This window comes from Salinimicrobium soli, from assembly GCF_048323655.1.
Taxonomy (GTDB): domain Bacteria; phylum Bacteroidota; class Bacteroidia; order Flavobacteriales; family Flavobacteriaceae; genus Salinimicrobium; species Salinimicrobium soli.
Genome location: NZ_JBLUWW010000003.1, coordinates 806,108 through 855,770, shown reverse-complemented (window position 1 = coordinate 855,770; position 49,663 = coordinate 806,108). Strand labels below are relative to the sequence as shown.

The following is a 49,663-nucleotide window of genomic DNA, read 5'->3' as shown; positions in this document are numbered from 1 at the left end:
TTATAGCAACGGGGCTCACCTCTTCCCATTCCGAACAGAGAAGTTAAGCCCGTTAGCGCAGATGGTACTGCATCTCGTGGGAGAGTATGTCGCCGCCTTTCTTTTAAACCCTTCATCATTTATTTGGTGAAGGGTTTTTTTATGGAATAAAATCAACAGAGAAGTTAGGCCCGTTCGCGTCCCTCCCGAAACGTCGGGATCGGGAGTACTGCATCTCGTGGGAGCCGCGATAGCTATCGGGACTAATCGGGGGGCTGTCCTGAGCGCGGTCCAAGGATCGCCGCCCTGCTTGCGGGAGGTGGGAGGGTCTCGCTCCTTAAAGCCGTTGGTTCAGGTTTGCAATCGGTACCTTATTTAATAATAAAAAACCGGCACTGTCTCCCCTTTACAGTACCAGCTTAAAAAAACCTGAAAGGTTTCTTATTCTACCTCAAATTCAACGTAGTGACCACTACTCATAGGATCAGCAACTTCCGAAATAAGTGCATAAGTTCCAGGTTTCAAAACAGCTTGAAAATAGGTTCTGCCACCTTGCGCAAGTTCCTGTGAACCTCCAAGGAAACTGAATCCTGCCGGAGCCGGAGTCATAAGACCTTCTTTTTCATAGCCAATAATATTAGCCCAGTACATCCAGTCATTTAACTGGTTCCGGTCTGCGCCCTCCGGATCTTCAATTCTTACCAGGTGAACGTCAGCAGCACTTCCGGGTATAAAGTCAACAGAAAAAGTATGAAGGCCGGGTCGTTTCACTTCTCCTTCCATGGTCATTCCATTTCCGTCAATAATGAGCGATACATCAGATTTTGGTTCTTTAACCTTTGACCCTTCTTCTGTTACCCTTATCTGATCCAGCATACCAACAACTGAATGAAAATCTCCATTAGGTAACTTTACATAACATTCAATAATATAGTTCCCGGGCTGTAGGTTAATGGAAGTTACCGCTGTCTCACCTGCATCAATTAATCCTGAACCACCCGTGTTAACAGCATCAGTAAAAAACCATAAGGCTATTCCCGGATCTTGTACAGGTGCTCCTTCCCTCCAGGTCTTTAACCAGTTGTTAAAAGGAACAGTTACTTCCTCATGGTACTCTTCAAGCGTTTTGTCCTCGGGTATCTTTACAAGAATAAAGAAATGAGGTTCTCCTGTCTTGTTCAAATAGCTGAAAGTATTCCATCCGGAGGGAATTTCCTCGGGTGCAATAAAGTTCATTCCTGTAGATGTGATCTTCACTGTGTTCAACGCCTTTACACTTGCGTTAGCAACATCCAGGCCTGTAGTTTCCACTTCTTCTTTTTCACATCCCATGGTAAAAGCTGCTAAAAAGGAAAAGAACAACAGCCGCCAGTACCTGGTTTCGATAAATAATTGTAGTTCTTTCATAATCAAATATTTTAAATGGTTAATAGGCTAAAAGTAGAGGGAAAGAAAAGACCGGCGAACGCTTAATGTATAACTGGAAAATAAGACTTTATAAGTTGTAATTCTGCTAGTTATGTTTATCATTCTCCTGCTTATACTCCAGTCATAACCAACTATGAAGTCTTTGTATTTACATACCATTCTTTTTTGTAATTTAAATTGCAATCTATTCCTATGATACGAGCGGTAATTGTTGATGATGAAATAAGTGCGATAAAAAGTCTGCAATGGGAGATCAATGCTTTTTGTCCCTGGATCGAAGTATGTGCGACTTTTGTAACCCCATTAGAGGCTGTTAGAGGAATTGATCTCATTAAGCCCGATTGTGTATTTCTTGATATAGAAATGCCTCAAATGGACGGTTTCCAGCTGTTACACAGTTTGAAGTTCCGACAATTTGAGCTGATCTTTACCACGGCATATGACAACTATGCGTTACAGGCTTTTAGAGAGAATGCAGTGGATTACCTTCTAAAACCCATAGATTCCGATGATCTTAAGGTTGCTGCGGAAAGAGTTCTGGATAGAAAGAAGAACAACAGGTTGGGAGAGCAACTTCGGAATATTATGCAGGATATGAGAAAACAACCTGCTTCTAAAAAGATCCCGCTTTCTTTTGTAGATAAAACCATTTACGTGTGCAGTGAAGACATCATATATTGTAAATCTGACGGGAATTACACTGAAGTTTATCTGGCAGGAGGAAAAAAGGAAGTGGTATCAAAAAAGATTAAAGAAATGGAGGCTTTAATAAATGATCCTTCTTTCTACAGAGCGCATCACTCATTCCTGGTAAACCTTGGCTGTGTTACAGAATTTATCAAAAGTGACGGACAATATTTGATCCTCAGGGATGGGTCCAACATTCCTGTTTCCCGTTCAAAAAAAGCTCATTTACTCGAACTTCTTGGAACCTGAATAGTTGGAAGAATTAATAGATATTATACGTCAGCCTTTTCAAAGCGGCCTGCTCACTTTTTTCGCGGGGGTGCTTTCTATCCTGGCTGTATATCATTTTCTGCTGTATTTTCAGCAAAAGATCAGGTCCTATTTTTTTTACAGCCTTTATCTTTTCCTGGTATTATTTTCGATCCTTAGGTTTAGTAGTGGAAGATATCAGATAATATACATCACCTATTTCAGGGACTTTATGTACCTGCTTACAGAGGTCACTTTTGTCGTATATCTTTTCTTCGCCTACAGCTTCCTGGAAATGAAACGAAATGCACCGCGCTGGAATAAATATGTGATGCGTGCTAACCTGATATTTTTAGGAATTGCCATTCTAATACACCTTATCTCCTATTTTGTTGGTGGCTCTCATTTAAGATATTTGGGGTATACTTTCTTTCTTATATATATGCCAATCCTGGCTATTCTTTCGTACTATCCCATTCTAAAAAGACCCATTCCGTTAAGATCCTACCTCATTTTTGGGTCTTTGATCCTTTTTCTCGGGTGGCTGGGACCTGTTCTTGTTTATCAACTCAACCTCGGAAAAGACAATTTTAGGATAGCTTCCGGATTTTTTCTTCTTGCAGGAATTTTTGAGAATCTACTTTTTTCTTTGGGACTCGGCCATAAGCAAAAGTTGCTTTTACAGGAAAACAGGCAGGCAAAGCTTGAGCTCATAAGACAAAATGAAGAAAATGAAAAGCTCAGACTAAAGGTGCAGCAAAAGCTGGAAGCGAATGTGGAAACCCTGAGCAAACAGGTAGAAAGGGATAAGATCGATAAATTGACGGCTCAATATGAGCGCGAACTGGCAGAACTGAAGGTCAACTTCCTGCGCAGCCAGATGAATCCGCATTTTATCTTTAATTCGCTTAACAGTATTAAACTTTATATTATTAATAATGAAAAAGAGAATGCGGTCTACTATCTGAATAAATTTTCCAAGTTCATCAGGAAAGTTTTGGATGCTACCAGGGAGAAAATAAGTTCTTTGGCAGAAGAGTTGGAAACCATCCAGTTATATGTGAACATCGAGAACATCAGGTTTGATAATCAAATCCATCTGAAAGTTAAAATTGAAGAGGGATTGGACCTGCAGGGAATAAAGGTGCCTTCCCTTATCCTGCAGTCCTTTGTTGAAAACGCCATTTGGCATGGACTTTCTCTTGTAGACCAAAAGCAGCTCGCAATTCTTGTGAAAAGGGAAAGTGATACTGAAATAAAAATAGCAATCGAAGATAATGGCATTGGGATGAAGAGATCAAAAGAAATAAACCAGCAGAAGTTTCACCAAAGAAGATCTTTAGGGCTACAGATCACCAGAGAAAGACTTCAAATTTTCTACAAAGATTATGAAGGAAAATATTCTTTGACTTATGCCGATCTTTATCCTGAAAAAGTCAATAAGGGTACACGGGTAGAGCTCCGAATTCCTCTTAAATAGAAACTACTGCTCAATGATATCGCGGTACTCCACAAAAAATGCTTCAAGGGCCTCCATTTTTTCAGCTAACCACTCCTTTACTTTTGGCCAGTCTTTTTTGTTGTAGACACTTACATTCTCAAGTTTGACATAGATCCTGGCTATCTCTTTACCTTCGGGCAATAAATAATTTTGGTCAAAGACCACTTCTGGAAGATACTCGTTCTCTAAAATGGTTTTAAGGGACTGCAGTTTTTTAAAGTAATAAGCTCTTATCATTTCATCTTCATCAGAAATGTCAAGTGAAACCAAGGCAAGTTTACGTTCAAAACTGAATTTGAGCTGTAGCTCCTTCATTTTGGTATTGTACAGGAGCCATTTCCGGGGATATTCCCTTCCGAAGCTGGTCCAGAATTCCTGCCTTATCTTCTTTGCTTCCTCCCGGCTGAACATGTTAAATTAGATAAGCTAAAATGATCCCTACAATGATCACAGCCAGTTTCGAGAGATTGAAACTGTGATTTTTCGAGGCCTCAAAAAGAATAGTGGTCGAAACATGCAGAAATACACCTATCACGAGGGAATAAATATAGATTGAATACGTGTCAAGTGCTTCAAAACTGGAATGCAACCAGCTGCCAAGTGGCGTCATTGCCGCAAAGATCGTAAGGAATAAAATGACCCGCCCTTTGCTGATCCCTGAATGGATTAAAAAAGTAGAAAGAATGGCAGCCACGGGGATCTTATGGATCACCACTCCGTGCAAAAGATCGGTGCTTGTGTTTAATGGAAATCCTTCTAATAACGAGTGCAGAGAAAGACTGAGCAATAATAAAAGGGGGAATTTCGCCGACTCCTCTTGATGGTGCATATGGCCGTGTTCTACACCCTTGGAAAGAAATTCCAGGAAGATCTGCAACAGTAGGCCCAACATTATGAAGAGGCCTACCTGTTCGTTTCCGGAAGTATAGACTTCGGGTAACAATTCAAAAACCGTTACCGATAATAGAAAGGCTCCACTAAAGGATAGCAACAACTGGAAACCTGTTGAAGTAGATGGCTTGATGAATAAGGAAATAAGGTATCCTGCAACTACTGCCAGTAAGGGAAGTGTATAGATCATTAGTTGAAAATCAAAATCAGCCTGTCTGAAGTTTGTTCATTAAAATCCTGAAGTTCATAATTCCCAAAGATGTGCAGTAATTCTATTCCGGCTTTTTCAAAATATTCCTGAAAACCCTCCAGTGTAAGGGCTTTTACTTTTTCAGTAAAGAGATGTTCTTCGCCTTCATCCTCAAATCGGATATCTTTTACGATGTAACCGTCTTTTACGCTTCGGGAAATATCGAACTCAATTCCTTTTACAGTCTTAACTTCTTCGGGAATGAGATCCTTTATGACCTTTTTGACATTCATAAAATCTATTACACCAAAACCTTCAGGTTTCAATTCTTCTTTGATGGACATGATGGTTCGAAGGTTATCTTCTTCCTCTTCAAAATATCCTATACTCGTAAAAAGGTTAAATACGGCATCGAATTTCTCATTGACAGGTTCACACATGCAATGGGTAGCGAAGTGCAGATTTTCATTTTCGAACTGTTTGGCGTAAGCGATATTGTTTTCAGAAAGGTCCACGCCCGTTACATCAAATCCCTCCTTATTTAAAAACCGCGAATGCCGGCCCCTCCCGCAGGCAAGGTCCAGGATGGTTGCACCCGGCTTAAGTTTTAAGAACGAAACCAGGTTCTTCATGAAATTTTGGGCTTCTTCATCTCCCCGGTTCTTATAAAGAATGTGGTAGTAAGGGGTGTCAAACCACGACGAATACCAGTTTTTTTCAGCTAATTCCATATCGGTCAAAATTAATGTATTTTTGCCTCTAAGAGAAAATTAGACATGGGAAATAATTATGAAATGGTTGCCAAAACCCTTTTTGGTTTTGAACCTTTACTGGCAAAGGAATTACGGAATTTAGGAGCGATAGATGTTAAAGAAGGCGTGAGGTCCGTATCTTTTGTTGGGGATAAAGGTTTTATGTACAAAGCGAACCTTTCTCTTCGTACGGCCATTAAGGTCCTGAAACCCATTGCCAGTTTTAAGGTTTTTTCTGAAGAAGATCTTTACAAGCATGTCTATAATATGGAATGGGAAAAGCACCTGGAAGCAGAAGAAACCCTTGCCATTGATGCTACAGTTCATTCTCCAAGGTTTACACATTCCAAGTATGTGGCTTTAAAATCAAAGGATGCCATTGTAGATCGCTTCCGGAATACGCTCGGAAAAAGACCAAGCATCGACCTGGATTTTCCTACGCTTCGAATCAACATCCATATTGAAAAGGATACCTGTACTGTTTCACTTGACAGTTCAGGACAATCTCTGCATAAGAGAGGTTATAAATCGGCAACGAATATCGCCCCCATCAATGAGGTCTTGGCTGCCGGACTTTTATTACACTCCGGATGGGATGGGCAATGTGATTTTATGGATCCTATGTGCGGGAGTGGTACTATTCTAATTGAAGCTGCCATGATCGCGTGCAACATTCCGCCGAACCTGAACAAAAAAGAATTCGGATTTGAAAAATGGAAAGATTGGGATGAAGACCTTTTTGAGAAGATAGAAGAATCAGTTTTGAAAAAGGTGCGTGATTTTCATTTTACGATCAAAGGTTATGACAAGGCTCCTTCGGCAATAAGAAAGGCCAAGGATAATATTGACAATGCTAATCTTTCAGAATTCATCACCGTGGAGCAGGCTGATTTCTTTACTACTGAAAAGAAAACCGAACGCCACCTGCACATGATGTTCAATCCTCCATATGGAGAACGACTGGAAATAGACATGCCGGAATTTTATAAATCGATCGGGGACACCTTAAAACAGGGATATCCCGGTACAGAGGCCTGGTTTGTGACTTCTAATATAGAGGCTATTAAGCATGTTGGGTTGAGACCCAGCCGTAAGATCAAGGTCTTTAACGGCTCCCTAGAATCCCGATTATTGAAGTACGAGATCTACGAAGGCAGTAAAAAAGCGAAAAAACAGGATCTCTAAAGGCGATTCCTTTTGTATAGCGGGATAAGGTAAGAGATTGAATACCCGTAGCCAACTCCATAGAAGCTTCCGTCATAGGTGCGGTTGAAACCCGGAATATAAAGGTTGTCAAAATTATTTGGTTTCACCTCTGTGACCCTTCTTTTCAATTCCACGTGGGTACCCAGGTAAAGGTTAGTCAGTACTTCGACTTTCACCCCCAGTTGCAATTCGATCCAGCTGGCTGTAAGATCTTTGAATTCCTGTGGCTCCACACGTAAATCTGGTTCAAAATAACTGTCATTGGTATAAATTGAATACTCCTGAAGTTCGGTGGAGAAGGTGGAAAATCCGTAGCGCAAGCCTGCGTAGATCATGTTTTGCATGCCAATCCAGTTGTTATAGGCATTGTAATCGGCTCCCACTTTGATATAGCTTCCTTTTGCCGAAGCAGTAACATTGGTTTCAGCTATGAGATTTTCTTCAGTACCCAATTCGGCAGCGAGGTAATAGTCGTCATAAATGCGATAGTCCCCTTTGATTTCCAGTCCCTGGTAATCGGCATCGATGAGGCTTCTTACCGGTTTACTGATGTCAACTCCTAACCGGAGGCCATATTTTTCGCGATACACAAGAGTATCGGCAACCTGATCTTCCTGAGCAGTCAATGCAGAAGATGAGAAAACGAAAAGACTAATGAGTAAAAGAAATATGTGCTGCTGTTTCATTTTCTACATTTTCTTGTAAAACAATTTCTCCCTGTATCCAGTTATCGTCATCATTAGTCACTGTTACATCCAGGTTTCTATACGCAATTTTATATCCGCAGGCGCGGTTAAGGTAGACCGGAGTGGGATCGTAGGTGAAAGTGACCACGTCTTCATTCTCATTTGGAGTTCCGCTCGAGGAAATGAACCTGAATTCGGTAAAGGTTTCATTTGTTTTCAGCGGAATTGCCACCTGGTTTGCAGTTGTAGGTCCAAGAAACCTCGACTCCTTATCTGAAGCGATCACTACAAGATTCGAAACCGCTTTCAGACTTGACGGATCTTCAGCATCATAAAATTCGATCACCAGCATTGGAGTGGTCTCGGTATCCTGCGGGCAAAGATCATCTTTTTGACACCCGGCAAACAGCAGGAAAATACCTGCTGAAAAAAGCCATTTTTGGAACCTGATTATTTTCGGAGTTCTAAACATACCACATTTTCTACGTGAAACGTCTGCGGGAACATATCTACTGCCTGCACCCGTGTCACTTTGTAATGCTCATCCAGTAAAGCCAGATCCCTTGCCTGTGTGGCAGAATTACAACTTACATAGACGATACGCTTCGGCAAGATACCAATAATTTGTGCAACTACATCCTTGTGCATTCCGTCCCTTGGGGGATCTGTAATGATCACATCGGGATGGCCATGCTGCTTAATAAAGTCTTCTGTAAACACCTTTTTCATGTCCCCGGCGTAGAATTCAGTATTTTCTATTCCGTTGTTGCGTGCATTTTCCCTGGCATCTTCAATAGCTTCTGGTACTGCTTCAACTCCTACTACTTTTTGTGCTTTTGCAGCTACAAATTGAGCAATAGTACCTGTTCCGGTGTAAAGATCATATACCAGCTCGTTTCCGGTAAGGCCCGCAAAGTCGCGAGTGATCTTGTAAAGTTCATAAGCTTGTGCAGAATTGGTCTGATAGAAGGACTTTGCGTTGATCTTGAATCTGAGTCCTTCCATTTCTTCAAAGATGTGATCTTCTCCTTTGTAACAAATGACTTCCTGATCGTAAATGGTGTCATTTCCTTTAGAGTTGATCACATACTGAAGGGAAGTGATCTCCGGAAACTTTTCTGCGACGAAATCAAGTAATAATTCCCTTTGCTTTCTGTCATCTTCAAAAAACTGAAGCAACACCATGATCTCTCCCGTTGAAGAAGTACGGATCATCAGCGTACGTAACATTCCTTTCTGTTCCCTGGTGTTGAAAAAGGAAATATTATTCTTAATTGCGAATTCTTTGATGCTGTTACGAATCCCGTTGCTGGGTGCCTGTTGCAAATGACATTCCTTAATATCGAGGATCTTGTCCCACATTCCCGGAATGTGAAAACCAAGTGCGTTACGTTGCTCGATCTCTTCACCACTCTGTATCTCCTCCTGAGTTAACCAACGGCTATCGCTAAAGGAGAATTCCATTTTATTCCTGTAAAAATAGATCTCCTTGCTTCCTAGAATTGGGGTGATCTCAGGAAGTTCTATTTTTCCAAGCCTTCTCAGGTTATTTTCAACTTCTTTCTGCTTATAGAACAACTGGTGTTCATATCCCATGAACTGCCATTTACAACCTCCACAAACGCTAAAATGTATACACGGCGGTTCCACCCGCTTATCTGAAAACTTGTGGATCTTTGTGGCTGTGCCTTCGTAATACGCTTTTTTCTTTCTGGTTGTCTGTACATCAATGACATCTCCCGGAACCGCGTTGCCAATAAAAATGACTTTTCCGTCAGGGGCCTTGGCAATACTCTTTCCTTTAGCGCCGGCATCTATGACTTCAAGTTCTTTAAATTCTTTATTTCTGTTCTTTCTTCCCATGCGGCAAAAATAGGATAAAAGCTAAGATTTAAAGGGCTAAGGCTTTAAAAAATCGGGAAACATTTAGTAATTTGCGACTTCTCAATTCAGGATGATTTCTCTCCTCAAATTACCGGTTTTTAGGTACTTCTGGAAAGCAGGAATTTGAAGTAATAACATGTAAAATTGAACAAAATGACAGTTTCAGAAAAAATTTCATCACAAGAAGCCATTCGGCTGGAAGAAAAATACGGGGCCCATAATTACCACCCGCTTCCGGTAGTCCTTGAAAAAGGAGAAGGTGTTCATGTGTGGGATGTGGAAGGAAAGAAATACTATGATTTTCTTTCGGCTTATTCCGCAGTAAACCAGGGGCATTGTCATCCTAAGATAGTAGGGGCAATGACTGCTCAGGCTCAAAAACTGGCGCTTACCTCCCGTGCTTTCCATAATGATGTATTGGGAAAATATGAGAAGTTCGCCACCGAATATTTTGGTTTCGACAAGCTTTTGCCAATGAATACAGGGGCAGAGGCCGTAGAAACCGCTATCAAGATCGCCCGTAAATGGGCTTACGAGGAAAAAGGGGTGAATGAGGCCGAGGCCAAGATCATTGTTTGTGAGAATAACTTCCACGGAAGAACCACTACCATCATCTCTTTTTCTAATGACGAAGATGCACGTAAGAACTTTGGTCCTTACACTCCCGGATTTATAAAGATTCCATACAACGATACCGAAGCTTTGGAAAAAGCTTTAAAAGAGAATGAACATGTTGCAGGATTCCTTGTGGAGCCAATTCAGGGTGAAGCCGGGGTCTATGTGCCTTCTGAAGGTTTCTTGAAAAGAGCGAAAGCTTTATGTGAGCAGCACAATGTTTTGTTCATTGCTGATGAAGTTCAAACGGGAATTGCAAGAACAGGAAAACTTTTAGCGGTTGATCACGAAGAGGTGAAACCGGATGTACTGATACTTGGAAAAGCCATTTCCGGAGGGGTTTATCCCGTCTCAGCTGTACTGGCCAATGATCCTGTAATGAATGTGATCAAACCCGGGCAACACGGTTCCACTTTTGGAGGGAACCCTGTGGCTTGTGCGGTGGCAATGGCAGCCCTTGAAGTGATCAGGGATGAAAATTTAGCTGAAAATGCTGAAAAATTAGGGAATCTCTTCCGCAGATTGATGGATGATTATATCAGGAATTCTAAGATCGTGAACCTGGTTCGCGGAAAAGGACTTTTAAACGCTATTGTTATTAATGATTCTGAAGACAGTTCTACTGCATGGGATATTTGTATGCAGCTGAAGGAGAATGGACTTCTCGCGAAGCCAACTCACGGAAATATCATCCGCTTTGCTCCCCCGCTTGTAATGAATGAGGAGCAGTTGAGGGACTGTGTGGATATTATAACTAAAACTTTAAAAGAATTTGAGTAAGTAGTTGTAAAACAATTATTTAAATAAAATAAAAAAAGCTGCCGGATGGCAGCTTTTTTACTATTGAAGAAATTCTAAAAGTTATACTCCATGTCTCGGGTCATCTCCTGTAATCCATCCCAACCGTAGATCGCTATTGAAACAATGGTGGCGATCAGGTACAGGGAGGAAAGTACTATTCCTATGATCGCTAGAATTCTTCCCGTTTTGACATTGTCATAGCCTTTATAAATATCAGGATCTGCGGCGTAGACCTCTCTGGCTCGTTTAGCGAGTACGAGGGCCACAATTCCGAAAATGAGACCAAGTACGCCATAGCAGCAACAGGTAAGGATTGAGAGGATTCCGAATACAAGAATCAAAGTTGAATTTGGTAAAGTTGGTTTTTCCATAATTTTTGGTTAGTTAATTTATTAGAAAACTCATTTTATGGGTGTAGGCTATTACTATAATGACAGCATTCAAAATAATAAGTCCGGCCTTTACGTGCCAGTCAAATTTGAATTTAAAGAATAGGTTGAATACCAGGAAAAAGAGCAGTAGTAGTATGGTGTATATAGCAGGATACATATGCCAGGCAGCCGAAAATTTTCCCTGGAGAACCATGACCAGTGCCCTTTGTGCGCCACAACCCAGGCAGTCAATTCCAAAGAGCTGTTTGTTTAGGCAGGGGAGCATAAATTCTTCCATGGCTATCTTTTGTAAACCGATATTTTTTTGGTGATGGTTTTACCTTCAGCATCCGTAACCTTTACGAGGTAAACTCCTGTTGCCCAGTGTTGGGTAGCAATACTCACGGTTCTGAGTTTTGGGAAATTGTTTCGGAAATAGAGCTTTTTTCCCTGTAGATCAAATACAGCTACAGATCTCAAAGGCAAAAAATCCTTGTTTACAATCTCCAGTTCCTGCATAAGGTTATTTTGAAAAATGGAGAAACCACTTTCCTCTTCAGAAGTTGTCACCGGTTCCCCGGGAAGCTCTGCAAATTCAGATGCATCAGTAAACGCGACTTTAAACCTGGAGTGATAGTTTCCAGGTTGGAGGGTGATATGAAAAGGAGCTTCTGAAATGTCGTGGTAGCTGTTGGTTTCAGAATCTAAGATAAGAATATTTTTGATCCCTGAATTTTCTTCCAATCCGTTTGAGATGGTTATCTGAGTTTCGCGGTTTTCGACCTTAAGAAAAAGTGGAATTTGGTCAGTAATATTGAAAGGTCGCACATCGATAATGTAATTGGTGTCCTCATGTAACCAACCGGCATCGGTAGGTGCCTGGTTGTAAGCAATAGCATCCATCGCCTTATCTATTTGCGGTGTTGATTGTGACCAGAAGGCAAGCGTAAGACTGCGGGTGTAATATTCATCAAAGCTTATCTCCAGTCTTACTTTTGGGATAGTGGTCAATTTCGTGGAGGCGACTTTATTAGCACTGGAAGGAATAGCTGCGCCAGAATTACCTTCTTTTGCTGGGTAGCGGTGAGCATTTCTGAATTTTACCGGCGAACCATTCACTCCTTGCAGCATGAATCCCTGTGCTATTGGTAAGGACCTGCGTTCATAGTGTTTTCCATAATTACCGAAAGACTTTTCAGAAGCACCGTAAGATTTAAGCAATGGCCGTTCATAGACTCCGGTAGTACAGGGATCAATTGGGCTGAAAGCACCGTATCCGCCCTCATAGTCTGAGAGGTAATGAGAATTCCCCTTTTCTTTGGAATCCCAGAAATATGCGATTCCGGTAGTTGCATTATTTCTGGTGATGGTACCGTAACAAGAGGATTCCAGAGTTCCCTCTCCTGAATTCTCCAGAAGGAAGAGACTGAGATCCAGCAGAGACGGATACGGATTCCCCACCAGAACGATCTCATCTTCGGCTACAGCCACCTCGATGTCTCCAGAATTAGGGAGGCCCCTAAAATCATAGCGCTGTTCATTTCCCGGGTTATTTGCCACTCCTTCCACTTCAGTGGGATCTTTGCCATCAACACCTTTCATGGTGAAACCTAATCCGGCAGGAATAGAGATATTGCTCCCAATATAGTTCCAGCTCGAATATTCCTTGCCGGAGAAAGTATAGATCCAGCGGTTAGAGATCGTGAGCGGAGAAGAAGTTCCATTTAGTCCGGAAGTAATATTGACCGGACTGCTGTTGGTACTAGTTAACGGACTCTGAAGCATAGGGATCCCAAAAAGGGCATTTTGAGCAGCTGTTGTTCCCACCGGGGAAGCCCAATAATTATAATCGTAAGCATTGGTGCTGCCTTTTTGAAAAACAGACAGGCTGCCGGTCCCGGAATTTGACTTCTTCTGAGATTTTCCCTGGATGAGTTGACCTTCCCGTCGCAGATAAATACTCGCTTCTGTTCCTGATGAATTATTTTTTTCGAGGTGGATGTTATCTCCTACAAATAATACGTCAGCCTTGACATATAAGAAATTATCCTTGCCCGGGGCTGAAGGTTTTACTGTAAGTTGGGCGCAACAAATTTGTACTGCAAATAAAAATGCAGTAAAGGGAATTAATCCTCTCATTTTACCGAAATTTGCAGGGGGAAGTTTTTACTCAACCACAATATACTATCGTTTTTTAATAGTAGGTTGTTGATAAACAAATAATTATGAAAAAAAATAATTCTCAACTTATAAATACCTTTCTAATAGTCTTTGGTGGTGCATTGTTGATCTTTCAGCTGTCTACAGAAGAGAAAAACGTCTATATCCTAATAACCGGATTTGTAGCTTTAATGTGGGGGCTATACAGAGCCACTAATCATTGGACCATCACAAAAGATGATCACAAGCTGGAAAATGAAGAGGAACCTGAAGAAGAGAAATTCTAGAAATGTTCAAACCCGGAGATAAAGTAGCAGTACTTGATGAAGATCTGGAAGGGATCGTTATTTCCGTTTCCGGAACTGAGGTGGAGATAGAGACTTCCGAAGGATTTTCGCTGAGCTTTGAGGCCACAGATCTTGTTAAACTGCAGCAATCCTTTCCGGATATTATTCCTGCAGATGTCGAAGATCTTTCCGAAGTGATAAAGCAAAAGGAAAGTTCCAAAAAGCCAAAGTCCAGGAGAATTAAACCCAAGGAACGCAATCAGCCGCCCATGGAGGTTGACCTGCATATTGAAAAACTGGTTCCCAGGACCGGCGGTTTAAGTAATTACGATATCCTGAGCATTCAAACAGATACTGCAAAAAGGCAGCTGGAGTTCGCCATGAAAAAGCGCATTCAAAAAGTGGTTTTTATCCACGGAGTAGGAGAAGGTGTGTTGCGGGCGGAACTTGAAACGCTATTTCACCGTTATGAGAACATCAAGTGGTATGACGCCGATTACCAGAAATATGGATTGGGTGCTACCGAAGTTTATATTTTTCAGAATTACTGATCTTCCGTTCCTGCCGGTTCTATGGTAATTCTCTGGCTCGGCGAATCGTAATATCCAAGCTCATAGTTTTGAAGGCGTATCTGTTCGCCATCGCCACCCTGATTTACCAGCGTAAGATTTTCTACTGTGAAAAGGTATCTGAAGGTTCTGGTAATTGAATTTTCCCTGAAGGTATCCACTACAAAAGAATCGGTGATCACCGGATTTAAATAATGCGGAAGCCCTTCCTCATTTTGATCGTCGGCCGGATTGTTATTTCTGTTCCAGTCCTCGTAGCGGGTGATGACTCCGTCATTATCATCATCTGCATCAAGATAATCGGGGGTGCCGTCGTTATCTGAATCAGGATAGTTTCCAACCGAGTTTGTCGCTTCCACTTCAGTTTCTACACGGGTAAGGATATTGTCGCCATCATCATCGATATCCAGATAATCTGGAATTCCGTCTCCGTCTGTATCTTTTTCAAAACCTTCTGTAGCAGTAGGCACACCATCTCCGTCATGATCTGTAGCATTCTTAAGAGTGGTGGTGATAAGGACCTCCCCTCCGGAAGTACTGCGGAATTCTTCCGTTACGTTGGGCGTTACCGGCGGAATGATACTGCAGAAGTAACTGTTTTCCACCTTTCCATCGAAAACCCGGTAAACTACCTGATTGGTGCTGTTAAGAGGAACGCTTATTTGTCCTTCTTCCGTAGAAAAGAATTGTGGGGTAGGAGTGTCGAGGTTAAATCTAAACGCAATAGCTTCAAAGACCTGATCGTTGTTGATATTGAAAACAACCTGTTGTTCGTCATCTCCACACCACTGAAGTTGTTGATTGTCAAAATTAAAATCGGTCACAATAATGTCCCCGTCATCACACGAAATCAGAAGAATTGCAGCAAAGAAAAGGACAAATATTTTTTTCATTATTCCGGATTTTCAGCAAAATTAAAAGTAATATATAATTTATACCGGGTCTTTCTAATATTTATTTAAATCTGCTATTTTTGTGCACCATGAAAAAAGTCTACTTTGATAATGCCGCTACCACTCAGATCCGTGAGGAAGTAGTGGATAAAATGGCCAAAGTCATGAAGGAAGTTTACGGTAATCCGTCTTCCACTCATTCTTTTGGTCGTTCTGCAAAAACCCTGATCGAACAGGCCCGCAAAACCGTGGCTAATCTGCTGCACGTTTCTCCTTCTGAAATAATTTTTACTTCTGGAGGTACTGAAGCTGATAACCTCGTTTTAAATTCGGCCGTAAGAGACCTTGGTGTAAAGCGGATCATTTCTTCACAGATCGAACACCACGCGGTTCTTCATTGTCTGGATAAGCTGCATGATGTTTTTGGAGTTAAGCTCGAGTATGTGGCTCTTGATGACTGTGGAAGGATCGACCTGGAGGACCTGGAGAAAAGGCTTTCTTCTACTGAAGAGAAGACGCTGGTAAGTTTGATGCATGTAAACAATGAGATTGGAAATCTGCTGGATATTGAAAAAGTGGGAAATATGTGCCGGGCCCATAATGCCCTGTTTCACTCAGATACTGTACAGTCTGTAGGACACTATGAACTGGACTTTTCTAAAATTCAGGTTGATTTCACAGCTGTGAGTGCTCATAAATTTCATGGCCCTAAAGGAGTAGGCTTTGCGTTCATCAGAAAGAACAGTGGCCTGCAACCTCTTATTTTTGGGGGAGAGCAGGAGCGGGGCTTCAGGGCTGGAACCGAATCTGTTCACAATATTGTGGGTCTTGAGGAAGCACTTAAGCTTTCTATGGAACAGCTGGAGGAGGAAAAGGAATACATAACTTCTCTAAAAAGCTATTTTGTAGATCAATTGAAGAAGGAGATACCCGGAGTTAAATTCAATGGAGATTGTGACGATTTTGAACACAGCACCTATACGCTTATTAATGTTTGTTTGCCCGTTTCCAGCGAAAAAGCGCTGATGTTGTTGTTCCAGCTTGACCTGCATGGTATTGCCTGCTCAAAAGGAAGTGCCTGCCAGAGTGGAAGTGACCAGGGATCCCATGTTTTGAGTGCTTTCCTTTCGGCAGAGGATCTTAAAAAACCTTCTTTACGTTTCTCTTTTTCGAGGTATAATACCAAAGAGGAAGTAGATTACGTGGTCAAGGTACTGAAAGAATTTATTGAGCAGTAAGCCTAGAGTTTTATTCCTATTTTAAGGTTGTATACCCGCGGAGTAAGATAATTCGGTACCGCATACTGGGTCTTGGAATACACATCCCTTACAAAGGTGTTGGTAATGGCATTTTGAGTATCAAAAATATTCAGGATCTCCAGGCCTACAGAAACTTCCTCAAAGCTTTTTAACCAGTGATCTTCATTGGAAGATTCCGGACTCTTCAAAAGGTAAAAAAGGCCCAGGTCTGCCCTTTTATAATCGGGTAATCTTCTTTGATACAGGTATGGATCGGCGTAAGCGGGGGAACCACCGGGCAAACCGGTATTATAGACAAGGTTTAGATACATTTTTAGATCGGGAAGGCGCGGCACGTAGTCCTGAAATAACATTCCGAATTTCAAGCGTTGATCTGTTGGGCGGGGGATATATCCGCGGTTCTCAATATTTTCTTCCGTTTTTAAATATCCAAAGCTCAACCAGCTTTCTGTACCTGGGACGAACTCCCCATTGAGCCGTATATCGAGTCCATAAGCATAGGCTTTGGTGTCATTATTGGCAAGGTATCGAATGCGTACATTTTCCAGGGTGTAGGCATTGACATTGTCCAGATCTTTGTAATATAATTCTGAATTTAGTTTGAATGGCCGTTCAAAGAACCTGAAACTATACTCATGACTCAGCACAAGGTGAATGGACCGATGGGCTTCTACGGAAGGATTTAATTCTCCGGAAAGATCCCTGAGCTCCCTATAGAACGGAGGCTGAAAATAGAGTCCGCCCGAGATCCGGAAGACCATATCTTTTTTCCAGGCCGGTTTTATGGCAAATTGACCTCGTGGACTTACAACTGTTTGTAGCGGAGAGGAATTTGGTGTATTCACTTTCCAGGAATGGCTTCTTACTCCCAGGTTGATCCAACTTTCATGTTCACCGATCCTGAACCGGTTGCTCCATTGCAAATAAGCCTGATACCTGTTGATGCTTGTTTTATGAGAAACTCGCACTTCAGTGAATGGTCTTATGGGTGCGGTATATGGTTCATAAGGTTGGTTGTTCACAAAATCAGGCAGGGGAGGCCGTACCGAAAAACCTGCAGAATCAACGATCTCGTATTCCCTTACCCGGTCCTGAATGTCTTCACGGGTAAATTTAAGTCCGTATTCAAAACTGCTTTTTTGGAGCCTGATCACTCCTTTATGTGCAACATTCAATATAAGTGCATCCAGCTTATTCCGGGCGTGAGTGAGTTGAGCACCAATCCCTTCGGAATATTCCACTTTTCCGAAGTTCTCTCCTCCAACTTCAGCATTTAACCTGCCCATCCGGTATTGGGCCACTATGTCAAAATATTCCTGTTCCCGTGTGTTGTAAACCGAAACACTATTATGAGTGGTATAGGATTCGTGCGGTTGATAGTTAAGCATAAAGCCTCCAAAATAGGTGCGATAGATATCCTCTTCCTGTCCATTGTAGTAAACCACCAGTGCCCGTGGATCCTGAAAAGTTCCGAAATTTGTCTGCCTGGTAAGCGGTTGATAATTGTAGACGTTCTCTGAAATATTTCCGAGAAAACTAATTTCGGCTTTCTGTGAAAGTTGGTAACTCAATAAAGTTTGAACATCTGCAAATTTTGGGAAATAGTTAGTTTCTGTCTGCCTCGCTTTAACCAGCAGACTGTTGTCTCTGTACCGCAGACCGGTAAGAGCCCTGAATTTTCTATTTTTTGACACTCCTTCCACCGAAAGGCTTCCTCCAAGAAGGCTGGCTTCCAGTGACGCAGCGAAGTCAACAGGCCGCCTGTAGGTGATGTCCAGTACCGAAGAAAGTTTATCCCCGTATTTTGCCTGGAAACCACCTGCTGAGAATTGAATATTTTGTACCAGATCAGGGTTGATAAAGCTCAGCCCTTCCTGTTGGCCAGATCGCACGAGGAAAGGTCTGTATATTTCCATTCCATTGACGTACACCAGGTTCTCGTCGTAGTTTCCACCTCTAACCGAATACTGGGTGCTAAGTTCATTATTAGAGCTTACGCCCGGCAGGGTCTTTAGTAAATTCTCAATTCCCGCATTGGCACCGGGAAGTCTGCGAATGGTTTGCGGATCAATTACGGTTACTCCTTTTAAATTCTGCAGATCTGAGGAGGTGATCACAACTTCTCCTATCTGTTCGGTGGTCTTTTTTAAGACGGGATTAAATTCCAATATACTTTCAGGACTCAGAATGAAACGCTGAACCAAGTCAGCATAAGTAAGGTGTGTAAAAAATAGTGTGACCTCCCGGTTAGCAGGTATTTCCAATCGGAAAAACCCATTTTTGTTGCTTTCAGTACCGAGATTTTCAGAAACAAAAACAGAGACAGACTCCACAGGTTGTCGCTCTTCATCTAATATGATCCCCTGGATCACCGCTTTTTGAGAGAAGCCATGGTTCCATATCAGCAGACCAAGAAGAAGAACGAAAGAGGAGGTTTTCAACTATTTTCGATAAAAGGTACTTTCAAATATAGTGGTATTTCCTACATTATCAGTAACCTCAATCTTCAGGTGGTTTTCAGTTTCGGTAACTACGCCGTCAGAAAAATCATGAGTGAGCAAATTCTTCTTGTACTCGTATTCCATTAGAATGAATTTTCCGTTGACGGTGGCACGGTACTGCTTTATCCCGGAAAGGTCATCTGAAATTCTCACTTTCAGATCTTTATTGTTCGAGATCCATTGTCCATCCCTGAAATTCACCGGGACAATTTTAGGCGGTGTGTTATCTGAAGCCAGGGTAAAGGTTCCGAAGTTTCTCGTCTTCGTAGTGAAACGTTCCACGTCCTTGTAGGTGGTGGAATAGTTTGGTTTCCCCCATTTATTGATCTCTGCAATGAACAATTGTTCGCGGTCTTCAGGTTTGTATTTACTTACGTCAAAACCAATGGTAACATAGCCCTGCAGTGGAATTACGTCTTCATGTAACTTGACCTTCTCGTCTTCAAAAACCACGTCCAGGTAATGATCTTCATACAAGCAGTTCTTCGGAATGTAAACGTCAATTCCTTTGTCTTTAAATGCACAGCCCTTTCCGGCTTCAGCATAAAAATCTGAAGTAAATTCAGGTTTTTGACTGATATTCTCTTCCTGTTTTCCCTGAACCGGTACACGTACAATACGTTCATTACCCGCAAAATCAGTGACCTTGATGGTATAGGTATAGGATAAACTGTCCTTTACTTCCAGAAGTCCGTCATTGGAAAGGTCAGAATAAATACTTAATGGGTTTGTTGGTTCTACAAAGAGTTTTTGGATGCGAGTGTTATTCTGGGTGTAGTAACCATAGTCGATGAGCTTATTCAGGTGCCGCGTTTCAGCAAAAGAAAATTTCTCAAAGTTGGCCTGAAAGAGTTTTTCCCCATTAGCAGAAGTTTCAATCCGGTAGACGCCATTCTGGTTTGGAGCGCCGTCCTGTTGATCAATAGTCGTGATCCCAAACCCAATGCTGCCACAGGCTTCTATTTTTGGAGCCACGTAGGTGCCGTCGCTTTGCGGAATTAAATTCAGTTTTTGACGTTGAGCAGATCCATTTACATGTGCCTCCTCACCGGCAGGGTATACATAAAGCCCCTGCACGAGTGGAGTTCGAGTATCCTTTATATCAATCCCGAACATTAGCGGATTCATTGGGCGTTGCTGCCCATCTCTTATTTCAAAATGCAGGTGGGGTCCGCCACTGCCACCGGTGTTTCCGCTGATGGCGACCAGCTCACCACGTTCCACACGTAACTCTTCGGCAGAAGGGAAAAGCTCTATTTCGTAGCTTTCCTTTTCGTATTGTTTCTTCTTAATAAAAGCTTCTATTTCCGGAGAAAAACTTTGAAGATGTCCATAAACGGTGGTATAGCCATTTGGATGCTGGATGTACAGTGCTTTACCGTAGCCGTAGTGTGAAATATTTATCCTGCTCACAAAACCTTCGGCTGCTGCGAGCACCGGCAAGCCTTCCCTTTGCTGCGTCTTTATATCCAGTCCACTGTGAAAATGATTGGAACGCAACTCACCAAAAGATCCTGCAAGGACCAGGGGAATGTCCAGGGGAGGATCAAAATACTCTGTAGGGATCTGGTATTGAGCAGTTAAATTAGAGGTTAAAAAGAGGAAACCTACGGCATATATCCATTTCATGATAAGGGATAATTTTTACTTTTTTATAGCGGTTAAATATAGGAAACCCTTCGGGAAAATTAAACTGTTATTTATGAGCAGTTTAAAATAATTTTAACCCTTCGCCGGAAAATAGAGTTCAAAATATTGGGATATTTCGGGAGGTATGTTAACTTTGTAAGGGTTAGCAGCAGGATTAGCTTTTATGAGTGATTTAACAGAAATAGTTGATAATCTTGAATTTAAGATAGCCAGCTTACTTCAGAACTATAACCGACTGGAGCAAAAGCAACAAATCTTACAAGAAGAATTATCAAAATTAAAGGCTGAAAAACAGGAACTGGAAACCAGCCTTGAAGCTTCTGAAAATCGTGTTCAAACTCTGAAGGCTGCCAATGCGCTGCTTGGCAGTAATGATTATAAAAAAGAAACCAAGCTAAAGATCAATGGCTTGATTAGAGAGATTGACCAATGTATTGTTCAACTTTCTGAATAGAAGAATAAAATGTCGAATCAGCTTAAAATTAAGGTTTCTATTGCGGACAGAGTGTATCCCATGACCATACTTCCAGAGCAGGAAGAAGGTTTGCGGAAGGCTGCCAAGAAAATAGAAGCTATGATTAAGCAATTTGAACAGAGTTACGCCGTTAGGGATAAACAGGATGTGCTTGCAATGTGTGCATTACAGTTTGCAGCACAGACTGAACAAAAAGTGATTGACAGCAATAGCGAGGTAATACTCGCCGCAGACAAATTACGTTCTCTTAACGACCTGCTTGATAAGCATTTGGTTTAACTGTTCTTTGAAGTAAAAAAAGTAAAGGTTACTGCCTGTATTAGTTATTTTTTTTGATAAACTCAACACCAATTCTTTAAAGAGGGTGAGTTTAAGTTGTAAAAGCGTGCCGTCTTAGAGCGGATACTTGATCAGCTTGTTAGCCCTAAACGTGATTTAGAGAGTTTATACAAAACCACTACTAATACAGGCTTTTTTTATATATAAATTTAAACAATGGAAACACTGACTATAACAACCATTATTATTTCTGTGGTCGTTGGCCTTGCAATTGGTTTTGGAATCGCAAAGTTCCTGGAAAGGAAAAATGCTTCTAAAGTCATTCAACGTGCTAAAAAATCGGCTGCGGGAATTTTAAAAGAAGCCAAGCAGGAAGCAGAAGGTATTAAGAAAGATAAGATCCTGCAGGCGAAAGAGAAATTCATTGAACTTAAAAGCGAACATGAGAAGGTAATCCTGGCGAGGGATAAGAAGATTGCAGATGCCGAGAAAAGGATAAGAGACAAGGAATCTCAGGTCTCCAGTGAACTTGCGAAGAACAAGAACCTGAATAAGGACCTGGAAGAGAAGATCGCCGATTACAACCATCGCAACGAAGTACTTGAGAAAAAACAGGAAGAAGTAGACAAACTTCACAACAGTAAAGTGCAGCAGCTGGAGGTGATCTCCGGACTTTCTGCGGAGGACGCCAAAGCACAATTGGTAGAGTCACTGAAAGATACCGCTAAGGCAGATGCCATGGCACTTGTACAGGAAACCCTGGAAGAGGCAAAACTTACCGCACAACAAGAAGCCAAAAAGATCATCATCAATACCATCCAGAGAATAGGAACCGAAGAGGCAATAGACAACTGTGTCTCTGTCTTTAACCTGGAAAGCGATGATGTAAAAGGACGCATCATTGGTAGGGAAGGTCGTAACATTCGTGCAATAGAAGCGGCCACCGGAGTAGAGATCATCGTTGATGACACTCCTGAAGCTATTATCCTCTCCTGCTTTGATTCGGTACGAAGAGAGGTTGCAAGATTATCTCTGCATAAACTGGTAACAGACGGAAGGATTCACCCGGCGAGGATCGAAGAAGTGGTTAAAAAGACCACCAAGCAAATTGAAGAAGAAATTATTGAGGTAGGGAAAAGAACGGTGATCGACCTTGGAATCCATGGATTGCACCCGGAACTGATCCGTATTGTGGGAAGAATGAAATATCGTTCTTCATACGGTCAAAACCTGCTGCAACACTCACGTGAAGTAGCAAAATTATGTGGCGTAATGGCTGCTGAATTAGGTCTGAATCCGAAGTTGGCTAAACGCGCAGGATTACTACATGATATCGGAAAAGTACCTGATTCAGAAACTGAAGTACCTCACGCTATCCTTGGAATGCAGTGGGCCGAAAAATATGGAGAGAAACCAGACGTATGTAACGCAATAGGGGCTCACCATGACGAAATAGAGATGAACTCTTTACTTTCTCCAATTGTACAGGTTTGTGACGCAATAAGCGGGGCTAGACCGGGTGCAAGAAGGCAGGTACTGGATTCTTATATTCAAAGATTGAAAGACCTTGAGGATATCGCTTTTGGCTTCAACGGCGTGAAAAAGGCTTATGCTATTCAGGCAGGTAGAGAACTTAGGGTGATCGTGGAAAGTGAAAAAGTGAGCGATGATAAGGCAGCTAACCTGTCTTTTGAGATCTCACAAAAGATCCAGACAGATATGACTTATCCCGGTCAGGTAAAAGTGACCGTGATCAGGGAGACCCGTGCGGTCAATATCGCAAAATAAAGACTGAAAAATATCATTTTTAAAGCACCTGCTTCATTTGAAGCAGGTGCTTTTGTTTTATAGCTGGTCTAATTTTCATACTTTCAAGGGAAATTAAAAGAAATGAAGAAGAAGTACCTGTTAATTCCAGTCTTTCTTGTTTTGTTTTACCCGTTAATTATGTTGTTTCGGGTAGAAGAGGTGTTGGGAACGGGTACTTTAGAGCAGGGGAGAGAGATACTTTTGGATTTCCAGATCAGTATCTGGATCTGTTGGGTGGTGCTGGCCTGTATCGCAGTGTATTACAAGTGGACCCAAAAAAGAGATTTTTTCTTTGTCTTTTGCTACGGATTTTTGCTGGTTGCCTTCGGAATATTCGGTTACCTGAGCCAGGAATTTCTGCTACTATACAGTCTTGACAATCCATTTAAGGACAATTATACTTATGCTGTACTCCAGGCGCTTCAGAATATTGTGATGGCTGGCGTGCTTACCGGATTTCTGCAGGGAGCCGTATGGTGGTTCACCAGAAGGTGGCACCGGAGATGATCATTGATCTTACTACTATAGTTCTTCGGAAGAAATGATCCTTCCACCGATTTTTTTAATATGCTCCTGCACCTGCCCGTAATTCTGAGCATCAAGGGGCATGGCAGCATCTTCGATCAAAGTTGCTTTAAAACCCTCTTTAAGCGCGTCCAGAAGGGTGAAATTCACACAGATGTCAGCAGCCAGTCCACAGAAGTATAGATCCTGCGCATTTTTATCCTTTAGATAACCGGCCAGGCCGGTACTTTTTTTGTGACCATTGTCAAAGAATCCGCTGTAGCTGTCTATTCCTTCCTCCATTCCTTTCCGGAAAATAGCTTCTACAGGATCCATGTTCAAGTCAGGGTGAAATTCTGCGCCCGGTGTGCCTTGAACACAATGCGGAGGCCATAATTTTTGTTCCAGTCCGTTAAGGTCGATCACTTCAAATTCCTTTTTACCCGGATGATTTACAGCAAAACTTTTGTGTGAAGCCGGATGCCAATCCTGTGTGGCCACCACCAGATCAAATTCAGGAATGATTCGGTTTATTACAGGAATTATTTTATCCCCTTCAGGGACTTCCAATGCGCCCCCGGGCATAAAATCTTTTTGAGCATCGACAATTATCAGCGTTCTCATAGACTACTTTATTTTGTGTTCCTGTATCAGCCTGTCCCGCTCTTCCTTTAAACGCAAACTGATGCCCACCTTGTAGAGGTGCGGATTGAAAAATCGCTTGAATTCCTGCGGAAGTTTTGCCAGACGTTCCTTGCTAAAAGTGGCAATTTCTTGCAGGCTTTTTGGTTCTTCCAGAATTTTGCCATTTTCCATGACCTTGTGCAGCAGCGCTTCTTTCTGATCTTCAGCAATGGAAAGAAATTTTAATGGATCAAACGGGTGGAACATCATTTCCGGATCTTTTTCTTCCTGCATACATACCACGTCAGCTCCTAAAAAATTACCTTCTTTGTCCAGCATCCGGAAAACCTGTTTTTTATGAGGCAATGTCACTTTTGAAATTGTTTCCGAAAGTTTTATGCGTGGCTTATTATCGAAAAATGATAATTTATAGACTCCGTCCAAAGCAGAATCGGGATTTCCTGTGACTAAATTTGTTCCCACTCCGAAGATATCTATTGGAGCCTCCTGGTCCAGTAAACTTTTGATCAAATGTTCGTCCAGTTGATTGGAGACGGAGATCTTCACGTAGTTCAGACCTTCTTTATCCAGCATTTCCCTGGTCTTTCTGGCGAGATAAGCGAGGTCGCCACTATCAAGCCTGATCCCTTTTAGTTTATGCCCCTTTTTCTCCATTTCATGAGCCATAGTAATGGCATTGGGAATTCCGCTTTTTAGAGTATCATAAGTATCTACCAGGAGAATGGTATTGTTAGGATGTATCTCTGCAAAATCACGAAAAGCCGTAAGCTCATCATCATAGCTTTGGATGAATGAATGGGCCATGGTTCCGGATACTGGAATACCAAAATCCCTTCCGGCTGCAGTATTGCTGGTGGCATCAAAACCACCTACTACGGCGGCACGGCTGGCGTGGTAACCACCCAGGCCCTGGGCCCGGCGAAGACCAAAATCAATTAGGGTTCGTCCCTTTGCCTGCACGCTCATTCGGCTTGCTTTGGTTGCAATGAGCGTTTGAAAATTCAAAATATTCAGCAGGAGGGTTTCAATGAGCTGGGCTTCAATAATGTTCGCTTCCACCCGTACCACCGGTTCCCCTGGAAAAATAATATCACCTTCTTTGGCGCTGTAGATAGTACCCCGAAATTTGAATTTCTTCAGGTATTCAAGGTATTCCTGATCTAATCCAAGGGTGCCTAAAAATTTAATGTCTTCTTCAGTGAAACTCAGATCTTTCAGAATATTCAGAAGATCCTGCAAACCCGCGAATATGGCATACCCCCCTTCAAAAGGTAATTTCCGGAAGAAATAATCAAAAACTGCTGTATCATGTGTGTGGCCCTTCAGAAAATATACCTGCCCCATAGTGAGCTGATATTGATCTGTATAGGTGCCTGAAAAAGAGATCATTTTGTTGTGGAATTATAGTTCGTCTTCAGCCCTTTCCAGGTACTGGTCCTGTTTGTGCCAGTCAAATCTATAGGAGAGTCCGGCTGCCACCTGCCATCTTGAAGGTGTATCCTTGAAATTTATAAGGCCTGAAACATCAGCCTGAAAATTCTTGTGGAACAAATAAGCCAGTCCGCCGCGGAAGATCTCGTCACTGTAAATGTCACTTATGATCTCCTGAAATTCAATAAAGGCTGCAAACTTTTGATTAAAAGAATGGGTGAGGGTGACGATCCCGGAATAAGTAGGGTAATCCTGGCCTATTTTGTCGGCTATAAGGTTAATGACAAAGACCCAGCCGCCGGCCCAGTTATTCTGGGAGATAACAGCAAATCGTGGTGAAAACTTTCCTTCCCCTTCATACAGGTAAGGATTGTCCCCGAAAGCAAAATTTGCACCTGCATAGAGCGAAACCGCCGGAATTAAGGTGTTCCAGTCGAATTTTTGATTGGCTTTCCAACTATAGAGGTTCACTTTCCGCTTTTTGCCATTCTTATAAGGATCGTACACCAGGTATTTCACCCCAATAGCATTCGAGTCAAAGTTTGCAATATCGTAAGTACGATTCTGGCTGCCTATGAGATAAGTAGTTGATTGGTTAAGGAAGGAGCCCATCAGATTAATTTCCAACTCTTCAAAAAGGAGACCGAAGCGAACCATGTATTCAATTCCCCATAAATCGGTTTCATTTTGAAGGAGGCTGTGTTCATCCTTTCCAAATTTACCTCCTGCCTCGAATTGCAGTACCCCGGGACCTACGGCAAACGCACCCTGAGAATTACCGGGGCGGTTAGAATTTATGGTCTCAGTGTATTGCGCATGCGAAACTGAAAATCCTAGAAAGAACAGGACGACAAAAGACTTGAAAATCTTCATATTTGGGCTGATTGGTTACGATCAAATATAGATATTTTATCATTTTTTTCTGCTCACATGCTGGTTTTCTTTGGGTAGAATAGTAATTTTACCAAAACTTTAATAATGCAAGAAGCGTCATTTTCCGGAGTGATTCGGGTGGTTCTGATCATCCTGTTGATCTATTTCGGATTCAAACTTATAGTCCGCTGGTTTGGGCCTATGATTCTTAGGTATTTCTTACAGAAGATGGGCAAAAAATTCGGGGAACAATTTCAGCAATTTGACCATACAAGGAACACACAGAAGGAAGGGGAAGTGAGTATAGAAAAAGAACCCGAGAACTCCCGGAAATCAAAGAAAGACGTTGGGGAGTATATCGATTATGAAGAAATTGACTAATTTCCACTCCAAAACCCAGCTTTTATGACTGCAGGTCTTAAGAAATTCCTTCCGCACGTACTCGTTTTCTTTGGCTTTATAATAATCTCCCTCGCTTACTTTTACCCGGTACTCCAGGGCAAAGAGATCTTTCAAAGTGATATTGCCCAATATATTGGGATGGCCCGGGAACAAAATGATTTCCGTGAGGCGACCGGAGAAGAACCGTACTGGACCGATGCAGCCTTTGGAGGGATGCCCACCTACCAGTTAGGAGCCAATTATCCGCATGACTACATAAAACAACTGGATCGTACCCTGCGCTTTTTACCACGCCCGGCAGACTACTTATTCCTTTATTTTATTGGCCTTTACATTTTACTACTGGTCTTAAAAATTGATTACAGGCTTGCCTTTTTAGGAGCCCTGGCTTTTGGATTTTCCACCTACCTGATAATTATTCTGGGCGTTGGTCACAACGCTAAAGCTCATGCGATTGCTTACATGCCGTTGGTCCTCGGCGGAATTTTACTCTGTTTCAAAAGAAAGTATATCACCGGTTTTTTACTCCTGGCCTTCGGAATGGCTCTGGAAATAAGTGCCAACCATTTTCAAATGACCTTTTACCTTTTGCTTCTGGTGCTGGTAATGGGACTGGTATATTTGATCGATGCCTTCCGCAAAAAGCAATTACCGGAATTTTTTAAAGCAGTAGGAATAATGGCTATAGCAGTTGTTCTTGCTATTGGAGCTAACGCCACCAATCTAATGGCTACTCAGCAGTATGCCGAATTTAGTACCCGGGGGAAATCTGACCTTACCATAACTCCTGAAGGAGCTCCTGCTACAAATGAAGGTTTAGGGTATGACTATATTACCGAATATAGTTATGGTGTGCTGGAAAGTCTCAACCTTTTCATACCAAGGTTTATGGGAGGATCCAGTGCCGAAGATGTGGGAGTAAAGTCGAACATTTATTCCGCGTTGGTTCGAATGGGCGCCCCTCCTGTACAGGCGAGGCAGTTTGCCGAATCTGCGCCAACCTATTGGGGAGATCAACCATATGTGGGTGCTCCGGCATATATTGGTGCCACGGTACTTTTTCTGTTCGTTTTTGCATTGTTCCTGGTCAGGGGCAGGCTCAAATGGTGGCTTGTGGGAGGTGCGATACTCGCATTACTGCTTTCCTGGGGAAAAAACTTCGCCTTACTCACAGATCTGTTCATTGAGTATTTCCCACTTTACAATAAATTCCGGGCGGTTTCTTCCATCCAGGTGATCCTTGAATTATGTATTCCGGTGTTGGCCATTGTCGGACTTTCAAAATACATATTCTCTGAAGAGAACAGAGAAAGAAAATATCACGCCCTCAAATGGTCCGCGATTATAGTGGGAGGATTGGCAGCGATATTTTGGTTGCTGAAATCTACTTTTAGTTTTACAGGGCCAAGTGACGGTGCCATGCTTCAGCAAATCGGTCCTGATTTTGTCAGGGCTCTAAAAGAGGATCGAAGGGAGATCTTTGCGACAGACGCCCTTCGTAGTTTGATCCTGGTGCTTTTAACTGCCGGTGCTCTATGGCTGTTCATGAAGGAGAAACTGAAAAAGAACGGTCTAATGTTAGTTCTTGGCCTTTTAATAGTTTTTGATCTGGTAGGAGTGGATCGAAGGTATGTGAATGATGAAGATTTTATCCCTTCAAGTAGAATAGACAAACCTTTCCAGGCCACCAGGGCAGATCAGGAGATCATGCAGGATAAGGGACACTATCGCGTTTTTGATCTCTCCGGAAGTCCTTTTAATACCGCCAGAACTTCGTTCTTCCATAATTCGGTTGGAGGTTATCACGCCGCAAAACCTGGTAGAATGCAGGAGCTGTATGATTTTCACCTTTCTCAGAATAATTTGCAGGTGTTAAGTATGCTAAATACTAAATACTTTATTGTTCCCACTCAAGAAGGGGAAGTGGCACAGCAAAATCCTGAAGCCAACGGTAATGCCTGGTTCGTTAAAAATGTGCAGGTTGTGCAAAATGCTGATGAAGCCATTAAAACATTGGGTGAGATAGATACCAAGCGAACTGCAATAGTCACTGAAGATTTTGCGGAAATGCTTCCGGCGCAAGAATTTCCTGCTGATTCTACTGCACAGATCGAACTGGTCTCGTATCAGCCGAATGAATTGGTTTACAAGTATTCTTCCGGAGCTAAACAAATGGCAGTGTTTTCTGAAATATATTATCCGCACGGATGGCAGGCCTATCTTGATGGAAAAGAAGTGCCACATTTCAGAACAAATTACGTACTGCGCGCTATGATCGTTCCTGCAGGAGAACATACAGTAACTTTCCGGTTTGAACCCGAAGTGGTAAAGACCGGGAGCACTATTACTTTGGTGAGTTCTCTTCTCCTGGGATTGCTGTTGATAGGCGGAATTGTATACCAAACACGGGAATCATAAACCACCCAAAAAAGGGAAATTGGCAACCCATGAAAAAAGTTCTTATAGTAACTTATTATTGGCCTCCTGCCGGAGGTCCCGGGGTGCAACGATGGTTGAAGTTCGTTAAATTCCTTCCTGAATTTGGAGTGAAACCCATTGTTTATATTCCGGAGAACCCGCATTATCCTTTACAAGATCCGTCTTTAAATTCTGAGGTTCCTGAAAATTTAACCATCCTCAAAAATGCCATTTTTGAGCCTTATTCAGCAGCCGGACTTTTTTCTAAAAAGAACACCGAAACCATTAGCTCCGGAATCATTCCGGAGGAAAATAAGCAGGGATTTCTTCAAAAGCTGATGCTGTTCGTAAGAGGAAATTTCTTCATTCCCGATGCCAGAAAGTTCTGGGTGAAACCATCTGTCAAATTCCTTTCTGAATATCTCGAAGAAAATCAGATTGACACCGTAATTACTACCGGGCCTCCGCACAGTCTTCATTTAATTGGACTCGGACTGAAGAAAAAAATGAAAATTAAGTGGATAGCCGATTTTCGCGATCCGTGGACACAGATCGGGTATCATAAAAAGCTAAAACTACTGCCTTTTGCCCGCCGCAAACATGAGAGGCTCGAGAAGGAAGTTTTGCAAACCGCTGACCAGATCATTACAACCAGCTTTACCACCAAAAAAGAATTCGAAGAGCTCACCAATCGTCCCATCGAAGTTATCACCAACGGCTATGACCGGGAAAAGATAGAGCAAAAGCCGTTGGATGAGAAATTCAGCCTGGCGCATATAGGATCCTTATTATCTGAAAGAGATCCTGAAAACCTGTGGCAGGCCATCAAAGAATTGGTGTTGGAAAATGAGGATTTCGCCAATAATTTTGAGCTTAAATTAGTGGGAGCAGTAGGGGAGCAGGTTCTGGGGAGTATCCAAAAATGGGGTTTAAGAGCATATGTCGAAAAGATAGGTTATGTCTCGCATTCCGAAGCCCTGCAGCTTCAAAAAAGTGCACAGGTCCTGTTACTTATCGAAATTGACAGGGAGGAAACCCGTGGGATCATTCCGGGGAAGATCTTTGAATATATGGTGAGCGGAAGACCCATACTGGCGGTAGGACCGGAGAAGGCCGATATTGAGATCCTGGTCAAAAAGACGAATTCAGGTGCCTTTTTTCAATACTCTCAAAAAGAGGAGATCAAAGCTTTTCTTCTACAATGTTTTGAGGAATTTAAAAGAGGAGAACTAAAATCTCATCCAATCGGACTTCAGGAATTCAGCCGTAAATCCCTCACCGGAAAATTGGCCTCCTTAATTGAAAAAACTGACTTGAACTAATGGGAATTATAGTCAACCAGTCCGCTAAAAATCTTGTCACTACCTATGTAGGTTTTGGGATAGGTGCTATCAATACCCTTTTTCTCTATACGCATTTTTTGACTCCGGAGTATTACGGTCTGGTGGGATTCTTACTTTCGGCAGCCAACCTTATCTGGCCACTAATGGCCTTCGGGGTTCACAATACCCTGGTGAAATTCTATTCTGCCTATAAGACTAAAGAAGAGCAGGATAAACTTTTGAGCGTGATCCTGCTATTGCCGCTGGGAATCGCTCTTTTATTGGGCACGCTGGGTTATTTTTCCTACGGACTCTTACTGGACTATTTCTCTGACGGGAATACCCTGGTGAAACCGTATATCTGGATGATCTTTGTCATTGCAATGGCCACTGCGTATTTCGAGATCTTCTTTTCCTGGGCCAAGATCCACTATAAAAGTGTTTTCGGGAATTTTATGAAGGAGGTTTTTCACCGGTTGGGAATTTCTCTTCTCCTGCTTATGGTCTTTATGAAATGGCTTACAGTAAAAGAATTTGTGTTTGCTCTAAGCGGATTATTTGTGTTGAGAACTCTGGTCATGTTGCTTTATGCTTTCAAGTTATACCTGCCTAAAATCCATTTCAGTTTTCCTGCGAACCGGTCCTTTATTCTGAAATATTCTTCCTTGATCCTCATTGCAGGATCTGTAGCTATGGTTCTACTCGATCTTGATAAAGTTATGATCGAGCGGTTTTTACCCATCGAAATGGTCGCTGTATATGGGATCGCAGTGTACATCTCATCTGTAATTGCGGTGCCATCAAGGGCTATGCACCAGATCACTTATCCCATGACGGCAACTCTGCTTAACAATAGGGACAAAAAAGGATTGAAAGACCTGTATGAAAAAAGTTCTTTGAACCTGTTACTGGTCAGCGGACTTATTTTTTTACTGATTGTTACTAACGTTCATCAATTGTACCGACTCGTGCCGGAAGAATACCAGATCGACTTTTCAATTGTAGTTTTGATAAGTTGTGTGAAGCTGTATGACAGCCTTTTAGGGAACAATAACAGTATAATGTTCAATTCAGATTATTACCGGTTGGTACTTGCTGTTGGGGTATTCTTAGCGGGACTGGCTTTTGTGTTGAATCTACTTCTGATCCCCAATTTGGGAATTTTTGGAGCGGCATTAGCTACTTTTCTGGCCTTTGCAATATATAACACCGCAAAGATCTGGATCGTGTATCAAAAATTCCATATTCAGCCTTTTACCTTACAGACATTCTATGGTTTGGGAGTGATTATCTTATTCAGTTTTACTTTTTATTTCTGGGATTTTAACCTGCATCCGGTATTCAACATCCTTCTGAAATCCTTTATTATTATTGGTGCGTATATGCTGGTGATTTATTTTCTGAAGTTGTCAAAGGACATTAATGGACTTGTGAAAAAGTTTATCAAACTTCCATAAAAAAAGAAAGTCCCGACGCAAAATGCTGCCGGGAACTTTCCAACTAACCAACCAAAAAAATCAACTATTAATTTCCGCCGCGGGCACTTCTGCTGCTTCTGCGGCCAGTATTTTCTGAATTCTGCACTTCAGGCTGCTTTTGGGTTCTTTCAGCCCTTTTAGCCGATGTACGTTCTTGTCTGCTTTCTTTTACAACAGCTCTTCTTTCCTGCCTGGCAGGTCTCTCTGCACGTTGCCTTGCAGGAGCTTCAGTTCTTCTAACCTGTTGGGTTCTGTTATTAGCTTCGGAAGTAACTGTCCGTTGTTCTCTGGCATTTCCTCGTTGCCTTGCAGGTGCTTCGTTACTCCTAACTTGCTGCGTTCTTCTATTAGCTTCGGAAGTCACTGCCCGTTGTTCCCTGGCATTTCCTCGTTGTCTTGCCGCAGCTTCATTATTCCTTACTTGCTGTGTTCTTCTATTCGCTTCGGAAGCTACTGCTCTCTGTTCTCTTGTATTTCTTTGTTGCCGTGCATTTTCTGTCCGGGTCATTGAGCCGCGATCGTTTTGAACTGAACGAGACTGCCTGTTCCTGTAGACATCTCTTTGAGGGGATCGGGAATCGGAATAACTTCTTTGTCTGTCATTGCGGTCATTTCGAACCACTCTGATCTTTCGCGGGGAATTAGTAACCTCACCACGGTAATAAGAGGTGACCCGTTCTCCAGGCCTGTAATAACTTCTTCTGAAATCCTTTTTGTAATGCTTTTTATAGTACTTCTTATATGAAGAATACTTCATACGATGTGGATAATAATAAGCTCTGTACGGCTCATTATATACTATAGTAAAATGTGCCATTGGCCTGGTATAGTATCGATGCCATGGGCGGTAAATATAATTCCGGTTGTAGACATTGATGTATCCTGTATAATGGGTGTAATGATTGTGGTGATCATAATGCAGGAATAAATGGCCAACTCTTGCCAACCCACCAAAAGGATGGTAGTCAAGGGTAATTCGTCCTGCCTGAACAATTCTTCCGTAGTAATCATAATAGATAGGAACGTTCTCTATCTGGATCACGGCGCCAAAATCATCATACTGAACATAGGGATCGTAATTATAACCTGAATTGTAACTGAAATTTACATTGGGGGTTGAAAGGTTAATATTAAATCCATTTCTCTGTGGGTTGTAGTAGAAGTCGAATTGCCCGTCTGGATAAACGGCGAATTCCACACCATCCTCAACAAAAATGAAGGCCTCTCCATAAGGAGAACCCGGATAGTCTGATATGGTAGCAGCTTTAGCAGCAAAACCAATCACCAGAAACGAAAGAAATAAATAGATCTTTTTCATAAGAAGGGGAATTAAGGTTAAACAAGTGATTGGTGTAGTCTCTATTATAACTCAAAGGTTGTGCCAAAATTGTGTTAATAAGAAAACCCCGAGGTGTTAAAACACCTTCGGGGTTTCCAAACTAACCAACCAAAAAATTATTAATTACAACTTAAATCGTGAAAACTTAATCTTGCAACTTGTCAATTGTTTTTCAAAGGTTGTGCCAATTTTTATTATCGCTTGAAGTTTTCCAACTACAGCTTTTCCTTTAAAAAGGGTGCAGTAAATGAACTTTCAATCTCTGCAACTTCCTCTGGAGTTCCTGTAGCCACAAGGTGTCCGCCGGCTTCGCCTCCCTCGGGTCCAAGGTCTATAACATGATCTGCACATTTGACCAGATCCATATTGTGTTCAATTACAATAATGGAATGGCCTTTTTCTAAAAGCGCATTAAAAGACTTTAAGAGCTTTTGGATATCGTGAAAATGAAGCCCCGTAGTAGGTTCATCAAATATGAAGAGAGCTTTTTCTTTTGTATTTCCTTTGACCAGGAAAGAGGCCAGTTTAATTCGTTGGGCCTCTCCACCGGAAAGAGTAGAGGAGCTTTGACCGAGTTGTACATAGCCCAGACCCACATCCTGCAGCGGTTTAAGTTTTGAGGTGATCTTATCTTCTCCATTTTCTTTGAAGAAGTCCACTGCGTCATCAATAGTCATATTCAATACATCATCGATGTTCTTTCCGGCAAAGCTGACCTCAAGGATCTCCTTTTTAAAGCGTTTCCCGTTACAGGTTTCGCACACCAGGTGAACATCAGCCATGAATTGCATCTCAATAGTTACCTCACCCTCTCCTTTACAGGTCTCACAGCGTCCGCCATCCACATTAAAGGAGAAGTGCTTCGGTTTATAACCTCTTATATCACTGAGCTTCTGATTTGAAAAAAGATTTCGGATATCATCATAAGCCTTGATATAAGTTACCGGGTTTGAACGGGAAGACCTCCCGATCGGGTTCTGATCTACAAATTCAACAGTAGTTACATTTTTGAAATTACCCTCAATTTTAGTGAACTGCCCGGCCTTTTCACCATAACCTCCAATTTCCTTCAGCATGGCAGGATAGAGGATCTTTTTAACGAGTGTACTTTTTCCACTTCCTGAAACTCCAGTAACCGCGGTGAAGACGCCAAGGGGAAATCGGACGTCAATATTTTTAAGATTATTCTCCCGGGCACCAAGAATATCAACATAGTATTTTGAGGTCCTCCTTTTTTCCGGAACCTTTATTTCAAGAGTGTTGTTCAGATACTTTGCCGTGAGGGAATCGGAAACCAAAATATCTGAAAATTTACCGGTAGCCACGACCTCACCACCATTGGTGCCGGCTTCGGGACCTATATCAATTATTTCATCGGCAGCTTTCATGATGTCCTCATCATGTTCTACCACGATTACGGTATTTCCAAGATCTCTGAGGGATTTCAACACTTCAATCAATTTCAAAGTATCCTTTGGATGCAGGCCTATGGAAGGCTCATCTAAAATATACATGGAACCTACAAGGCTACTTCCCAATGAAGTGGCCAGGTTGATACGCTGCGATTCCCCACCGGAAAGAGTATTGGATTTTCGGTTTAGTGTGAGGTAATCCAATCCTACCTGTGAGAGAAAATGCAACCTGTTTCTGATCTCAGTCAGCAATCGCTTTGCGATCGCTGCATCTGAGGCTGATAATTCCAGGTCATCAAAAAAAGCGGAAACTTTATTGATCGGTTTCTCTACCAGTTCGGTTATTGTAGCACCACCTACCTTCACATAGTTAGCTTCAGGTCTTAGCCGTTTTCCTTTGCAGACCTGGCAACGGGTCTTTCCGCGATAACGGGAAAGCATCACCCTGTTTTGGATCTTGTATGCCTTTGATTCCAAAAAGGCAAAGAATTGATTAAGACCTTCAAAATATTTATTGCCATTCCATACAAGGTCCTTTTGTTCCTGGGTAAGCTCATAATAAGGTTTATGAATAGGAAAATCGAATTTATGGCTATTATTGACCAGTTGATCTCTGTACCAGCTCATGCTTTCTCCCCGCCACGGAAAAATTGCATTCTCATAGATAGATAAGCCCGTATTAGGAATCACCAGGTCTTCATCAATCCCTATGACATCTCCGTAACCCTCACATTTGGGACAGGCGCCATAAGGATTGTTGAAACTAAAAAGATGTACATTGGGTTCAAGGAAACTAATTCCATCCAATTCAAATTTATTGCTAAACTGTCTAATTTTATTATCCTTCAGGCTTTCAATAAAGACTTCTCCCTTACCTTCGAAAAAGGCAGTTTGCACGGCATCTGCCAGGCGGTTGTAAAAATCTTCATCCTCTTTGGTTACGATCCGGTCCACAACCAAGTAAAGTCCCTCTTCTTTAACTTCGGAAAGATCGGCCTCATCAATTCTCAGTACCTGATCATTATATTTTATACGGCTGTATCCCTGTTGCAGAAGAACCTTCAGTTTTTCTTCGGGAGTCCTGCTATTCTCTACATGAACAGGTGCTAATAATAGCATTTTTGAGCCTTCAGGAAAATCTTTGATATAATTGACCACATCGGTTACGGTGTCCTTTTTAACTTCATCTCCTGAAATAGGAGAGTAGGTCTTTCCGATTCGGGCAAATAGCAATTTCAGGTAATCATAGATTTCCGTAGAAGTCCCTACTGTAGAGCGAGGATTGGTGGAATTCACCTTTTGTTCAATGGCAATAGCAGGAGCAATCCCTTTGATCGATTCTACCTGCGGTTTGTTTAGTCGGCCAAGGAATTGTCTCGCATATGAGGAAAGACTCTCCACATAACGCCGCTGACCTTCAGCATATAAGGTATCAAATGCCAGGGAAGATTTTCCGGAACCAGAAAGCCCGGTGATCACCACTAATTTATTCCGCGGAATAAGGACATTAATGTCTTTCAGGTTATGGAGTTTGGCTCCTTTTATTATAATATTCTTCCTGGGATCTGCTGCAGAAACATCTACGATCATAGTACAATTTATTGTAAGGATGCAAAGATACTTAAACTCTGAAATAATATTGGTGTGAGTGATGATCGAAGTAACAGTCTGAAAGTTAAATTGTTAAAAACATTAACCTTTTATTTGTATATGTAAAAATTTTACTGTTATATTTGCTGTAACAGAACCTAACCAAATCTTTTGCCTATAGCATAAAGTTACTTTTGAACTAGAAAACTAACCTCCGGGCCAACCCCAACAGCCTGACAAAAGTGACTCTTATGGAAAATATTGAGGCAAATGATGCTTTTCTCGTAAAAAGCTACATCGAAGGAAATGAACATGCTCTTTCGATTCTGATCAACCGACACCAGCACAGAATTTACAGCTTTATCTTCTCAAAAGTCTTTGATAAAGACACTGCAGAGGACATTTTTCAGGATACCTTTATTAAGGTAATTCGTACACTGAAAAGAGGAAAATATAACGAAGAAGGTAAATTTTTGCCATGGGTGATGCGTATTGCCCACAATCTGGTCATTGACCACTTCAGGAAAAATAAGAGAATGCCCAAATTTGAGAACAGCGGCGACTTCAATATTTTTTCTGTACTCAGTGATTCCGGATTAAATGCTGAAAAGCAGATCATAAAAGATCAAATTGAAGCTGATGTAAAAGAGCTCATAAAAGAACTTCCGGAAGATCAATTGGAAGTGCTTATCATGAGGATCTATAAGGATATGAGCTTTAAGGAAATCTCAGAAAGAACCGGAGTAAGCATCAATACTGCCTTGGGAAGGATGCGATATGCACTTATTAATTTGAGAAAAGTTATCGAGAAGCATAAATTAGTTTTGACTAATTAATACAATAATAAAAACATAATGCCGTTATCAAAGGGAATCCTAATTGACAGATAATGGCAAAACTTTACTCTGAGAACTCACCCGAAAAAGTGAAAGAAATGTCCCCGAAAAAGGAAACAATTGATTTCCTTTTGAACTATTCTAAGGCGCTGAGGGTTAGCACCTATAAGAAAATACAATTCGAAAGTTTTATCAACTAAACTTTGATGGACCCGACTAGCCCCGGGTCCTTTTTTTATAGTATTCGTCCAGGACAGATTTTCTTCCAATCGTCCTGGTTATTACGTCTTTTTCCAGATCCCAACCTCTTGCCGGCGAATATTCCCTTCCATACCAGATGATTTGTAGGTGGAGCTCGTTCCATAATTCCTTGGGAAAAAGCCTTTTTGCATCCTTTTCTGTTTGAACAACATTCTTTCCGTTGGACAGGTTCCAACGGTACATGAGCCGGTGAATATGGGTATCCACCGGGAAGGAAGGAACATTGAAGGCCTGTGACATCACTACACTGGCTGTCTTATGACCAACTGCCGGTAATTCTTCCAGCGCATCAATATCTGCAGGGACTTCTCCATTGTGTTTTTCTATCAGGATCTTTGATAAGCCGTAGATTCCCTTGGCTTTCATGGGAGATAAGCCAACGGGTTTAATGATCTCCCTGATCTCTTCTTCCGAAAGTCTGATCATGGCGTGCGGGTTATCAGCTTTTGCAAAGAGCAGGGGAGTGATCTGGTTCACCCGCACATCTGTACTTTGTGCTGAAAGCAGGACGGCTATCAAAAGGGTGTAAGGATCTTTATGGTCTAAGGGAATGGGTACGTTTGGGTATATTTCCTGGAGGGTATCTATTACAAATTGGACTTTTTCCTGCTTGTTCATTTATGCTTAACTTTGGTACAAAAGTAACCAATATGACGACATTACAAGCAGGGGATAAGGCTCCCCAATTTTCAGCGAAAGATCAGGATGGTAAAACTCATAGCCTCGAAGATTACAAAGGCAAAAAACTGGTAGTATTCTTTTACCCGAAAGCAAGCACCCCGGGATGTACTGCCGAAGCCTGTAATCTGAGGGATAACTGGAAACGCTTCCAGGAAAATGGATATGAAATACTAGGAGTAAGTGCAGATTCAGCCAAGAGACAACAGAATTTCAAAGACAAGTACGATCTACCCTTTCCTTTGCTGGCTGATGAAGACAAAGAGGTGATCAATGCCTTTGGAGTTTGGGGTCCGAAGAAATTCATGGGAAAAGAGTACGATGGAATTCACCGAACCACTTTTGTTATTGATGAAAAAGGGAATATTTCTGACGTAATCTCTAAGGTAAAAACCAAGGAGCACGCTGACCAGATCCTATAAATTATTCTGAAATTTCTACTTTTTGGAGAGTAGCAATACTGTCACAATTCTCAAAGAGAAGTTCCAGATCATATTTCTGACTTCGGCCGGTAACCAGATAGATATTACAGGAATCCAAATGTGTCTGACTTCGGCCGAAGTCTACATCTCCTTTTTGCAGAATAGTAGTAATTTCGGAAGTATCGATCTTCAAAGTCCTTAATTTTTCCGCAGCAGCTTCAGAATAAACCCGTTCTTTAATGCGGATATTTTTAAGCACCCGTGCATCGGGTCCATAATCGCAGGAAGTTCTTTTACCACTTAGGAAAAAGGCAAGGATCACCAGTCCTATGGCAAATCCGCCCAGGTAAAAACCCAGTCTGTGAATAAGTTTCATGTATTAGAATATTAGGAGGTTGATATCCCTGTAGGAGAGATCAAACCATTCTGCAATTGATTTGTTGGTCAAAATTCCGTGGTAAAAGTACAAACCATTTCGCAGACCTTTGTCAAAACGAAGCGTATTTTCGAGTCCGCCCTGTTCTGCAATATGTAACAGGTAAGGGGTGAAGATATTACTAATGGTCAAAGAAGAAGAGCGGGCATATCTAGAGGGAATATTGGGTACACAATAATGCACCACGCCATGTTTTACAAAGGTAGGCTTATCATGAGTGGTAATTTCACTGCTTTCAAAGCAACCGCCCATATCGATACTTACATCGATGATCACCGCTCCTTTTTTCATATTCTCCACCATAGTTTCGGTAACAAGAATAGGACTTCGGTCTTTTCCCCGTACAGCTCCAATGACCACATCACATCTCTTTAAAGCTTTAATGAGGTTCTTGGGCTGAATAGTGGAAGTATGTAGAGGTCGGCCGACGTTAGCCTGTACGGCTCTTAAACGGGTAAGGGAATTATCAAAGATCTTGATGTTTGCTCCCAAACCTAAAGCAGAACGGGCTGCAAATTCACCTACTGTACCGGCTCCTAAAATAACCACCTCAATAGGAGGGACTCCGCTGATGTTCCCGAACATTAAACCATTTCCTGCCGGATTGTTGCTCATTATTTCAGAGGCAATCAGGATAGATGCAGTTCCGGCTATTTCACTTAACGCCCGTACTGCCGGATAGGTCCCATCGTCATCTTTGATAAATTCAAAGGCCAGGGCTGTGATCCTTTTGGAAGCAAGCTTTTGAAAATAACTTTTTTGTTGAGTCTTTAACTGAAGTGCAGAAATGACCGTGGTCTGCGGATTAATAAGGTCGAGTTCCTCGAGAGTGGGTGGCTCCACCTTGAGGATCATGGGGCATGAAAATACTTTTTTGGTGTTGTTGGTGATCTCTGCACCGGCTTCGGAATAATCCCGGTCACTGAAGCGAGCTCCCTCTCCCGCCTTCGATTCTATTAGCACCCGGTGACCATGAGCGGTCATGGCCGCCACAGCATCAGGGCTTAGGCAGATCCTTTTTTCCTGGTATGCGTTCTCTTTGGGAATTCCAATAAAAAGTTGGCCTTTGTGCTTATAGACTTCCAGGGTCTCTTCCTGCGGAATCAATTGTTCCTTGGTAAAAGGGGAAACTTGTTCAGTCATAATTTTTAGTAAGAAGAATTAAATTACGACTTTTTTAAAGAGAAAAACAAAATCTAGAGTTTTACGTAATAATCTTCCTGCACATCATTAGTGGAAGTTTCTTCATCTCTAAAATCTTTGATCTCATTATACTCTTTATCTGAAAGAGGCGAAAATGGAGAAATGTTTTCCCGTTCTATTTCAGAAAGATCAATTCCATAGATGCGATCAAAGATCTTTATACGAATTAAATAGACTAAGGATAACACAACTATGAAAAATGGGGCCAAATAAAGTAATTGGTCGCTATCCATATATCTTCCAAAATCAAGATAAACATCTTGGTAAAAGACTATTAATAATTGATAGCTATACATTATGATCGGTACAAGAATAACATGATACCACCAGTGCTTACAAGTGAAAAACCAAATCATTAAGAGAAATAAAGGAGTAATTTTCCCGAGATAGGTCCACATTGCAACATTTACACTTTCATAGTACTGACTTTCATATATAAAAAAAGAATTTTCCCAGACGCGACCTTCTGGGAAAATTTCATAGAGATAAAATAAATATGGTGAAAATGCTATGAGAAGCGCAATAATACTACCCAGCAGCAGGAATTTTGATCTTTGTTTTGTCGACAGCTGTTTTTTGAATTTCATTCTTGTCGTTGTTATCGGTGGTGGAAGTTACAAATAAAGTTGCTCCAAAAATTGATACGGCGAATAAGATAGCTTTGATTTTCATAATATAAGTTTTAAATAGGTTGTGCTTGTTCGATTTGTTAAGACAAACCTATAAAAAACTAATCCGCTAATTATTAGTACATTATTCGTACTTTTGCGCCCTTTTTGAAGGAAAAATCTCTATTTTCTTAAAATATTGTATTAAAACAAAATTAGTTAAAATAATTTTATATTCGTTTAATTGCTGCTCTTCCTTACCTTTTTACCTGCAAATTAAAAAAAACGAAAGAATATTCTTACACGGACTACTTTTTTATCCTAAGAATTTTCTTTCAAAAATTAACATAACTTTAACTTTCTAAGGCCTTTTTCCTGTACTTTTATTTCCAGTTTTTGATGCTTCTCTTCTATAAAATTGGGAATTTTTTCCGGCCACTCAATAAAATTCCAGGCATCTTCCTGTAAATATTCTTCAAAACCCATGTCCCAGGCTTCCGATTCATCTTTTATTCGATAAAAATCGAAGTGATGTACAAGTCCTTTTTCGGTGTCATAAACATTTACCAATGAAAATGTAGGACTGGATCCTGGATCTTCAGCTCCAAGAGCTTTGATCATTTCCTTAATCAGAGTGGTTTTTCCTGCGCCCATTTCGCCGTAGAATAAAATAGTTTTACTACGGGATTTCTTTAAAATCTCACGCGCAACAGATTCTATTTCAGATAGAAGAAAAGTTACTTCCATTTAAAAGTGTAATGATTTGGGATGGTAAAGATATGTAAATTATTGTTAACGAGGTGATAAGACCGTAAATGGAATGATCATTTCCTCCATCGATACTCCTCCGTGCTGGAAGGTATTGCGATAATAACTCACGTAATGATTGTAATTATTGGGATAGGCAAAGAACAAATCTCCCTTTGCAAAAATGAAAGAACTGCTCATATTTATTGTAGGAAGATGAATGGTCTTCGGGTTTGGAGCGGCCAACACATCCTTCTCTTCATAAGTAAGGCTTTTGCCTGTTTTGTATCTAAGGTTTAGACTTGTTTGTTTATCCCCAATAACTTTTGAAGGGTTCTTTACATTGATGGTACCGTGGTCTGTGGTAAGGATCAATTTGAATCCTAGATTCTGTGCCTGCTGAATGATCTCCAGTAACGGAGAATTTCTAAACCAACTATGAGTAAGGGAGCGATAAGACTTATTGGTAGAGGCCAATTCTTTTATAACCTCCATTTCAGTCTTTGAATGTGAAAGCATGTCTACGAAATTGTAAACCACCACCGTAAGGTCATTCTCCTTCTGACTCCGGAAATTCTCCACCAGTTTTTTACCCGACTTAAGGCTGCTTATCTTGTGGTACTCATATTTAATATTAACTCCAAGGCGCTTCAACTGCCTTTGAAGGAATTCGGCTTCGTGTAAATTCTTTCCGCCTTCATCGGTATCATTTTTCCAAAGGTCCGGGTATAACTTTTCCATTTCGCTTGGCATCAATCCTGAAAAGATCGCGTTTCGCGCATATTGTGTAGCCGTAGGCAGAATACTGAAAAATGGTTCTTCTATTTCCTTTTTATAGTAGTTATTGATCACCGGTTCAAAAGCTTTCCATTGATCATACCTCATATTATCGATCACCACCAGTAGAGTAGGTTGGTCATTACTCAGCTGTGGAAGTATCTTTTCCTTGAAAAGAGTGTGCGACATTATAGGAGCATCTGCATCTTTTTCGAACCATGTTGGATAATTCTTGTCAATGAATTTGCAGAACTGTGAATTGGCTTCGGTCTTTTGAGACTCCAGGATCTCAAACATGCCGGTGTCTTCAATGTTTTCTAGTTCGAGTTCCCAATAGATGAGTTTCTGGTACAAATCTGTCCACCCTTCATAACTATTGATCATCGCCATATCCATGGCGATCTTTCTAAATTCCTGCTGATAGCTGGAAGTGGTCTTTTCTGAAATCAACCGGGAGTGATCCAGGTTTTTTTTGATGCTAAGGAGGATCTGGTTCGGGTTTACCGGTTTTATCAGGTAATCGGCGATCTTGGAGCCAATGGCTTCTTCCATTATATATTCCTCCTCACTTTTGGTGATCATCACAACAGGTACATTTGCCTGCTTTTCTTTTATTTCAGAAAGAGTTTCAAGTCCGGTTAGCCCTGGCATATTCTCATCCAGGAAAACAATGTCAAAATTCTCTTTTTCGATCTCCTCTAAAGCTTCGGTTCCGCTCTGGCAGGTATACACCTGGTAATTCTTACTTTCCAGAAAAAGGATATGAGGTTTTAACAGATCAATTTCATCATCCACCCACAGTATTTTGATATTGTTCATATATGTATATTTGTTGACATTAATTATAAAAATTCCGGCTTGCTCTCAAGAAACAAACTAAAGATTTTAAACGATCCAATTTACGGATTTATTACGATACCAAACGAACTCTTGTTCGATATCATTGAGCATAGATACTTTCAAAGGCTCCGTCGTATTTCGCAGATGGGTCTTTCATATCTGGTTTATCCGGGAGCACACCACACAAGGTTTCATCATGCTTTGGGCTGTTTGCATCTTATGCAGAAGGCGGTGAGGGTTTTACGTCTCAAAGGAGTAGAGATTTCTGAAGAAGAGGAGGAAGCCCTGCAAATTGCTATTCTGTTGCATGACATTGGGCACGGACCTTTTTCTCATGCCATGGAACATAGTATAGTTGAGGGAATAAGCCATGAAAACATTTCCCTGATGTTTATGAAGGAGATGAACAGGGAGTTTAAAGGCAGGCTGGACCTGGCGATCGAAATCTTTAGTGGAAAGAACAAAAGGAAATTTCTCTGCCAGTTGATCTCCAGTCAGCTGGATATGGACCGGATGGATTACCTGAAGAGGGATAGTTTCTTTTCCGGAGTGGCCGAGGGAAATATCAACAGCGAGCGACTTATCAGTATGCTCACCGTGGTTAATAATGAATTAATGGTAGAGGAAAAAGGGATCTATTCCGTAGAAAAGTTCCTGCTCGCCCGCCGACTCATGTATTGGCAGGTTTACCTGCATAAGACCGGTGTGGTTGCAGAACAGTTGCTCATCAGGGTTCTTCAGAGAGCTAAGGAATTGGTGGAGGAAGGTAGCGATCTGCACGCCAGCTCGGCCCTTAATTACTTTCTGGAAAATCAGATCACGGCTGATAATTTCACTTCCGAAACACTTGAAGTTTTCTCCAGGCTTGATGATTACGATATACTTTCGGCTATGAAAGAATGGGCGCATCATGACGATTTCGTGCTGAGTAACCTCTGTAAAATGATCATTAACCGTGATCTTTTAAAAATAAAACTTCGGAAGAATCCCATTAAAGAAGAGCGACTTGAATCTCATATTCAAAAACTGAAAGATAAATATGGCATTTCTGAAAGGGAAGCTGAGTTTTTTGTCTTCAGCGGAGATATCTCAAACCTTGCTTATAAACAGGAAGACGAGAAAATACATATACTTTATAAGACCGGAAAAGTGACCGATGTTGTTAAGGCTTCAGACAACTTTAATCTCGAAGCACTCTCAAGGCCGGTGACCAAATATTATATCTGTTATCCTAAACAGAAAGATTAGCGCATTTTTTTTACTTTTGCCAGAATGAAGTTTACAGCAGCCCAAATAGCAGGTATCTTAGAAGGGGATATCAACGGCGACCCAAATGTAGAGGTCGACAAGCTGGCCAAAATTGAGGAGGGCACCAAGGGTGCAATCACTTTTTTGGCCAATCCTAAATACACTTCTCATATATATTCGACTAAAGCATCTGTTACAATAGTAAGTAAGAGCTTTACTCCTGAAGAAGAACTTTCCACTACCTTAATTAAAGTAGAGGATCCTTATAAAGCGTTTTCCAAATTGTTGGAATATTATAATCAGGTAAAACTGAACAAGACCGGAATTGAACAACCAAGTTTCATTTCTGAAAGTGCTGAGTATGGAGAAAACCTATACCTTGGTGCGTTCGCCTATATTGGTGACCAGGTGAAATTAGGAGATAATGTAAAGATCTTTCCAAATGCATTTATTGGAGATAATGTAAAGATTGGCAACAATGTGCTGATATTTCCGGGAGCGAAGATCTATTCTGAAACTGTTATCGGTAACAACTGCGTGATACATGGTGGAGCTATAGTCGGTGCAGATGGTTTCGGATTTACGCCAAATGAAAAAGGAGAATATTCTAAAGTACCGCAAACAGGTAATGTCATTATTGAGGACAATGTGGATGTAGGCGCAGGCACCACTATTGATCGTGCAACTTTAGGATCAACTATAATTCGGAAAGGGGTGAAGCTGGACAACCAGATCCAGATCGCTCACAATGTGGAGATAGGAGAACATACCGCAATTGCCGCTCAAACAGGTATAGCAGGTTCCTCAAAAATAGGAAAGAACTGCCTGATTGGTGGGCAAGTTGGAATTGTAGGTCATATACAAATTGGAGATCGCGTGAAGATCCAGGCCCAGTCAGGGATCGGAAGGAATATTAAGGATGATGAAGTGATACAGGGATCCCCGGCATTCGGATATGGGGATTACAACAAATCCTACGTGCATTTTAAGAATTTACCTAAAATAGAAGATCGCTTAACTCAAGTAGAAAAAAATCTGAAGAAGAATGGCTAAACAACGTACCATAAAGAAAGAGATTTCTTTAAAAGGGGTAGGACTTCATACAGGTGATGAAGTAACTCTGACTTTTAAACCGGCACCTGTCAATCACGGATATACGTTCGTGAGGACAGATCTCGAAGGTCATCCCGTAGTTGAAGCCGATGTGGCTAATGTTGTAAGCACTCAAAGAAGTACCAACCTCGAGAAAGATGGTGTAAGCATCATGACTTCAGAGCATGTGCTGGCGGCTTGTGTAGGTTTGGAAATTGACAACCTGGTCATCGAATTAGACGCTTCTGAACCTCCAATAATGGACGGGTCTTCCAAGTTCTTTGTCGAGGCACTTGAAGAAGCAGGGATCGAAGAGCAGGATGCCGAGAGAGATGAATTTGTGGTGAGTGAAGTGATCTGCTATACCGATGAAAAAACAGGAAGTGAGATCCTTGTGATGCCTGCAGAGGAATACCAGGTTACCACTATGGTGGATTTTGGCACCAAAGTATTGGGTACACAAAACGCCACTTTAAACAATATATCTGACTTCAAGGAAGAAATTGCGGATTCCAGGACCTTCAGTTTCCTTCATGAACTGGAAACTCTTCTGGACCATGGACTAATAAAAGGAGGTGATCTCAATAATGCTATTGTTTATGTGGACAAAGAAATAAGTCCTGAAACTATGGAGAAGTTGAGAGGAGCTTTTAAAAAGGATAATATTGCGGTAAAACCAAACGGTATCTTAGATAACCTTACTTTGCATTATCCCAATGAAGCTGCTCGTCACAAATTGCTTGACGTGATAGGAGATCTTGCCCTGGTTGGAACCCGTATAAAAGGTAAGGTGATCGCTAATAAACCCGGTCACCATGTCAACACCGAGTTTGCCAAGAAGCTTTCCAGGATCATTAAAGCAGAAAAGCGAAATAATGTTCCAAAATACGATCTGGACCAGGAGCCGCTTATGGATGTGAACGAAGTGATGAATATTCTTCCGCACCGTCCACCGTTCGTATTGGTAGATAAGATCATTGAGCTTACAGATACTACTGTGGTAGGTGTCAAAAATGTCACTATGAACGAACCTTTTTTCGTAGGACATTTCCCTGGAAAACCGGTAATGCCCGGAGTTTTACAGGTCGAGGCAATGGCCCAGACCGGCGGAATTCTGGCCTTAAAATCGGTTCCAGATCCTGAAAATTATCTCACCTTCTTTATGAAGATCGACAATGTGAAGTTCAAACGCCAGGTAGTACCGGGTGATACCTTGATCTTCAAACTGGAATTACTTGCACCTATTAGAAGAGGAATTTGCCAGATGCAGGGTTATGCATATGCTAACGGAAAGCTGGTTACCGAAGCCATTTTAATGGCCCAAATCGTAAAACAAAAATAGATACCATGAATCAACCCTTAGCATACGTACATCCCGGAGCCAAGATCGCGAAGAACGTAGTTATTGAGCCTTTTACCACTATTCATAATAATGTGGTAATTGGAGAAGGCACCTGGATAGGATCGAATGTTACTATAATGGAAGGGGCTCGCATCGGGAAGAATTGTAATATTTTTCCGGGAGCAGTCATATCAGCCATTCCGCAGGATAAGAAATTTAATGACGAAGATACCACTACAGAAATTGGAGATAATACTACCATTAGGGAGTGTGTAACCATCAACCGTGGAACTACCGACAGGATGAAGACCAAGATCGGGAAGAACTGTTGGATCATGGCATATTGCCATATCGCACATGATTGTGTGGTGGGTGATAACTGTATCTTTTCGAATAACAGTACTTTAGCCGGACACATCAATGTGGGTGACCACGTGGTACTGGCTGGTATGGCGGCAATTCAGCAATTCTGCAGCATTGGGAGCCATGCCTTCGTAACCGGTGGTTCTTTGGTGCGAAAAGATGTTCCCCCCTTCGTAAAGGCAGGTCGTGAGCCACTTTCTTACGTGGGAGTAAATTCAATAGGACTACGCAGAAGAGGTTTCTCTACGGAAAAGATCCGTGAGATACAGGATATTTACCGTATCCTTTATCAGAAGAATTACAACAACTCACAGGCAGTCGCTATTATTGAAGCTGAAATGGAAGCGACTCCCGAAAGAGATGATATTTTAGAATTTATCAAGAATTCCCAGCGCGGAATTATGAAAGGATACTTTAGTTCAAATTAACAATAAAAGAAATGGCAAGTACAAGTGATATCAGAAATGGTCTATGCATCCGTTATAACCATGACATATACAAGATCATTGAATTTTTACACGTAAAACCGGGTAAAGGACCGGCTTTCGTGCGTACCAAACTGAAAAGTGTAACTACCGGAAAAGTAATTGATAACACCTTTTCTGCAGGACACAAGATCGAAGACGTGAGGGTTGAGACCCACAAATTCCAGTTCCTTTATAATGATGGTGAATTTTACCACTTTATGAACACTGAAGATTATACTCAGATCAGGCTTACAGAAAATGCTTTGGACGCTCCCGGACTTTTAAAAGAAGGTGAAGTGGTGACCATCTTGATCAACACTGAAGATCAAATGCCGCTTTCTGTTGAAATGCCTGCCAGTGTGATCCTGGAGGTGACTCATACAGAACCTGGTGTTAAGGGAAATACCGCAACTAACGCTACAAAACCTGCGACGGTAGAGACTGGAGCCGAAGTGAATGTTCCCCTGTTCATTAACGAAGGCGATAAGATCAAGATCGAAACCGAAAAAGGTACTTACAAAGAAAGAATAAAGGAATAGAGAAAAAGGGCATTGAAAAATGCCTTTTTTCAATATCTATAGTTCCATAAATTCTATGAAATTTCCTCATAAATATACGCTCGGGCAGATTGCCACCATCATTTCTTCGGAATATGTGGGAGATGAAGATTTTCCCGTTCTCGGGATGAATGAGATCCATGTTGTAACACCGGGTGATATTGTTTTTGTCGATCATCCCAAGTATTATGACAAAGCATTGAACAGTGCGGCCACTGTAATTCTTATCAATAAGAAAGTGGAATGTCCCGAGGGAAAAGCGCTTCTTATTTCTGATGATCCGTTTAGGGATTTCAATAAACTGACGAAATACTTTAAACCATTTGAAAGCGCTTCTGCTACCGTGGCTCCTTCCGCAGAAATAGGGGAAGGAACAGTGCTGCAGCCAAACGTGTTTGTTGGTAATAATGTCAAGATCGGGAAGAACTGTCTTATCCATGCCAATGTAAGTCTTTATGACAATACTGTAATTGGTGATAATGTCACCATCCATGCAGGTACTGTATTGGGAGGAGATGCCTTTTACTATAAGAAGCGGCCGGAAGGTTATGATAAACTGATTTCCGGAGGAAGGGTGGTAATTAAGGACAATGTGGATATTGGAGCAAATTGCACCATTGATAAAGGAGTTTCAGGAGATACCACTATTGGAAAAGGCACAAAGCTGGACAATTTGATCCAGGTGGGCCACGATACCATAATCGGTGAAAATTGTCTAATTGCTTCGCAAACCGGTATTGCAGGTTGTGTGGTAATCGAAGATGGAGTGACCATTTGGGGACAGGCAGGTTTCCGTAGTGGTATAGTGGTCAGAACAGGAACTGTTGTGATGGGACAGGCCGGAATTACAAAATCAACTAAAGAAAATACTGTATATTCGGGCAATCCGGCGATGGAATCCCGGGAATGGCTTAAAGAGTTGGCTCTTTTGCGCCGATTGCCTAAATTGATGGAAAAATTAAACAGTTGATATGAGCTTAGAACCGAAAGATTGCGTAGAAAAATTCTATTCTTCTGACTTTTACAAAAATCCCGAATCTGTAGAAAAATACCTGCACCCCGATGTGCAATTGTTCTGGAATAGCAGTGCAGGATTTCATAAGCTCAACTTCCAGGAAATTGCAAAAATGTCTAAAGATCTTTCGGGATCTTTTGATACCCTGCGTGCAGATGTTAGTCACTTGTTAAGTGATAATGATATGGTGACCATCCGGTTCACGTATTATGTACGCACCATTGAAAATCCGGAA

49 protein-coding genes, 1 rRNA gene and 1 other RNA gene (1 of these 51 only partly in view) are annotated in these 49,663 nt (G+C 41.6%); 26 read left to right on the top strand and 25 right to left on the bottom strand.

What is annotated here, in order from left to right; genetic code table 11:
• Positions 1–101 (top strand): 5S ribosomal RNA (gene rrf / locus ACNORC_RS13355); the annotation flags it as partial.
• 319 nt (positions 102–420) lie between these two features.
• Here rrf and ACNORC_RS13350 read toward each other — a convergent pair.
• On the bottom strand, positions 421–1,386 hold the full coding sequence (locus tag ACNORC_RS13350; RefSeq protein WP_418336155.1) for a hypothetical protein: 966 nt from the start codon (positions 1,384–1,386) through the stop codon (positions 421–423).
• Positions 1,387–1,599: 213 nt separating this feature from the next.
• Between ACNORC_RS13350 and ACNORC_RS13345 the strand changes: the two genes are divergently transcribed.
• Together ACNORC_RS13345 and ACNORC_RS13340 are read left to right on the top strand one after the other, a co-directional pair.
• Complete coding sequence (locus ACNORC_RS13345) at positions 1,600–2,343, top strand: LytR/AlgR family response regulator transcription factor (RefSeq protein ID WP_418336154.1); 744 nt, start codon at positions 1,600–1,602, stop codon at positions 2,341–2,343.
• Between the two features lie 4 nt (positions 2,344–2,347).
• Positions 2,348–3,823: a sensor histidine kinase gene (locus ACNORC_RS13340; RefSeq protein ID WP_418336153.1), complete on the top strand. Its 1,476-nt coding sequence runs from the start codon at positions 2,348–2,350 to the stop codon at positions 3,821–3,823.
• Positions 3,824–3,826: 3 nt separating this feature from the next.
• Here the strand turns inward: ACNORC_RS13340 and ACNORC_RS13335 are convergent, their stop codons facing one another.
• From ACNORC_RS13335 to ACNORC_RS13325, 3 genes are read right to left on the bottom strand one after another with little or no spacing between them, the layout of a single operon-like run.
• A complete protein-coding gene (locus ACNORC_RS13335) occupies positions 3,827–4,255 on the bottom strand; it encodes a DUF4268 domain-containing protein (protein WP_418336152.1) in 429 nt (142 codons plus the stop codon).
• A 1-nt stretch (position 4,256) separates the two neighbouring features.
• A complete protein-coding gene (locus tag ACNORC_RS13330; protein WP_418336151.1) occupies positions 4,257–4,925 on the bottom strand; it encodes a ZIP family metal transporter in 669 nt (222 codons plus the stop codon).
• Positions 4,925–5,656 carry an SAM-dependent methyltransferase gene (locus ACNORC_RS13325; RefSeq protein WP_418336149.1) on the bottom strand — a complete coding sequence of 244 codons (732 nt, stop codon included), beginning with the start codon at positions 5,654–5,656 and terminating at the stop codon, positions 4,925–4,927. Before ACNORC_RS13325 ends, ACNORC_RS13330 begins: the two co-directional genes overlap by 1 nt.
• A 45-nt stretch (positions 5,657–5,701) precedes the next feature.
• Here ACNORC_RS13325 and ACNORC_RS13320 point away from each other — a divergent pair, with 45 nt between their 5' ends.
• Complete coding sequence (locus ACNORC_RS13320; protein ID WP_418336148.1) at positions 5,702–6,862, top strand: THUMP domain-containing class I SAM-dependent RNA methyltransferase; 1,161 nt, start codon at positions 5,702–5,704, stop codon at positions 6,860–6,862.
• On the opposite strand, the gene ACNORC_RS13315 is transcribed toward ACNORC_RS13320, so the two are convergent.
• Genes ACNORC_RS13315 through rlmD form a run of 3 tightly spaced genes read right to left on the bottom strand, consistent with a single transcriptional unit; the run spans position 6,859 to position 9,432 of the window.
• Complete coding sequence (locus ACNORC_RS13315) at positions 6,859–7,569, bottom strand: DUF6048 family protein (RefSeq protein ID WP_418336147.1); 711 nt, start codon at positions 7,567–7,569, stop codon at positions 6,859–6,861. The genes ACNORC_RS13320 and ACNORC_RS13315 overlap by 4 nt on opposite strands.
• Positions 7,535–8,041, bottom strand: coding sequence for a DUF6452 family protein (locus tag ACNORC_RS13310; RefSeq protein WP_418336146.1), 507 nt, complete (start codon positions 8,039–8,041; stop codon positions 7,535–7,537). Before ACNORC_RS13310 ends, ACNORC_RS13315 begins: the two co-directional genes overlap by 35 nt.
• Complete coding sequence (rlmD, locus tag ACNORC_RS13305; RefSeq protein ID WP_418336145.1) at positions 8,020–9,432, bottom strand: 23S rRNA (uracil(1939)-C(5))-methyltransferase RlmD; 1,413 nt, start codon at positions 9,430–9,432, stop codon at positions 8,020–8,022. Before rlmD ends, ACNORC_RS13310 begins: the two co-directional genes overlap by 22 nt.
• Before the next feature lie 174 nt (positions 9,433–9,606).
• Here rlmD and rocD point away from each other — a divergent pair, with 174 nt between their 5' ends.
• Positions 9,607–10,848 (top strand): ornithine--oxo-acid transaminase, encoded by a 1,242-nt coding sequence (gene rocD, locus ACNORC_RS13300; RefSeq protein WP_418336144.1) that lies wholly within the window; start codon positions 9,607–9,609, stop codon positions 10,846–10,848.
• A 74-nt stretch (positions 10,849–10,922) separates the two neighbouring features.
• On the opposite strand, the gene ACNORC_RS13295 is transcribed toward rocD, so the two are convergent.
• Genes ACNORC_RS13295 through ACNORC_RS13285 form a run of 3 tightly spaced genes read right to left on the bottom strand, consistent with a single transcriptional unit; the run spans position 10,923 to position 13,379 of the window.
• A complete protein-coding gene (locus tag ACNORC_RS13295; protein WP_418336143.1) occupies positions 10,923–11,240 on the bottom strand; it encodes a CCC motif membrane protein in 318 nt (105 codons plus the stop codon).
• Between the two features lie 13 nt (positions 11,241–11,253).
• On the bottom strand, positions 11,254–11,538 hold the full coding sequence (locus tag ACNORC_RS13290; RefSeq protein ID WP_418336142.1) for a DUF2752 domain-containing protein: 285 nt from the start codon (positions 11,536–11,538) through the stop codon (positions 11,254–11,256).
• A 2-nt stretch (positions 11,539–11,540) separates the two neighbouring features.
• Positions 11,541–13,379 carry a DUF8693 domain-containing protein gene (locus ACNORC_RS13285; RefSeq protein WP_418336141.1) on the bottom strand — a complete coding sequence of 613 codons (1,839 nt, stop codon included), beginning with the start codon at positions 13,377–13,379 and terminating at the stop codon, positions 11,541–11,543.
• 86 nt (positions 13,380–13,465) lie between these two features.
• Between ACNORC_RS13285 and ACNORC_RS13280 the strand changes: the two genes are divergently transcribed.
• Together ACNORC_RS13280 and ACNORC_RS13275 are read left to right on the top strand one after the other, a co-directional pair.
• On the top strand, positions 13,466–13,687 hold the full coding sequence (locus ACNORC_RS13280; RefSeq protein WP_418336140.1) for a hypothetical protein: 222 nt from the start codon (positions 13,466–13,468) through the stop codon (positions 13,685–13,687).
• Between the two features lie 2 nt (positions 13,688–13,689).
• Positions 13,690–14,238 (top strand): DUF8465 domain-containing protein, encoded by a 549-nt coding sequence (locus tag ACNORC_RS13275; RefSeq protein ID WP_418336139.1) that lies wholly within the window; start codon positions 13,690–13,692, stop codon positions 14,236–14,238.
• On the opposite strand, the gene ACNORC_RS13270 is transcribed toward ACNORC_RS13275, so the two are convergent.
• On the bottom strand, positions 14,232–15,149 hold the full coding sequence (locus ACNORC_RS13270; protein ID WP_418336138.1) for a hypothetical protein: 918 nt from the start codon (positions 15,147–15,149) through the stop codon (positions 14,232–14,234). The genes ACNORC_RS13275 and ACNORC_RS13270 overlap by 7 nt on opposite strands.
• Positions 15,150–15,238: 89 nt before the next feature.
• On the opposite strand from ACNORC_RS13270, the gene ACNORC_RS13265 reads away from it, so the two are divergent.
• A complete protein-coding gene (locus ACNORC_RS13265; protein WP_418336137.1) occupies positions 15,239–16,387 on the top strand; it encodes a cysteine desulfurase family protein in 1,149 nt (382 codons plus the stop codon).
• A gap of 2 nt (positions 16,388–16,389) precedes the next feature.
• Here the strand turns inward: ACNORC_RS13265 and ACNORC_RS13260 are convergent, their stop codons facing one another.
• Together ACNORC_RS13260 and ACNORC_RS13255 are read right to left on the bottom strand one after the other, a co-directional pair.
• On the bottom strand, positions 16,390–18,849 hold the full coding sequence (locus ACNORC_RS13260; RefSeq protein ID WP_418336136.1) for a TonB-dependent receptor: 2,460 nt from the start codon (positions 18,847–18,849) through the stop codon (positions 16,390–16,392).
• Complete coding sequence (locus ACNORC_RS13255) at positions 18,850–20,538, bottom strand: M23 family metallopeptidase (protein WP_418336135.1); 1,689 nt, start codon at positions 20,536–20,538, stop codon at positions 18,850–18,852.
• Between the two features lie 184 nt (positions 20,539–20,722).
• On the opposite strand from ACNORC_RS13255, the gene ACNORC_RS13250 reads away from it, so the two are divergent.
• The 5 genes from ACNORC_RS13250 to ACNORC_RS13230 all read left to right on the top strand — a co-directional run bounded on the left by ACNORC_RS13250 (position 20,723) and on the right by ACNORC_RS13230 (position 23,629).
• Positions 20,723–21,013 (top strand): hypothetical protein, encoded by a 291-nt coding sequence (locus tag ACNORC_RS13250; protein WP_418336134.1) that lies wholly within the window; start codon positions 20,723–20,725, stop codon positions 21,011–21,013.
• A 9-nt stretch (positions 21,014–21,022) separates the two neighbouring features.
• Positions 21,023–21,313, top strand: coding sequence for a cell division protein ZapA (locus ACNORC_RS13245; RefSeq protein ID WP_418336133.1), 291 nt, complete (start codon positions 21,023–21,025; stop codon positions 21,311–21,313).
• Between the two features lie 60 nt (positions 21,314–21,373).
• Positions 21,374–21,480: non-coding RNA, 6S RNA (gene ssrS / locus ACNORC_RS13240), on the top strand.
• Positions 21,481–21,529: 49 nt separating this feature from the next.
• Complete coding sequence (gene rny, locus ACNORC_RS13235) at positions 21,530–23,101, top strand: ribonuclease Y (protein WP_418336132.1); 1,572 nt, start codon at positions 21,530–21,532, stop codon at positions 23,099–23,101.
• Positions 23,102–23,203: 102 nt separating this feature from the next.
• Positions 23,204–23,629: a hypothetical protein gene (locus ACNORC_RS13230; protein ID WP_418336131.1), complete on the top strand. Its 426-nt coding sequence runs from the start codon at positions 23,204–23,206 to the stop codon at positions 23,627–23,629.
• A gap of 15 nt (positions 23,630–23,644) precedes the next feature.
• Here the strand turns inward: ACNORC_RS13230 and pncA are convergent, their stop codons facing one another.
• From pncA to ACNORC_RS13215, 3 genes are read right to left on the bottom strand one after another with little or no spacing between them, the layout of a single operon-like run.
• Entirely contained in the window at positions 23,645–24,250 is a 606-nt protein-coding gene (pncA, locus tag ACNORC_RS13225) for a bifunctional nicotinamidase/pyrazinamidase (RefSeq protein ID WP_418336130.1), read from the bottom strand.
• Positions 24,251–24,253: 3 nt separating this feature from the next.
• Positions 24,254–25,660: a nicotinate phosphoribosyltransferase gene (locus tag ACNORC_RS13220; protein ID WP_418336129.1), complete on the bottom strand. Its 1,407-nt coding sequence runs from the start codon at positions 25,658–25,660 to the stop codon at positions 24,254–24,256.
• 12 nt (positions 25,661–25,672) lie between these two features.
• Positions 25,673–26,575 carry a transporter gene (locus ACNORC_RS13215; RefSeq protein WP_418336128.1) on the bottom strand — a complete coding sequence of 301 codons (903 nt, stop codon included), beginning with the start codon at positions 26,573–26,575 and terminating at the stop codon, positions 25,673–25,675.
• Positions 26,576–26,680: 105 nt separating this feature from the next.
• Between ACNORC_RS13215 and ACNORC_RS13210 the strand changes: the two genes are divergently transcribed.
• From ACNORC_RS13210 to ACNORC_RS13195, 4 genes are read left to right on the top strand one after another with little or no spacing between them, the layout of a single operon-like run.
• The gene (locus ACNORC_RS13210) at positions 26,681–26,956 is read left to right on the top strand and encodes a DUF4834 family protein (RefSeq protein ID WP_418336127.1); all 276 of its coding nucleotides are present in this window, start codon (positions 26,681–26,683) and stop codon (positions 26,954–26,956) included.
• 24 nt (positions 26,957–26,980) lie between these two features.
• The gene (locus ACNORC_RS13205; RefSeq protein WP_418336126.1) at positions 26,981–29,395 is read left to right on the top strand and encodes a YfhO family protein; all 2,415 of its coding nucleotides are present in this window, start codon (positions 26,981–26,983) and stop codon (positions 29,393–29,395) included.
• Positions 29,396–29,424: 29 nt separating this feature from the next.
• Positions 29,425–30,717 (top strand): glycosyltransferase family 4 protein, encoded by a 1,293-nt coding sequence (locus ACNORC_RS13200; RefSeq protein ID WP_418336125.1) that lies wholly within the window; start codon positions 29,425–29,427, stop codon positions 30,715–30,717.
• Positions 30,717–32,174: a lipopolysaccharide biosynthesis protein gene (locus tag ACNORC_RS13195; RefSeq protein ID WP_418336124.1), complete on the top strand. Its 1,458-nt coding sequence runs from the start codon at positions 30,717–30,719 to the stop codon at positions 32,172–32,174. Before ACNORC_RS13200 ends, ACNORC_RS13195 begins: the two co-directional genes overlap by 1 nt.
• Positions 32,175–32,241: 67 nt before the next feature.
• Here the strand turns inward: ACNORC_RS13195 and ACNORC_RS13190 are convergent, their stop codons facing one another.
• Positions 32,242–33,513, bottom strand: a complete 1,272-nt coding sequence (locus tag ACNORC_RS13190; protein WP_418336123.1) for a hypothetical protein — start codon at positions 33,511–33,513, stop codon at positions 32,242–32,244.
• Between the two features lie 236 nt (positions 33,514–33,749).
• A complete protein-coding gene (uvrA, locus tag ACNORC_RS13185; protein ID WP_418336122.1) occupies positions 33,750–36,536 on the bottom strand; it encodes an excinuclease ABC subunit UvrA in 2,787 nt (928 codons plus the stop codon).
• A 251-nt stretch (positions 36,537–36,787) separates the two neighbouring features.
• On the opposite strand from uvrA, the gene ACNORC_RS13180 reads away from it, so the two are divergent.
• Positions 36,788–37,372 (top strand): RNA polymerase sigma factor, encoded by a 585-nt coding sequence (locus tag ACNORC_RS13180; protein WP_418336121.1) that lies wholly within the window; start codon positions 36,788–36,790, stop codon positions 37,370–37,372.
• Positions 37,373–37,588: 216 nt separating this feature from the next.
• On the opposite strand, the gene ACNORC_RS13175 is transcribed toward ACNORC_RS13180, so the two are convergent.
• Positions 37,589–38,251, bottom strand: coding sequence for an endonuclease III domain-containing protein (locus ACNORC_RS13175; RefSeq protein WP_418336120.1), 663 nt, complete (start codon positions 38,249–38,251; stop codon positions 37,589–37,591).
• Positions 38,252–38,283: 32 nt separating this feature from the next.
• On the opposite strand from ACNORC_RS13175, the gene bcp reads away from it, so the two are divergent.
• A complete protein-coding gene (bcp, locus tag ACNORC_RS13170; RefSeq protein WP_418336119.1) occupies positions 38,284–38,733 on the top strand; it encodes a thioredoxin-dependent thiol peroxidase in 450 nt (149 codons plus the stop codon).
• Between the two features lies 1 nt (position 38,734).
• Here bcp and ACNORC_RS13165 read toward each other — a convergent pair whose 3' ends face one another.
• From ACNORC_RS13165 to porX, 6 genes are all read right to left on the bottom strand, one after another.
• Positions 38,735–39,109 carry a hypothetical protein gene (locus ACNORC_RS13165; RefSeq protein ID WP_418336118.1) on the bottom strand — a complete coding sequence of 125 codons (375 nt, stop codon included), beginning with the start codon at positions 39,107–39,109 and terminating at the stop codon, positions 38,735–38,737.
• Between the two features lie 3 nt (positions 39,110–39,112).
• The gene (locus tag ACNORC_RS13160) at positions 39,113–40,312 is read right to left on the bottom strand and encodes an alanine dehydrogenase (RefSeq protein ID WP_418336117.1); all 1,200 of its coding nucleotides are present in this window, start codon (positions 40,310–40,312) and stop codon (positions 39,113–39,115) included.
• Positions 40,313–40,365: 53 nt separating this feature from the next.
• Complete coding sequence (locus ACNORC_RS13155; protein WP_418336116.1) at positions 40,366–40,668, bottom strand: hypothetical protein; 303 nt, start codon at positions 40,666–40,668, stop codon at positions 40,366–40,368.
• Positions 40,669–40,900: 232 nt separating this feature from the next.
• Positions 40,901–41,044 carry a hypothetical protein gene (locus ACNORC_RS13150; RefSeq protein ID WP_418336115.1) on the bottom strand — a complete coding sequence of 48 codons (144 nt, stop codon included), beginning with the start codon at positions 41,042–41,044 and terminating at the stop codon, positions 40,901–40,903.
• Between the two features lie 278 nt (positions 41,045–41,322).
• Complete coding sequence (gene tsaE / locus ACNORC_RS13145; protein ID WP_418336114.1) at positions 41,323–41,727, bottom strand: tRNA (adenosine(37)-N6)-threonylcarbamoyltransferase complex ATPase subunit type 1 TsaE; 405 nt, start codon at positions 41,725–41,727, stop codon at positions 41,323–41,325.
• 45 nt (positions 41,728–41,772) lie between these two features.
• Positions 41,773–43,323: a T9SS response regulator signal transducer PorX gene (gene porX / locus ACNORC_RS13140; protein ID WP_418336113.1), complete on the bottom strand. Its 1,551-nt coding sequence runs from the start codon at positions 43,321–43,323 to the stop codon at positions 41,773–41,775.
• A 39-nt stretch (positions 43,324–43,362) separates the two neighbouring features.
• Between porX and ACNORC_RS13135 the strand changes: the two genes are divergently transcribed.
• The 7 genes in view from ACNORC_RS13135 to ACNORC_RS13105 are tightly spaced (at most 55 nt apart) and all read left to right on the top strand, a layout consistent with a single transcriptional unit that may run on beyond the window.
• On the top strand, positions 43,363–44,592 hold the full coding sequence (locus ACNORC_RS13135; protein WP_418336112.1) for an HD domain-containing protein: 1,230 nt from the start codon (positions 43,363–43,365) through the stop codon (positions 44,590–44,592).
• A gap of 24 nt (positions 44,593–44,616) precedes the next feature.
• Entirely contained in the window at positions 44,617–45,645 is a 1,029-nt protein-coding gene (gene lpxD / locus ACNORC_RS13130) for a UDP-3-O-(3-hydroxymyristoyl)glucosamine N-acyltransferase (RefSeq protein ID WP_418336111.1), read from the top strand.
• Positions 45,638–47,026 carry a bifunctional UDP-3-O-[3-hydroxymyristoyl] N-acetylglucosamine deacetylase/3-hydroxyacyl-ACP dehydratase gene (locus ACNORC_RS13125; protein ID WP_418336110.1) on the top strand — a complete coding sequence of 463 codons (1,389 nt, stop codon included), beginning with the start codon at positions 45,638–45,640 and terminating at the stop codon, positions 47,024–47,026. Before lpxD ends, ACNORC_RS13125 begins: the two co-directional genes overlap by 8 nt.
• Before the next feature lie 5 nt (positions 47,027–47,031).
• On the top strand, positions 47,032–47,817 hold the full coding sequence (gene lpxA, locus ACNORC_RS13120; RefSeq protein ID WP_418336109.1) for an acyl-ACP--UDP-N-acetylglucosamine O-acyltransferase: 786 nt from the start codon (positions 47,032–47,034) through the stop codon (positions 47,815–47,817).
• A gap of 11 nt (positions 47,818–47,828) precedes the next feature.
• Entirely contained in the window at positions 47,829–48,395 is a 567-nt protein-coding gene (gene efp, locus ACNORC_RS13115; RefSeq protein ID WP_418336108.1) for an elongation factor P, read from the top strand.
• 55 nt (positions 48,396–48,450) lie between these two features.
• Positions 48,451–49,383 (top strand): UDP-3-O-(3-hydroxymyristoyl)glucosamine N-acyltransferase, encoded by a 933-nt coding sequence (locus tag ACNORC_RS13110; RefSeq protein WP_418336107.1) that lies wholly within the window; start codon positions 48,451–48,453, stop codon positions 49,381–49,383.
• Between the two features lies 1 nt (position 49,384).
• A protein-coding gene (locus ACNORC_RS13105) for a nuclear transport factor 2 family protein (protein WP_418336106.1) crosses the window boundary here: on the top strand, positions 49,385–49,663 show its 5' portion. It continues 132 nt past the right edge of the window; 279 of the gene's 411 nt are visible here — the first part of the coding sequence; the start codon lies at positions 49,385–49,387; its stop codon lies off the right edge, out of view.

What these genes read in the sequence shown, in the direction of transcription:
- ACNORC_RS13350 (WP_418336155.1), bottom strand. Translation starts at nt 1,386, where the DNA reads ATGAAAGAACTACAATTATTTATCGAAACCAGGTACTGGCGGCTGTTG.
- ACNORC_RS13345 (WP_418336154.1), top strand. Translation starts at nt 1,600, where the DNA reads ATGATACGAGCGGTAATTGTTGATGATGAAATAAGTGCGATAAAAAGT.
- ACNORC_RS13335 (WP_418336152.1), bottom strand. Translation starts at nt 4,255, where the DNA reads ATGTTCAGCCGGGAGGAAGCAAAGAAGATAAGGCAGGAATTCTGGACC.
- ACNORC_RS13330 (WP_418336151.1), bottom strand. Translation starts at nt 4,925, where the DNA reads ATGATCTATACACTTCCCTTACTGGCAGTAGTTGCAGGATACCTTATT.
- ACNORC_RS13325 (WP_418336149.1), bottom strand. Translation starts at nt 5,656, where the DNA reads ATGGAATTAGCTGAAAAAAACTGGTATTCGTCGTGGTTTGACACCCCT.
- ACNORC_RS13320 (WP_418336148.1), top strand. Translation starts at nt 5,702, where the DNA reads ATGGGAAATAATTATGAAATGGTTGCCAAAACCCTTTTTGGTTTTGAA.
- ACNORC_RS13315 (WP_418336147.1), bottom strand. Translation starts at nt 7,569, where the DNA reads ATGAAACAGCAGCACATATTTCTTTTACTCATTAGTCTTTTCGTTTTC.
- ACNORC_RS13310 (WP_418336146.1), bottom strand. Translation starts at nt 8,041, where the DNA reads ATGTTTAGAACTCCGAAAATAATCAGGTTCCAAAAATGGCTTTTTTCA.
- rlmD (WP_418336145.1), bottom strand. Translation starts at nt 9,432, where the DNA reads ATGGGAAGAAAGAACAGAAATAAAGAATTTAAAGAACTTGAAGTCATA.
- rocD (WP_418336144.1), top strand. Translation starts at nt 9,607, where the DNA reads ATGACAGTTTCAGAAAAAATTTCATCACAAGAAGCCATTCGGCTGGAA.
- ACNORC_RS13295 (WP_418336143.1), bottom strand. Translation starts at nt 11,240, where the DNA reads ATGGAAAAACCAACTTTACCAAATTCAACTTTGATTCTTGTATTCGGA.
- ACNORC_RS13290 (WP_418336142.1), bottom strand. Translation starts at nt 11,538, where the DNA reads ATGGAAGAATTTATGCTCCCCTGCCTAAACAAACAGCTCTTTGGAATT.
- ACNORC_RS13285 (WP_418336141.1), bottom strand. Translation starts at nt 13,379, where the DNA reads ATGAGAGGATTAATTCCCTTTACTGCATTTTTATTTGCAGTACAAATT.
- ACNORC_RS13280 (WP_418336140.1), top strand. Translation starts at nt 13,466, where the DNA reads ATGAAAAAAAATAATTCTCAACTTATAAATACCTTTCTAATAGTCTTT.
- ACNORC_RS13275 (WP_418336139.1), top strand. Translation starts at nt 13,690, where the DNA reads ATGTTCAAACCCGGAGATAAAGTAGCAGTACTTGATGAAGATCTGGAA.
- ACNORC_RS13270 (WP_418336138.1), bottom strand. Translation starts at nt 15,149, where the DNA reads ATGAAAAAAATATTTGTCCTTTTCTTTGCTGCAATTCTTCTGATTTCG.
- ACNORC_RS13265 (WP_418336137.1), top strand. Translation starts at nt 15,239, where the DNA reads ATGAAAAAAGTCTACTTTGATAATGCCGCTACCACTCAGATCCGTGAG.
- ACNORC_RS13255 (WP_418336135.1), bottom strand. Translation starts at nt 20,538, where the DNA reads ATGAAATGGATATATGCCGTAGGTTTCCTCTTTTTAACCTCTAATTTA.
- ACNORC_RS13250 (WP_418336134.1), top strand. Translation starts at nt 20,723, where the DNA reads ATGAGTGATTTAACAGAAATAGTTGATAATCTTGAATTTAAGATAGCC.
- ACNORC_RS13245 (WP_418336133.1), top strand. Translation starts at nt 21,023, where the DNA reads ATGTCGAATCAGCTTAAAATTAAGGTTTCTATTGCGGACAGAGTGTAT.
- rny (WP_418336132.1), top strand. Translation starts at nt 21,530, where the DNA reads ATGGAAACACTGACTATAACAACCATTATTATTTCTGTGGTCGTTGGC.
- ACNORC_RS13230 (WP_418336131.1), top strand. Translation starts at nt 23,204, where the DNA reads ATGAAGAAGAAGTACCTGTTAATTCCAGTCTTTCTTGTTTTGTTTTAC.
- pncA (WP_418336130.1), bottom strand. Translation starts at nt 24,250, where the DNA reads ATGAGAACGCTGATAATTGTCGATGCTCAAAAAGATTTTATGCCCGGG.
- ACNORC_RS13220 (WP_418336129.1), bottom strand. Translation starts at nt 25,660, where the DNA reads ATGATCTCTTTTTCAGGCACCTATACAGATCAATATCAGCTCACTATG.
- ACNORC_RS13215 (WP_418336128.1), bottom strand. Translation starts at nt 26,575, where the DNA reads ATGAAGATTTTCAAGTCTTTTGTCGTCCTGTTCTTTCTAGGATTTTCA.
- ACNORC_RS13210 (WP_418336127.1), top strand. Translation starts at nt 26,681, where the DNA reads ATGCAAGAAGCGTCATTTTCCGGAGTGATTCGGGTGGTTCTGATCATC.
- ACNORC_RS13205 (WP_418336126.1), top strand. Translation starts at nt 26,981, where the DNA reads ATGACTGCAGGTCTTAAGAAATTCCTTCCGCACGTACTCGTTTTCTTT.
- ACNORC_RS13200 (WP_418336125.1), top strand. Translation starts at nt 29,425, where the DNA reads ATGAAAAAAGTTCTTATAGTAACTTATTATTGGCCTCCTGCCGGAGGT.
- ACNORC_RS13195 (WP_418336124.1), top strand. Translation starts at nt 30,717, where the DNA reads ATGGGAATTATAGTCAACCAGTCCGCTAAAAATCTTGTCACTACCTAT.
- ACNORC_RS13190 (WP_418336123.1), bottom strand. Translation starts at nt 33,513, where the DNA reads ATGAAAAAGATCTATTTATTTCTTTCGTTTCTGGTGATTGGTTTTGCT.
- uvrA (WP_418336122.1), bottom strand. Translation starts at nt 36,536, where the DNA reads ATGATCGTAGATGTTTCTGCAGCAGATCCCAGGAAGAATATTATAATA.
- ACNORC_RS13180 (WP_418336121.1), top strand. Translation starts at nt 36,788, where the DNA reads ATGGAAAATATTGAGGCAAATGATGCTTTTCTCGTAAAAAGCTACATC.
- ACNORC_RS13175 (WP_418336120.1), bottom strand. Translation starts at nt 38,251, where the DNA reads ATGAACAAGCAGGAAAAAGTCCAATTTGTAATAGATACCCTCCAGGAA.
- bcp (WP_418336119.1), top strand. Translation starts at nt 38,284, where the DNA reads ATGACGACATTACAAGCAGGGGATAAGGCTCCCCAATTTTCAGCGAAA.
- ACNORC_RS13165 (WP_418336118.1), bottom strand. Translation starts at nt 39,109, where the DNA reads ATGAAACTTATTCACAGACTGGGTTTTTACCTGGGCGGATTTGCCATA.
- ACNORC_RS13160 (WP_418336117.1), bottom strand. Translation starts at nt 40,312, where the DNA reads ATGACTGAACAAGTTTCCCCTTTTACCAAGGAACAATTGATTCCGCAG.
- ACNORC_RS13155 (WP_418336116.1), bottom strand. Translation starts at nt 40,668, where the DNA reads ATGTATAGCTATCAATTATTAATAGTCTTTTACCAAGATGTTTATCTT.
- ACNORC_RS13150 (WP_418336115.1), bottom strand. Translation starts at nt 41,044, where the DNA reads ATGAAAATCAAAGCTATCTTATTCGCCGTATCAATTTTTGGAGCAACT.
- tsaE (WP_418336114.1), bottom strand. Translation starts at nt 41,727, where the DNA reads ATGGAAGTAACTTTTCTTCTATCTGAAATAGAATCTGTTGCGCGTGAG.
- porX (WP_418336113.1), bottom strand. Translation starts at nt 43,323, where the DNA reads ATGAACAATATCAAAATACTGTGGGTGGATGATGAAATTGATCTGTTA.
- lpxD (WP_418336111.1), top strand. Translation starts at nt 44,617, where the DNA reads ATGAAGTTTACAGCAGCCCAAATAGCAGGTATCTTAGAAGGGGATATC.
- ACNORC_RS13125 (WP_418336110.1), top strand. Translation starts at nt 45,638, where the DNA reads ATGGCTAAACAACGTACCATAAAGAAAGAGATTTCTTTAAAAGGGGTA.
- lpxA (WP_418336109.1), top strand. Translation starts at nt 47,032, where the DNA reads ATGAATCAACCCTTAGCATACGTACATCCCGGAGCCAAGATCGCGAAG.
- efp (WP_418336108.1), top strand. Translation starts at nt 47,829, where the DNA reads ATGGCAAGTACAAGTGATATCAGAAATGGTCTATGCATCCGTTATAAC.
- ACNORC_RS13110 (WP_418336107.1), top strand. Translation starts at nt 48,451, where the DNA reads ATGAAATTTCCTCATAAATATACGCTCGGGCAGATTGCCACCATCATT.